At 42.4% G+C, this 46,040-nt stretch carries 57 protein-coding genes, 1 tRNA gene and 1 other RNA gene; 52 read left to right on the top strand and 7 right to left on the bottom strand.

The genetic code is table 11. The features are described 5' to 3' along the window. The coding region (pulA, locus tag D8792_RS09950) for a type I pullulanase (RefSeq protein WP_125373885.1) at positions 1 to 1,720 on the top strand (1,720 nt) is incomplete at its 5' end. Between the two features lie 133 nt (positions 1,721 to 1,853). Here pulA and D8792_RS09945 read toward each other — a convergent pair. After that, positions 1,854 to 4,055, bottom strand: a complete 2,202-nt coding sequence (locus D8792_RS09945) for an LTA synthase family protein (protein WP_125373884.1) — start codon at positions 4,053 to 4,055, stop codon at positions 1,854 to 1,856. A gap of 361 nt (positions 4,056 to 4,416) precedes the next feature. On the opposite strand from D8792_RS09945, the gene D8792_RS09940 reads away from it, so the two are divergent. The 9 genes from D8792_RS09940 (at position 4,417) to ssrA (ending at position 12,152) form a co-directional block, all read left to right on the top strand. After that, on the top strand, positions 4,417 to 5,580 hold the full coding sequence (locus tag D8792_RS09940) for a class I SAM-dependent rRNA methyltransferase (protein ID WP_125373883.1): 1,164 nt from the start codon (positions 4,417 to 4,419) through the stop codon (positions 5,578 to 5,580). Next, a complete protein-coding gene (gene aroD, locus D8792_RS09935; protein ID WP_125373882.1) occupies positions 5,577 to 6,254 on the top strand; it encodes a type I 3-dehydroquinate dehydratase in 678 nt (225 codons plus the stop codon). The genes D8792_RS09940 and aroD overlap by 4 nt, the downstream gene beginning before the upstream one ends. After that, positions 6,244 to 7,098 (top strand): shikimate dehydrogenase, encoded by an 855-nt coding sequence (locus tag D8792_RS09930; RefSeq protein ID WP_125373881.1) that lies wholly within the window; start codon positions 6,244 to 6,246, stop codon positions 7,096 to 7,098. Before aroD ends, D8792_RS09930 begins: the two co-directional genes overlap by 11 nt. Positions 7,099 to 7,150: 52 nt before the next feature. Continuing rightward, the gene (aroB, locus tag D8792_RS09925; protein ID WP_125373880.1) at positions 7,151 to 8,218 is read left to right on the top strand and encodes a 3-dehydroquinate synthase; all 1,068 of its coding nucleotides are present in this window, start codon (positions 7,151 to 7,153) and stop codon (positions 8,216 to 8,218) included. 91 nt (positions 8,219 to 8,309) lie between these two features. Then, complete coding sequence (aroC, locus tag D8792_RS09920) at positions 8,310 to 9,476, top strand: chorismate synthase (RefSeq protein WP_125373879.1); 1,167 nt, start codon at positions 8,310 to 8,312, stop codon at positions 9,474 to 9,476. A 15-nt stretch (positions 9,477 to 9,491) separates the two neighbouring features. Then, entirely contained in the window at positions 9,492 to 10,598 is a 1,107-nt protein-coding gene (locus D8792_RS09915; protein WP_125373878.1) for a prephenate dehydrogenase, read from the top strand. 18 nt (positions 10,599 to 10,616) lie between these two features. After that, positions 10,617 to 10,952 carry a YlbF/YmcA family competence regulator gene (locus D8792_RS09910; protein WP_125373877.1) on the top strand — a complete coding sequence of 112 codons (336 nt, stop codon included), beginning with the start codon at positions 10,617 to 10,619 and terminating at the stop codon, positions 10,950 to 10,952. 257 nt (positions 10,953 to 11,209) lie between these two features. Beyond that, positions 11,210 to 11,695 (top strand): thioesterase family protein, encoded by a 486-nt coding sequence (locus D8792_RS09905; RefSeq protein ID WP_125373876.1) that lies wholly within the window; start codon positions 11,210 to 11,212, stop codon positions 11,693 to 11,695. A 108-nt stretch (positions 11,696 to 11,803) separates the two neighbouring features. Then, positions 11,804 to 12,152: a transfer-messenger RNA gene (gene ssrA, locus D8792_RS09900) on the top strand. A 136-nt stretch (positions 12,153 to 12,288) separates the two neighbouring features. On the opposite strand, the gene D8792_RS09895 is transcribed toward ssrA, so the two are convergent. The 6 genes from D8792_RS09895 to D8792_RS09870 form a co-directional block, all read right to left on the bottom strand. Next, positions 12,289 to 13,371 (bottom strand): tyrosine-type recombinase/integrase, encoded by a 1,083-nt coding sequence (locus D8792_RS09895; protein ID WP_125373875.1) that lies wholly within the window; start codon positions 13,369 to 13,371, stop codon positions 12,289 to 12,291. A gap of 122 nt (positions 13,372 to 13,493) precedes the next feature. Next, positions 13,494 to 14,039, bottom strand: a complete 546-nt coding sequence (locus tag D8792_RS09890; RefSeq protein WP_125373874.1) for a hypothetical protein — start codon at positions 14,037 to 14,039, stop codon at positions 13,494 to 13,496. A 3-nt stretch (positions 14,040 to 14,042) separates the two neighbouring features. Beyond that, positions 14,043 to 14,423 carry an ImmA/IrrE family metallo-endopeptidase gene (locus D8792_RS09885; RefSeq protein ID WP_125373873.1) on the bottom strand — a complete coding sequence of 127 codons (381 nt, stop codon included), beginning with the start codon at positions 14,421 to 14,423 and terminating at the stop codon, positions 14,043 to 14,045. A gap of 20 nt (positions 14,424 to 14,443) precedes the next feature. Then, complete coding sequence (locus tag D8792_RS09880; RefSeq protein WP_260470291.1) at positions 14,444 to 14,902, bottom strand: hypothetical protein; 459 nt, start codon at positions 14,900 to 14,902, stop codon at positions 14,444 to 14,446. Positions 14,903 to 14,905: 3 nt separating this feature from the next. After that, positions 14,906 to 15,328, bottom strand: coding sequence for a hypothetical protein (locus D8792_RS09875; RefSeq protein ID WP_125373872.1), 423 nt, complete (start codon positions 15,326 to 15,328; stop codon positions 14,906 to 14,908). 1 nt (position 15,329) lies between these two features. Beyond that, the gene (locus D8792_RS09870; RefSeq protein WP_125373871.1) at positions 15,330 to 15,683 is read right to left on the bottom strand and encodes a helix-turn-helix domain-containing protein; all 354 of its coding nucleotides are present in this window, start codon (positions 15,681 to 15,683) and stop codon (positions 15,330 to 15,332) included. A gap of 303 nt (positions 15,684 to 15,986) precedes the next feature. Here D8792_RS09870 and D8792_RS09865 point away from each other — a divergent pair, with 303 nt between their 5' ends. The 42 genes from D8792_RS09865 to D8792_RS11595 all read left to right on the top strand — a co-directional run. Continuing rightward, on the top strand, positions 15,987 to 16,199 hold the full coding sequence (locus D8792_RS09865; RefSeq protein WP_125373870.1) for a helix-turn-helix domain-containing protein: 213 nt from the start codon (positions 15,987 to 15,989) through the stop codon (positions 16,197 to 16,199). Between the two features lie 8 nt (positions 16,200 to 16,207). After that, a complete protein-coding gene (locus D8792_RS09860; RefSeq protein WP_125373869.1) occupies positions 16,208 to 16,486 on the top strand; it encodes a MerR family transcriptional regulator in 279 nt (92 codons plus the stop codon). A 71-nt stretch (positions 16,487 to 16,557) separates the two neighbouring features. Then, positions 16,558 to 16,779 (top strand): hypothetical protein, encoded by a 222-nt coding sequence (locus D8792_RS09855; protein ID WP_125373868.1) that lies wholly within the window; start codon positions 16,558 to 16,560, stop codon positions 16,777 to 16,779. A gap of 5 nt (positions 16,780 to 16,784) precedes the next feature. Continuing rightward, positions 16,785 to 17,363, top strand: a complete 579-nt coding sequence (locus tag D8792_RS09850; RefSeq protein WP_125373867.1) for a polymer-forming cytoskeletal protein — start codon at positions 16,785 to 16,787, stop codon at positions 17,361 to 17,363. Beyond that, positions 17,353 to 17,616, top strand: a complete 264-nt coding sequence (locus D8792_RS09845; RefSeq protein WP_125373866.1) for a hypothetical protein — start codon at positions 17,353 to 17,355, stop codon at positions 17,614 to 17,616. Before D8792_RS09850 ends, D8792_RS09845 begins: the two co-directional genes overlap by 11 nt. A gap of 4 nt (positions 17,617 to 17,620) precedes the next feature. Then, positions 17,621 to 17,857, top strand: a complete 237-nt coding sequence (locus D8792_RS09840) for a hypothetical protein (RefSeq protein WP_125373865.1) — start codon at positions 17,621 to 17,623, stop codon at positions 17,855 to 17,857. Position 17,858: 1 nt separating this feature from the next. After that, the gene (locus tag D8792_RS09835; RefSeq protein ID WP_125373864.1) at positions 17,859 to 18,200 is read left to right on the top strand and encodes a hypothetical protein; all 342 of its coding nucleotides are present in this window, start codon (positions 17,859 to 17,861) and stop codon (positions 18,198 to 18,200) included. After that, positions 18,200 to 18,430 carry a hypothetical protein gene (locus D8792_RS09830; RefSeq protein ID WP_125373863.1) on the top strand — a complete coding sequence of 77 codons (231 nt, stop codon included), beginning with the start codon at positions 18,200 to 18,202 and terminating at the stop codon, positions 18,428 to 18,430. Before D8792_RS09835 ends, D8792_RS09830 begins: the two co-directional genes overlap by 1 nt. Before the next feature lie 13 nt (positions 18,431 to 18,443). Next, positions 18,444 to 19,166 (top strand): HNH endonuclease signature motif containing protein, encoded by a 723-nt coding sequence (locus D8792_RS09825; protein ID WP_125373862.1) that lies wholly within the window; start codon positions 18,444 to 18,446, stop codon positions 19,164 to 19,166. Continuing rightward, complete coding sequence (locus D8792_RS09820) at positions 19,159 to 19,638, top strand: siphovirus Gp157 family protein (protein WP_125373861.1); 480 nt, start codon at positions 19,159 to 19,161, stop codon at positions 19,636 to 19,638. The genes D8792_RS09825 and D8792_RS09820 overlap by 8 nt, the downstream gene beginning before the upstream one ends. After that, positions 19,638 to 19,997 carry a hypothetical protein gene (locus tag D8792_RS09815; protein WP_125373860.1) on the top strand — a complete coding sequence of 120 codons (360 nt, stop codon included), beginning with the start codon at positions 19,638 to 19,640 and terminating at the stop codon, positions 19,995 to 19,997. The genes D8792_RS09820 and D8792_RS09815 overlap by 1 nt, the downstream gene beginning before the upstream one ends. Continuing rightward, entirely contained in the window at positions 19,994 to 20,458 is a 465-nt protein-coding gene (locus D8792_RS09810) for a hypothetical protein (protein WP_125373859.1), read from the top strand. Before D8792_RS09815 ends, D8792_RS09810 begins: the two co-directional genes overlap by 4 nt. After that, positions 20,427 to 21,602 (top strand): DEAD/DEAH box helicase family protein, encoded by a 1,176-nt coding sequence (locus D8792_RS09805; protein ID WP_125373858.1) that lies wholly within the window; start codon positions 20,427 to 20,429, stop codon positions 21,600 to 21,602. The genes D8792_RS09810 and D8792_RS09805 overlap by 32 nt, the downstream gene beginning before the upstream one ends. Positions 21,603 to 21,615: 13 nt before the next feature. Further along, positions 21,616 to 21,933, top strand: a complete 318-nt coding sequence (locus tag D8792_RS09800; RefSeq protein ID WP_260470290.1) for a hypothetical protein — start codon at positions 21,616 to 21,618, stop codon at positions 21,931 to 21,933. Between the two features lie 9 nt (positions 21,934 to 21,942). Beyond that, a complete protein-coding gene (locus D8792_RS09795) occupies positions 21,943 to 22,629 on the top strand; it encodes an ERF family protein (protein WP_125373857.1) in 687 nt (228 codons plus the stop codon). Next, entirely contained in the window at positions 22,629 to 22,922 is a 294-nt protein-coding gene (locus tag D8792_RS09790; RefSeq protein ID WP_125373856.1) for a hypothetical protein, read from the top strand. Before D8792_RS09795 ends, D8792_RS09790 begins: the two co-directional genes overlap by 1 nt. Further along, on the top strand, positions 22,919 to 23,311 hold the full coding sequence (gene ssb, locus D8792_RS09785) for a single-stranded DNA-binding protein (protein ID WP_125373855.1): 393 nt from the start codon (positions 22,919 to 22,921) through the stop codon (positions 23,309 to 23,311). The genes D8792_RS09790 and ssb overlap by 4 nt, the downstream gene beginning before the upstream one ends. 12 nt (positions 23,312 to 23,323) lie before the next feature. Continuing rightward, entirely contained in the window at positions 23,324 to 24,151 is an 828-nt protein-coding gene (locus D8792_RS09780; protein WP_125373854.1) for a bifunctional DNA primase/polymerase, read from the top strand. A 4-nt stretch (positions 24,152 to 24,155) separates the two neighbouring features. Beyond that, a complete protein-coding gene (locus tag D8792_RS09775) occupies positions 24,156 to 25,535 on the top strand; it encodes a VapE domain-containing protein (RefSeq protein WP_260470289.1) in 1,380 nt (459 codons plus the stop codon). A gap of 377 nt (positions 25,536 to 25,912) precedes the next feature. Continuing rightward, on the top strand, positions 25,913 to 26,437 hold the full coding sequence (locus D8792_RS09770) for a DUF1642 domain-containing protein (protein ID WP_125373852.1): 525 nt from the start codon (positions 25,913 to 25,915) through the stop codon (positions 26,435 to 26,437). Between the two features lies 1 nt (position 26,438). Next, on the top strand, positions 26,439 to 26,825 hold the full coding sequence (locus D8792_RS09765) for a hypothetical protein (RefSeq protein ID WP_125373851.1): 387 nt from the start codon (positions 26,439 to 26,441) through the stop codon (positions 26,823 to 26,825). A gap of 496 nt (positions 26,826 to 27,321) precedes the next feature. Then, entirely contained in the window at positions 27,322 to 27,729 is a 408-nt protein-coding gene (locus D8792_RS09755; RefSeq protein WP_125373849.1) for a DUF1492 domain-containing protein, read from the top strand. A gap of 136 nt (positions 27,730 to 27,865) precedes the next feature. Further along, the gene (locus D8792_RS09750) at positions 27,866 to 28,204 is read left to right on the top strand and encodes an HNH endonuclease (protein WP_125373848.1); all 339 of its coding nucleotides are present in this window, start codon (positions 27,866 to 27,868) and stop codon (positions 28,202 to 28,204) included. Positions 28,205 to 28,402: 198 nt separating this feature from the next. After that, complete coding sequence (locus D8792_RS09745; RefSeq protein ID WP_125373847.1) at positions 28,403 to 28,870, top strand: phage terminase small subunit P27 family; 468 nt, start codon at positions 28,403 to 28,405, stop codon at positions 28,868 to 28,870. A 225-nt stretch (positions 28,871 to 29,095) separates the two neighbouring features. Beyond that, positions 29,096 to 29,166, top strand: a tRNA-Trp gene (locus D8792_RS09740). A gap of 21 nt (positions 29,167 to 29,187) precedes the next feature. After that, the gene (locus tag D8792_RS09735; protein ID WP_125373846.1) at positions 29,188 to 30,945 is read left to right on the top strand and encodes a terminase large subunit; all 1,758 of its coding nucleotides are present in this window, start codon (positions 29,188 to 29,190) and stop codon (positions 30,943 to 30,945) included. A gap of 159 nt (positions 30,946 to 31,104) precedes the next feature. Continuing rightward, positions 31,105 to 31,362 carry a hypothetical protein gene (locus D8792_RS09730; RefSeq protein WP_125373845.1) on the top strand — a complete coding sequence of 86 codons (258 nt, stop codon included), beginning with the start codon at positions 31,105 to 31,107 and terminating at the stop codon, positions 31,360 to 31,362. A 58-nt stretch (positions 31,363 to 31,420) separates the two neighbouring features. Beyond that, on the top strand, positions 31,421 to 32,029 hold the full coding sequence (locus D8792_RS09725; RefSeq protein ID WP_125373844.1) for a hypothetical protein: 609 nt from the start codon (positions 31,421 to 31,423) through the stop codon (positions 32,027 to 32,029). Between the two features lie 93 nt (positions 32,030 to 32,122). Continuing rightward, complete coding sequence (locus D8792_RS09720; protein WP_125373843.1) at positions 32,123 to 32,719, top strand: HIRAN domain-containing protein; 597 nt, start codon at positions 32,123 to 32,125, stop codon at positions 32,717 to 32,719. Between the two features lie 90 nt (positions 32,720 to 32,809). Continuing rightward, the gene (locus tag D8792_RS09715; protein ID WP_125373842.1) at positions 32,810 to 34,039 is read left to right on the top strand and encodes a phage portal protein; all 1,230 of its coding nucleotides are present in this window, start codon (positions 32,810 to 32,812) and stop codon (positions 34,037 to 34,039) included. Continuing rightward, positions 33,996 to 34,670: a head maturation protease, ClpP-related gene (locus D8792_RS09710; protein WP_125373841.1), complete on the top strand. Its 675-nt coding sequence runs from the start codon at positions 33,996 to 33,998 to the stop codon at positions 34,668 to 34,670. The genes D8792_RS09715 and D8792_RS09710 overlap by 44 nt, the downstream gene beginning before the upstream one ends. Before the next feature lie 36 nt (positions 34,671 to 34,706). Next, positions 34,707 to 35,870, top strand: coding sequence for a phage major capsid protein (locus tag D8792_RS09705; protein WP_125373840.1), 1,164 nt, complete (start codon positions 34,707 to 34,709; stop codon positions 35,868 to 35,870). A gap of 55 nt (positions 35,871 to 35,925) precedes the next feature. Then, entirely contained in the window at positions 35,926 to 36,003 is a 78-nt protein-coding gene (locus D8792_RS11840) for a hypothetical protein (protein WP_125373886.1), read from the top strand. A gap of 12 nt (positions 36,004 to 36,015) precedes the next feature. Next, positions 36,016 to 36,339 carry a head-tail connector protein gene (locus D8792_RS09695; protein ID WP_125373839.1) on the top strand — a complete coding sequence of 108 codons (324 nt, stop codon included), beginning with the start codon at positions 36,016 to 36,018 and terminating at the stop codon, positions 36,337 to 36,339. Beyond that, the gene (locus tag D8792_RS09690; protein WP_125373838.1) at positions 36,314 to 36,670 is read left to right on the top strand and encodes a phage head closure protein; all 357 of its coding nucleotides are present in this window, start codon (positions 36,314 to 36,316) and stop codon (positions 36,668 to 36,670) included. The genes D8792_RS09695 and D8792_RS09690 overlap by 26 nt, the downstream gene beginning before the upstream one ends. Beyond that, on the top strand, positions 36,667 to 37,047 hold the full coding sequence (locus tag D8792_RS09685; RefSeq protein ID WP_125373837.1) for an HK97-gp10 family putative phage morphogenesis protein: 381 nt from the start codon (positions 36,667 to 36,669) through the stop codon (positions 37,045 to 37,047). Before D8792_RS09690 ends, D8792_RS09685 begins: the two co-directional genes overlap by 4 nt. Beyond that, complete coding sequence (locus tag D8792_RS09680) at positions 37,041 to 37,475, top strand: hypothetical protein (RefSeq protein ID WP_125373836.1); 435 nt, start codon at positions 37,041 to 37,043, stop codon at positions 37,473 to 37,475. Before D8792_RS09685 ends, D8792_RS09680 begins: the two co-directional genes overlap by 7 nt. A gap of 15 nt (positions 37,476 to 37,490) precedes the next feature. Next, positions 37,491 to 38,036: a major tail protein gene (locus D8792_RS09675; protein ID WP_125373835.1), complete on the top strand. Its 546-nt coding sequence runs from the start codon at positions 37,491 to 37,493 to the stop codon at positions 38,034 to 38,036. 114 nt (positions 38,037 to 38,150) lie between these two features. Beyond that, the gene (locus D8792_RS09670) at positions 38,151 to 38,489 is read left to right on the top strand and encodes a hypothetical protein (protein ID WP_125373834.1); all 339 of its coding nucleotides are present in this window, start codon (positions 38,151 to 38,153) and stop codon (positions 38,487 to 38,489) included. Between the two features lie 203 nt (positions 38,490 to 38,692). Then, positions 38,693 to 43,117 (top strand): phage tail tape measure protein, encoded by a 4,425-nt coding sequence (locus tag D8792_RS09665; RefSeq protein ID WP_125373833.1) that lies wholly within the window; start codon positions 38,693 to 38,695, stop codon positions 43,115 to 43,117. Beyond that, positions 43,114 to 43,830, top strand: coding sequence for a distal tail protein Dit (locus D8792_RS09660; RefSeq protein ID WP_125373832.1), 717 nt, complete (start codon positions 43,114 to 43,116; stop codon positions 43,828 to 43,830). The genes D8792_RS09665 and D8792_RS09660 overlap by 4 nt, the downstream gene beginning before the upstream one ends. Beyond that, positions 43,827 to 46,040 (top strand): phage tail spike protein (locus D8792_RS11595; RefSeq protein WP_221763073.1); only part of this gene is annotated, 2,214 nt, incomplete at its 3' end. The genes D8792_RS09660 and D8792_RS11595, both read left to right, overlap by 4 nt.

Genomic DNA, 46,040 nt, shown 5'->3' with positions numbered 1-46,040 from the left:
CGGAGTTTGGTCGGTGGAAGTGCCAGAAGATTTAGCTGGCAAGGCCTACCAGTATCATGTTCATTTTGAAAACCAGCATTTTTTGACGCGCGATCCTTATACAATCGCTACCAGTCCAGATGGCAAGCGCTCAGCTATTGTTGCCGAACAGGACAAGACTGTTGCTGGTTTTAAGGTATGTCAAGGCAAGGAGGCAACCTGGCGTTTAGATAACCCAAATCAGGCTGTCATCTATGAGATGCATATCCGTGATATTAGCAAATCGCCTAGTTCCGGTGTCGCAGAACATTTGCGAGGGACTTTTTTGGGGGCATGTCAAAGCGGCACTAGAAATAGCCAGGGGGACCAGACGACTTTTGATTACATTCGCAATCTAGGTATCAATGTGGTGCAGCTCCAGCCGGTTTCTGACCGACATAAGGACTATGACCAAAATGGCCAAGTTACTTATAACTGGGGCTATGATCCACAGAACTACAATGCGCCAGAAACCAGTTTTTCTTCTAATCCAGATGATCCAGGTCAGGCTATCCGGGATTTGAAAACCATGATTCAGGCTTACCACGATGCAGGGATTTCTGTGACCTTGGATGTGGTTTATAATCATATTTATTCTACCTTCGACTCCGCCTTTCAGTCAACGGTTCCCGATTATTACTACCGAATGAATCCCAACGGTTCATTCCAGAATGGTACAGGTGTCGGCAGCGAGACGGCCAGTGAGCATGAAATGTTCCGCAAATTCATGATTGATTCACTTCGTTACTGGGTAGAAGAATTCAATGTGGATGGCTTCCGTTTTGATTTGATGGGAATCCATGATGTCACCACTATGAATATCATCCGAGAAGAAATGGATAAAATTGATCCACAGATTTTGCTTTATGGTGAAGGTTGGGATATGGGAACAGGCCTGATGCCAGAGGACAAGGCTAAGAAAGACAATGCTTATCAATTGCCGCGAATTGGCTTCTTCAATGATACCCAGCGCGATGCGATAAAGGGTGCTGAAGTCTATGGTGGGCTGAAAGCAGGTTATGTGAGCGGACAAGCGACTGAGGATATAATAGCCAAGGCTATTCTGGGCAGCAGTGAGTTAGGCTCCTATTTGACACCAAGCCAAGTTCTTAATTATGTGGAGGCGCATGATAATTTCAATCTGCATGACTTGCTGGTTGACTTGCACCCAGATGATGATGAGCTCACTCGGACCAAAAGAATTGAGCTGGCAACAGCTATGAACTTGCTCATGCAGGGAATGGCATTTATGGAATTGGGCCAAGAATTTTCCCGCACAAAACTAGTCGGAACAGGCGAAGAGGGCCAAGTCCTGCCTAGCGACCGTGACAGAGCAATGAATAGCTACAATGCTCCCGATGCTGTCAACCAAGTGAATTGGGAATTGATTAGCCAACATCAGGAGAGTATTGACTATATCAAGCAGATTATTCACTTAAAGACAAGTCAGAAGGAATTTTCTTATCAAACCTATGAAGAGATTTACAAACATGTCTTTGTAAGAGAAGCCTTTGCTGGTAGTGGTATCGTCATTTTTGAGATTAAAGACGAAAAACATTATGAAATCATTTTTAATGCGAGTGGCCTGCCCTATTACCTTGAGAATGCGGATCACCTGCGTTTATTGGTCGGAAATAGTCGTCATAAGAGACCCTTCTATGTGGAGAATCTGACAGCTTCCGTTTTTGAAGTGATTAAATAAGATTGAATAAAAAATAATAAAAGATTGAAGACAAGCTTGTGGCTCAGTTTTCAATCTTTTTTTGTGCTCCAAAAATAAAAACTCTTCCCAAAACATTTTCAATGCTTTAGGAAGAGTTGAGTAGTCTCATAGATTAGGGACTGGCACTTGAACTGGAGGAGCTAGAAGAGCTAGAGGACTCTCCACTAGTTTCTTCTTCGCTGCTAGTGCTAGAGTGAAATTGTTCGGGGTGAAGTGCTCGATAACTTGGTGAATTAAAGAGATCCACAGAAGACACACCGCCACGTTTTGAATAAAGGCTAGTCGATTGGTCACCTTTTTCTTTCTCAATGGCCTTGAGGGCTTTCAAAGAGTTGATGTAGTTGTAATCATCAGGATTGACTTTTCCTAGGTCATTGCCTCTGTAAAAGCGGAATAAGTCTCCTGTCTGAATAGCATCGCTCATCTTCAGCTGTGTATTTGCGGCTGTTCGGATAGCTTCTAGTTCAGCTGTTGTTGACTCGTCTGGCAGAGTGATCTCCTCACCAGTTTGTGTGTTGTAAATGCGGCCGCTATAACTTGTGTATTTTGGTGTTACAAAGTTATTGGTTGAGCGGAAGGCCACGATTTGCTGGTGCTGAGGTGAGAGGAGGTCTTGCCCGACTTGGAGGTAATTTTTGGAGTCAATTCCCAATAAATGCTCCAAAGTTGGCAGCATATCGATTTGTCCGCCAAAGGTATTGATAATTTTTCCTTTTTCCATTCCAGGTATCACGACCATGTATGGCACTCTCTGCAACATGGCATTGTCATAACTAGACCAAGTCTCAGAATTTTTATTGATCAAAGGTGCCAGAGCTGGATTACGGGAATTGGAAATTCCATAGTGGTCGCCGTAAAGGACGATGATTGAATTTTCATACAGACCAGCTTCTTTCAGGTAGTCAAAGAAGGCTTTGACAGCTGAGTCGAGGTAGTTTGCTGTTGCAAAGTAGCCATTGATGGTTTCGTCTTTGGTATCTGCCAGTGGGAAACCAATCTCATCGCCAATCAGACTGGTCGTATAAGGATAATGATTGGAAACGGTAATGTATTTGGCATAGAAAGGCTGCTGCAAATGTTCCAGATATTTGATGGAATCTTTGAACATAATCTTATCGTTCAAGCCATACTGGAAGGAGTTGGTCTCATCTTGCTTGGTAAAGTAAGACGCATCGAAGAAATAATTATAGCCCCATTGCTTGTAGGCTGTGTTGCGATTCCAGAAGCTACCTGTATTTCCATGGAAAACGGCAGATGTGTAATCTCCATTTTTTGACAGGATAAAAGGTGCTGCCTGCTGGGTATTGGTACCGCCGTAGTTTACCATGAAGGAGCCTTGGTTGAGACCAAAGAGACCTGTTTCAATCATGGTTTCTGCATCGGAAGTCTTTCCAGCCTTGACCTGGTTAAAGATGTTTGAAAAGGCTAAAGTAGAGTTAGAGTGGTAAAGGGAGTTAAGGAAAGGCGTAACTTCATATTCCTTGCCCTCCATCTGCAGTTTATAATCAATCAGAAACTGCTGGAAGCTCTCTAGATGGACATAGATAACATTGCGACCTTTGGCAATGCCGTAGTATTCAGAGTTTGGCTCAGCATAGTGGGATTGGATATATTGTTCAACGGGTTCTAGATCCTTGGCAGAGGCTTTGGAACGCTCTTTATTAGCAGCATAGGTTTGATTAGCACTGTAGCCGAGAAAGGCGGGAAGACCAAGGGCGCGAACGACATAGTAATTTGAAAATCCGCGTGTAAGGAGCTCAGGACGATCAATTTCTGCCAAGAAAAGATTGGCTGAAAAGAGCATCGCTGATAGGGATGTCACGGCAAAACTGGCGCGGAAATTAAACCTACGATAATCCAAGCGGATATACTTTTTATAAAAAAGCCAGCCCAGAATTGGAAAATCAATGATATAGATAGCATCCCAAGGGCGGAAGAGCTCCATGGCTGCTGCTCCGAGGCCTGCAGACACCTTGCTGGAAGCCAACATGGTATTGACTGTCACAAAGTCGGTAAACTCACGGTAGTAGATGGAGTTTGAGACTAACCAGACAAAGAGCATGATGTAGATAGCCGTGCTGACACAATAAAAAAGCTTAGTCGGTTTGATATAAAGAGCGAGCCCAATCAGTAAAAGTCCAATTGGGAAAGGGTTAATCAGAGCCAGAAAAATCTGATAGGCTCCTTGAATATCTAAATTAAAATCAACAGTATAAGCCCACATGGTTTTTAACCAATAAATCGTGAGCAAGCTCAAGACGAAACCGAGCCTTGTACTCATAAAATTGAGTAAATTCTTGGTTATTTTTTTCACAGAAAGATACTTCCTTGTCTTATTTCCTAAAAATTCTCTTCTTCTAAGTATATCACAATTTTTCAAGTTGAGGAAAAATTGAGGTGATTTAGTGTTTAGTTTATTTTATTTGTAAAGTAATTTAATAAGGGCAATTATTTCCCAGCTTCAGGATTGTTCGCAAGAATATCTAAAATTAAACAGGCTTTGCTTCATGATAGATAGTGGAAAGTAGGAGTAGGGAAGCTTGCTTGAAAGTCCGCCCGATAAAATAAATATTTAATATATAAAATGTTGAAAATTTCTTATACTAAAACAAGTATTATTTGAAAATAATAAATATGCTTTGAGAATTTTCACAATATTTGGTATAATAATGCTTATGAAGAAACTTACTGTTAATAAGCAGACAGAGGAAAAGTTGAGAAAAGGAATTTTAGTTCTAGATAAGAATGATTTTCCAACTCTTTCATTCACCGATCAATGTGTGGAATTGCATAGTCAGCAGGAGAAGTTCTTGGGAACAGCTTATCTCTCCTTGCAAAATAAGGGACTGGGCTGGCTGATTTCCTATGCTAAGGTAGAGCTGAACTCAGCTTTCTTTCAGCACTTGTTTGAAAAAGCTAAAGACAAGCGTTTCTATTACTGTCATGCGGAGGATACGACAGCCTATCGCCTGTTTAACCAAGAAGGTGATGGTTTTGGCGGTTTTACGGTTGATATCTACGAGAAATATGCCGTTTTCTCTTGGTATAATTCCTTTGTTTTTTCAATCAAGGACCAGATAGTGGCTGCTTTCCAGCAGGTCTTTCCTGAGGTAGCTGGAGCATACGAGAAGATTCGCTTCAAGGGCTTGGACTATGAGTCTGCCCATCTCTACGGAGCAGAAGCGCCAGCCTATTTTACGGTTTTGGAGAATGGCGTGCGCTATCAAGTCTTCATGAATGATGGCCTGATGACTGGGATTTTTCTGGACCAGCATGAGGTGCGGGGAAGTCTGGTTGACGGCTTAGCTAGCGGAAAAAGTCTGCTCAATATGTTTTCTTATACAGCAGCTTTCTCGGTGGCAGCTGCCATGGGCGGTGCCAGTCAAACAACTTCGGTGGATTTGGCCAAACGTAGCCGCGAGCTTTCCCAAGCGCACTTTGAAGCCAATAGTTTGGATTTAGAGCCGCATCGTTTCGTGGTCATGGATGTCTTTGATTATTTCAAATACGCCAAGCGTCACGAGTTGAAGTATGATGTGATTGTCCTAGATCCGCCGAGCTTTGCTCGCAATAAGAAACAGACTTTCTCTGTTGCGAAAGATTACCATCGTTTGGTGGCTCAGGCTCTGGAAATTTTGAGTCCAAAAGGAACATTGATTCTCTCGACCAATGCAGCCAATGTCTCTAAAAGTAAGTTTAAAAAAGAAATTGAAAAAGGATTTGCAGGAGTCCCTCACCGCTATCTGGCGGAATATGGCCTACCAGCAGACTTTGTATACAATAAGAAAGATGAGAATAGTAATTACCTCAAGGTCTTTACTATTAAGGTGGACAAATGAAATTAGTCGTTTCAATCATGCCCAGAAGTTTAGAAGAGGCTAAGGCAATTGATGTGAGTCGTTATGATGATGCTGACATTATAGAATGGCGCGCGGACTTTTTGCCTAAAGAGAGCATTCTGAATGTTGCTCCTGCTATTTTCGAGAAATTTGCTGGACGTGAATTGCTCTTCACGCTGCGAAGTCGCGTAGAAGGTGGCGAAATTGATCTGTCAGATGATGAATATGTTGCTCTTATCAAAGAAGTAGCCAATTTTTATTCGCCAGACTATGTTGATTTTGAATACTATTCGCATAAAGATAAATTTGAAGAAATGCTCGAGTTTCCAAATTTAGTTCTCAGCTATCATAATTTTGAGGAAACGCCTGAAAATATGATGGAAATTTTGTCAGAATTGACAAGTTTGGCACCGAAAGTGGTCAAAGTTTCTGTCATGGCTCACAATGAGCAGGATGTCTTGGACCTGATGAACTATACTCGCGGATTTAAGATTTTGAACCCTGAACAAGAATATGTGACGATTTCTATGGGAAAAGTCGGAAAGATTTCTCGCTTAGCTGCGGATTTGACAGGTTCGAGCTGGTCTTTTGCCAGTGTTGAGCAGCCGAGTGCACCAGGTCAGGTTTCCTTAGCAAACATGAAGGTTGTGCGGGAGATTTTAAATGAAAATTGATGGCCATACTCGTCTAGCAGCAGTGGTTGCTAAGCCGATTAAGCATAGCATTTCACCATTTATTCATAATACTGCCTTTGAGAAAACTGCTGTCAATGGTGTCTACCTTGCTTGGGAAATTGAAGCAGAGGATTTAGAAGCGACCGTTGCTAATATCCGAAGGTATGATATGTTTGGGATAAATTTGTCAATGCCCTACAAGCAGGAGGTCATCCAATATCTTGATGAATTGGATCCCAGCGCCCGTCTTATCGGAGCTGTGAATACCGTGGTGAATGAAAATGGTACATTGATAGGATACAATACAGATGGCAAGGGATTTTTTAAGAGCTTGCCGTCTTTTGCTATTCAGGGCAAAAAAATGACCATTTTAGGTGCCGGCGGAGCGGCGACAGCTATTATCGCCCAAGCAGCTTTGGATCAGGCAGAAGAAATCTTTGTCTTTACTCGGCAGTCTTCCTATGATAAGACTGTCAGCAAGATGGCAGTTATCGGCTGCCAGACTAAGAGTAGGATTCAGGTGTTGAACTTAGAAGACTCGGCTACTTTGCAGGAGAAAATCAACCAGTCAGATCTTCTGGTCAATGGAACAAGTGTGGGTATGGATGGCAAAACTTTGCCATTAGCTGAAAGTATTCAGCTACCTAGCCAGATTTTAGTCGCGGATGTGATTTATAAACCTTTTGAAACACCTTTTTTAAAGTGGGCTCGAAGTCAGAAGGTAGAGGCAGTGAATGGCCTAGGTATGTTGCTTTATCAGGCAGCAGAAGCTTTCGAGCTTTGGACAGGACAACCCATGCCTTGTCAGGAAATTTGGCAGCAGTTAGAAAAGCTGTATAAATAGTCACTCTTACTCAGCTTCTCTATGGTGGAGCAGGAAAAACAAGGAGGCGCTTATGAAATTGAATGTAAATCTCCCTCATCATCCCTATGATATTACCATCGAAAAAGGGCCTTTATCTCAGGCTGGAAGTTGGCTGAGTCAGCTTTGGCAGCCTCAGAAGGTGGTTATCGTCACGGACAATCGAGTGGCTCGACTCTATGCGGAAAAGGTCAAGCTGAGCTTGGAAGCGGCTGGGTTTGAGGCCTTTGTCTTTGACTTTTTGGAGGGTGAAGCCAGCAAGAACTTAAAGACTGTCAACAAAGTCTATGAGTTTTTGGTCAAGGTTGGCCTGACCCGCAGTGATGGCATTGTAGCCTTAGGTGGTGGCGTTGTCGGTGATTTGGCAGGCTTTGTTGCTTCTACCTATATGCGAGGCATTCATTTCGTGCAGATTCCGACCAGTCTGACAGCTCAAGTGGACTCTTCTATCGGTGGCAAGACAGGTGTCAATACGCCTTGGGCCAAGAATATGGTTGGCACTTTTACCCAGCCTGACGGAGTTCTGATTGACCCAGAAGTCTTGCAGACTTTAGGGCAGCGGGAACTGATCGAAGGTATGGGCGAGGTCGTCAAGTACGGCTTGATTGAGGATAAGGAACTCTGGGATGAGCTGTCAGAAATGGATGGCAGTCCAGAGTCGATTTTGGAGCATGCGGAGAGCATCATCTACCATTCCTGCGATGTCAAGCGTAAGATTGTGGTTGAGGACGAGCTGGATAATGGCGTTCGTCTCTATCTGAACTTCGGCCATACTATTGGGCACGCTATTGAAGCGACAGCAGGTTATGGCAAGGTTATGCACGGTGAAGCTGTGGCGATTGGCATGGTACAGGTTTCTCGTGTCGCTGAAAAGAAAGGCCTCATGCCAGCCGGAATTACAGAAGACATCATCCGTATGTGTCAGAAGTTTGGCTTGCCAGTGGATTACCAGCCATGGAATGAGAATGCTCTCTATCAGGCCCTGACCCATGATAAGAAGGCTAGAGGCAACTCTATCAAGCTAGTACTGGTGCCTGAGCTGGGTTCGGCTAGCATTCACCAGATTCCGCTGGAAGAGATGAAAGAATTTCTGAAGAAATAAGTGCTAGATAGAGTTTAAGACGACTGGACATTTTAGATAAAAAATAGACAGAATGTCCAGTTCTTTCCATCCCAGAAATAGGAGAAAATATATGAGATACTTAACAGCAGGAGAATCGCACGGACCACGTCTGACAGCTATTATTGAGGGAGTGCCGGCTGGTCTCCCTTTGACCGCTGATTATATTAATGCTGAGCTCAAGCGCCGTCAGGGTGGGTACGGTCGTGGCGCCCGCATGAAGATCGAGAGCGACCAAGTCGAGATTACATCTGGGGTTCGTCATGGCTTGACCATGGGCGGTCCGATTACCCTCAATGTCACAAATCTGGATCACCAGAAGTGGCTGGAGATTATGAGTGTGGTAGATGTGGATGAAAAGAAAAAAGGGCTGCGCAAGATTACTAAACCACGCCCTGGCCATGCGGACTTGGTTGGTGGTATGAAATACCGCTTTGACGATTTGCGAAATTCCCTTGAGCGCTCTTCTGCGCGTGAAACGACCATGCGTGCAGCAGTCGGCGCAGTAGCCAAGCGCTTGCTTGAAGAAATTGGTGTGGAGGTAGCCAGCCATATCGTAACCTTTGGCGGCATTGATATTGATGTTCCGGCCGATCTAACTGTAGCAGAAATCAAGGAAAGAGCTGCCCAGTCAGAGGTTTCCATTGTCAATCCCGAGCGCGAAGAAGAGATCAAGGCTTACATTGATCAGATTAAGAAAGACGGGGATACCATCGGTGGTGTCATTGAGACTGTCGTTGGTGGTGTGCCGGTCGGTCTGGGCTCCTATGTCCAATGGGACAAGAAGCTGGACGCCAAGATTGCTCAAGGAGTCGTTTCCATCAATGCTTTCAAGGGAGTCGAGTTTGGCGTGGGCTTTGAAGCCGGCCGTCTCAAGGGTAGTCAAGTCATGGATGAAATCCTTTGGACTGAGGAAGATGGCTTCACTCGCAGAACTAATAATCTAGGCGGCTTTGAGGGCGGTATGACCAATGGTCAGCCAATCGTGGTGCGAGGTGTCATGAAGCCTATTCCAACTCTTTACAAGCCATTGATGAGCGTGGATATTGAGACCCACGAGCCTTATAAGGCGACAGTGGAGCGGAGCGATCCTACGGCTCTGCCAGCAGCGGGTGTTGTCATGGAAAGCGTGGTGGCAACAGTTTTAGCCACCGAAGTTCTGGAGAAATTCTCTTCGGACAATCTGGAAGAACTGAAGGATGCGGTAGCCCGCCATCGAGAATTTATCAAGAACTTTTAGAAGAGAGGAGTTGGCATGGAGAGAAAAACGGTCTATATCGCAGGTCTGGGACTGATTGGAGCTTCCTTGGCTCTGGGCATCAGGCGAGCTCATTCTGAGATAGAGATTCTTGGCTATAATCGAAGTGAAGAATCAAGACGGATTGTCTTAGAGCGGGGAATGGTCGACCGGGTAACGGATGATTTTGCCGCCCTTGCTCCATTGGCTGATGTGATTATTCTGGCTGTGCCTATCAAGCAAACCATAGCATTTATCAAGGATCTAGCGGAGCTGGACCTGAAGGAAAATGCCATCATCTCAGATGCTGGATCAACCAAGGCTAAGATTGTGGCTGCAGCAGAAAAGTATCTGCAGAATAAGCCCATCCGCTTTGTCGGTGCTCATCCTATGGCTGGAAGTCACAAGGCCGGAGCCAAGGCTGCCCATGTCAACCTCTTTGAAAATGCCTATTATATCTTCACCCCTTCTAGTCTGACCAAGCCTGGTACGCTTGAGGAAATGAAAGACTTGCTGAGTGGTCTTCATGCCCGCTTTATCCAAGTGGACGCAGCCGAGCATGATCGAGTGACCAGTCAAATCAGTCATTTTCCGCATATCCTAGCCTCCAGCCTGATGGGGCAAGCGGCAGCTTATAGCCAAGAGCATGAGCTGACCCAGTCTTTTGCAGCTGGTGGTTTTCGCGATATGACACGGATTGCGGAGAGTGAGCCGGGGATGTGGACATCGATCCTCTTGACCAATCCTGAAGCCATTTTGGAGCGGCTGGAAGATTTTAAAGACCAGTTAGACAAGGTTGCCGCAGCGATTGAGGCCAAGGACGAGACAGCTATCTGGGAATTTTTCGACCGAGGACGACAAAGCCGCAAGCAGATGGAAATTCATAAACGAGCTGGTGTGGATAGCTTTTGCGACCTCTTTATTGAGGTGCCCGACGAAGAAGATGCGATTTTGGGTATTTTGGAGCTCCTGCGCGGAATTTCAGTCGTCAACATTCGTATCAACGAGGAAAACCGAGAAGATACCCACGGTATTTTGCAAATCACCTTTAAAAATCGCCAAGATTTGGAAAAATCTGCTACAATAGTAAGAGAAAATACGGATTACCTAGTGTCCGAAGACTAATATAGAATGGAGAACTCTATGTCAAATATTTATGATTTAGCCAATGAACTCAGTCGAGGACTTCGTGAAATGCCAGAGTACAAAGCTGTGGTAGAAAGCAAGCAGGCTATCAATGCGGATAGTGAAGCCAAGGCTATTTTTGATGACTACCTAGCTTTCCAGAAAGAGCTGCAGCAACTGGCTCAAACAGGTCAAATGCCGACTCCAGACATTCAGGAAAAAATGCAGAGTTTTGGAGATAAAATTCAAGGAAATAATCTTTTGTCAGCTTTCTTTAACAAGCAGCAACAACTCTCTGTCTACTTGTCTGATATTGAACGGATTATTTTTGAACCAATTCAGGAACTATTCTAATAGAAGAAGTTATAAAAATAGATGAAACCAAGAAGTCAGATCCCGCTTTCTTGGTTTTTCTATGCTTTAGAAAGGCTATTAAAGCTGGGAATGAACATTCTTAGTGTAACATTCAGAGTCTGCATTTTTACCTCTCTATAAAATCAGATTATAGCAACAATTAAAATATATTGGCTCGGCTTTCTATTTACTATTGGCCCAAAGGCTGATATACTAATCAAAAAAGCGCTTACAAATTATTTTTGAAAGGAATTGGTATGACTTTAGAAACAAGAAAGATTGCGATTCAAGATACATATGGCGACCGCTTTCAACATTGCTGGGGCTGCGGCCCTAAGAATGATCTAGGCCTACATTTAAAGACTTATCCTAGCTTAGATGGGAAGGAATGTATCACTAGAATACGACCAGAATCTCACTATACTGGTGGTGTGCCGGCCAATCTCTTTGGTGGCATGATTGCTATGATTTTTGATTGCCATGGAACGGCTTCAGCAGCTTGGTTTGCCCATCAAGAAAAAGGCTTGGACTTGACTCAAGATACAGTCATTGGACGCTTTATCACAGCCCGTTTAGAAGTTGATTACCAAAGCCCGACGCCTATTGATCAGGAAATCATCGTCACTTCGCGGCTTGAGGAATTGGGAGCAAGGAAGGCTATAATAGTGATGGAGATGTCAGTAGCAGGACAGCCAAGAGCCAAGGCTAGAATGGTGGCAGTTGCAGTAAAAGATCATATGTAGTCAAATTCCCTTGGTGCCTTATATCAAGGGAATTTTAGCATCTTTGGAGTAATTTTATCTTGATTTTTGCAATTAGGACATTATTTTGGTATAATAGTTACTTGTCTTGGGGTCGTTACGGATTCGACAGGCATTATGCGGCACATTTTGCGACTCATCTAGCGGATGTAAAACGCCAGTTAAATATAACTGCAAAAAATAACAATTCTTACGCTTTAGCTGCCTAAAAACCAGCCAGCGTGACCTGATTCGGATTGCTTGTGTCTGATGACCGGTCTTATTATGAGCAAGCTACGGTAAAATCAAGTCTAGGGATTTTACAAGAGATTGATAGACTCGCTTAGCTTGGGCTTGAGCCATGTGTCAAAGCTGAGTTAAATGAAGACATGGCCTATGGTCGTAGACAAATGTGTTGGCAGGTGTTTGGACGTGGGTTCGACTCCCACCGGCTCCATTTTTGGTTTCTAAACCTTTCTAAAACTTCTTAAAGCGTTGATTTATCAGTGTTTTTTTATTTTATATTTTCTAAACCTTCCTAAACCTTTTTGAAAAAAGGAGTTATAAAAGGAGTTACAAAAAGGAGGTTGTCCCTCCTAAAAATCAATATAATTTGCGAAGCGTTCCCCAATATCATCCTTGGCCTGTTTGGTGATATGAGTATAGATATTCATAGTCGTTTTCAGGTCAGAGTGCCCAAGTCTGTGCTGGACTTGCTTCAAAGTCATTCCTGCCTCAAAACATAAGCTGGCGTGTGTATGCCGAAAGCCATGGATGCGGATTGGACGAAGCTTATGGCCTTTTAAGACCTGCAGTAACCACTTTCGAGGAAGTGAACCGGGCATTGGTTTTTCTTCTTCACCTTGAAAAATGTACTTGTTATCTGGATTTTCCGCTTGCCATTTTTTCAGCAATTCGATTGTCTTTGGATCTAAACTAATCAATCGCTTACTGCTAGCGTTCTTGGTAGGACCTATTTCTTCCCCTCCAAAACCGCGTGTAACGGCCTTGTTGATGGCCAGAGTGCTATCTGTCCAGTCTGCCCATTCAAGGGCTAGAACCTCTCCTTTTCGAGCTCCTGTGAAGGCTAAAAGACGAAAAAGGGTAATCTTCTCAAGGTCTTTGGTCTGGTCAACCAGATCGAGAAAGGTTTTCAGCTCGTCCTTATCGTAAAAGTCGCTAGATTTGTCTGCTTGTTTCCTGCCAGTCGTGACCACGCTGACCATAGGGTTAGTATCCGTATAGCCATGACGAATAGCATACTTAAAGATATTATTCATTAGCCCTTTCAATTTTCGGCCATATACCAGTTTCTTTGACCAAGCATTGACTTGCTCTTGCATTTGAAGAGGAGTGAGAGAAGCTATCTTCTGGTCGCCCAAGGCTGGGTAGATATGGTTCTCAATATTTCTCGAAGTCTTGATGTAGGTGCTTTCCTGCACGGTATCGTAGTATTCTTTCAGCCAAAGTTTGGCTACTTCCTTGACTGTCTTTTCGGCTCTGGAAGCCTCAGCATTTTCGAGTTCTTCCTGTAGATTGAGGATTGCTGCGCGTGCTTTGGCTTTTGTCGGAAAGCCTCGGCGAGTGACATAACGACTGGTGCCGTTAACCTTACCCATATAGACGCGGATCATGTAGGCTGTGTCACCGTTTTTCTTTTTGTAAGATTTAATTTCCATTGATTTTTACCTCATTTCTTGGTAAAATGGGTATAAGAAAACGACCTTTTGAATGGTTGTTTCTTATACTAGACTTCCCTACGCTCTCCTCGACCAAAATTTGAGCGTGGGGATTTTTTGTTTTATTCGAAAAATCTTTCAACGTTATTTGCTTGCGCTTGAGTTAACTTTGTTGAAATTGTTTTTATCTCGCTAGTAGTAATGTTTTTAAGAGAGACAGAAGCTGCACCCGGTTTTTCTTCTTGGGTAGTAACCGAGGTGGAATTGATAGTACCTTTTTTCTTACCAGAAGCCCCAACCATTCCGCCAACGATCGTTCCAATCCCTGGCGCTAAAGCAGTACCTAAAGCAGCGCCAGCAAGTGTGCTAGTTTTCTTGCCTTTTTGCTTGGTTTTTCCTGTAGTCGTTGTGCGCTCGATAATTGTAGAGCCAGAAAAACTAAAATTTTCAAATTCGTAAAGCACAGGTTCTTCTGAATACATACCAATGTAGTATCGGCCATCAACTGTTTTTCGAACAGTAGTAGGACTAGAAAATTGATTACTTGCCGGTAAAGTTATTTTTGTTTCTAATGCTGCCTTTTTCCTCATATCGTTAGCTTTACTTATACTTTCTGCGGTCTTATCGACTGCAGTTTTTGCTATATCTTTTAATTTTTTAAAGTCCATATTTCATCCTATCAATTCATAATATTCGTCGATGACCATCAACTCGTCTGTCACCGTCTTTAATTTGTGCTTTTGCATAAAATGTAAGTAATTAAAAGATTTGTGATCATCCGATGCCGCAAGCTCTTCTTCAAGCAGTTTGTGGATCATGTGCCTGTTTGCTTCGTTTTCACATCTAGTATGATTGTTTTGGTAAAGTTCGGCAGAATGATCCAGATGGCCTAATTCGTGGTAAATAACCCGTTTTTTGGCGTTCTCAGACAACTCACGATTTATAAAGATAATATTGATGTCTTTGATATAGATACCTGGTCTATGCCATAGCTCATTATCAAAGTAAGCGAGAGTAACGCCGTGCGAATCAACTAATTCTTCAATAGTCATAGACTATCATCCTTTTTGTATTATTTTGTTGTTAAAATCGTAACGATGATTGCTAGTATGCCAAGCAATGTGCTAACCAATAATCCGATAAACCAATACATAAACTCTTTTCTGTTTCTAGCTTGATCTTCCAACCTTTTATTTTCTTGTGTTAGTAACATGGTTTCTACACGTTTTTCAAAATTGTCAAACTTTAAGTCAATTTTTTCAAAACCGCTCCGCATTTCTTGTTTCAACTGGTCGAATTTTAAATCAATTTTCTCGAAGCCGTGTCGAGTATCAGAATTGATTTTATCAAGCTTTAAGTCAATTTCAGATTTACTATAAGTATCTTGTGGCATAATATTTTCCTCCGATGATATTCCTGATTCTATTATACCATTATCCTGTCTGGGTACAGTTGGTAAAAAAGCTGTTTTGCCCTTAAGCGGAGTAATGTTGGATTGGGAGGCTTTGAAATTATCTTGTGCGTCTGACATTGTTTACCCCCACTTTCCAAAATAATGATAACTATAAGCCGTATCAACTTCCTCCCCATTCTCATCCATCAAAACAAAGAAAAAGTAAAAATCACTCGGTTTCTGTATCGTAAAATTAAAATTGAAATTTCCGGTAGCTTTACCATAGCCATCTTTTATCAACACAAAATCTAGTGCCGCAATATTTATTCTAGTGGCATGTACAGGATAAGATGTACCATCGGGAAAGTGGGCAGTTAGAGATAAGATATAGTCTGTTTCAGGTCTTATATTAAAGAAATCTAAATATGCAACTAAAGATGCTGAGCCAGGGAACATATCGAAGTTCGTGATAGTTCCAAGGAATTGAGCAGTTTCAGGATTGACGATCCTGATTGCCGTCATTTTTTCTTTAAACGGGTTCTTTTTCATAGGAATGCTTGTCATACTATCTACCTCTCAAGTAAATTTCAATGATATTTTGGATGGCGTCTATATCCTCTTCTGTGAGTGGCTTACCATCGAATGTCTTGGCATTCTCTGCCATCTTTCGCAAGTCGTCAGATGTGTAGCCCGCGATGGTGTCGTCATTTGCTATCGCTGGGTTGTCTGTCCGACCGAGCAAGTAATCGGTTGAAACATGAAAGTAGTCAGCGATTTCAGAAATACGCTCAGCATTTGGTTTTTTTGTCTTCATGCTATAGATTGTATTTCTGCTATATCCGAGAGCTTCCTCCAACTTACTCAGTGAAATACCGCGTTTTTGGCAAAGTTCTTTAATTCTGTCGAATGTCGGAAACATTGATTTTTCAACCTTTCTGGGAACACGACAAAAAATATTTAAACTTTTGTGTGTAAAGTTGTTGACAAAACACAATCAATAGTTTACAATAGTTTTTGTAAGTTAATAAGTTAGTAAAAAACAAAGTTAAAACTTATCTAAAAATAAATAGCTTTGGCGAGCAAGAAAATTGATAGATATAATGTTTTATCAAGGTTTTTAATTATGCTTATATTTTAAACAATAGATTGTAAAATGTCAAGCGTTTTTATAAAATGTTTTACTAACTTTTTAACTTGATATTAGTTAGAAAGGAGAAGGAGCATGAGTCAACAGCACCAAAAATGGCTTGAACTGGTTCAGAAGCGACTAGATGAAAAAGGTTGGTCACGCAGTGATTTGGCTACTGTTGTCGGTGTCAGCCCAGCGATGATTACACAGCTTTTCAAAACTGGCCACGGTAGCGATCAGTTAAAGCTTGAAATCAAGAAGAAGTTGAATATCAGCGAGAGCTGGGTCAAATTTGAGGAAAGGTAGGATAAGTCATGGCTCTTGAATTATTCGGAGACAGTTTCAAGGCCGAGCTCTTTGAGGAACTGGTCGAGCTAAACAAGCAAGCTCTAGCAGAAGCGAAAAGACAGGTATCTCAAAAGACTACTTGGGTTACCATTACTGAGCTGAAAGCCAAAACCGGCTGGGGCCGCTCGACTCTTGAAGCGTGGCGAGACCAAGGAAAGTTCCGTAGCATGCAAAAGGCGAAAGGTGGAAAGTACCTCTACGACCTCGAAGATGCCCTGCGATTTTGCCGGTCGCTTGCAAAATAAAAAAAGCTACCGACAAAAAAGTCGGCAGCAAACCAAAATATTTACTTAATTATAACAGAGGGAGTGATTAGATGCAAAATATTGAACAAAGACGCCTAATTTTAGATTGGGAACGCGACAATTGGCGGCTAGGAAACGTCTACAAGAACAATCTAGCCAAAAAGCCCGTAGAAGTCGTCAGAAACGAGTTGGAGAACCTTAGAAAGTCAACAGAAGGCGTGTCTTTCGAGGTTGTGCCAAAAGGCGGCAAGCTGATTGGCGGAGATAAGATTGTGACGTTTAAGAAAGGGTGAAAAAAATGAGTAAAAAGTATGAATTAGTAGTCGATGATACCATCACATTCTGGGGCTGGAAGCTATTTAGAATTAGAGCCTTAATTAGCTTCGGAAGTGTGGAAGCAGGAGAGCTAGGCGGGTATATCAGCAAAGAAGATAATTTGAGTCACTCTGGTGACGCTTGGGTCTCTGGTAACGCTTGGGTCTCTGGTAACGCTCGGGTCTCTGGTGACGCTTGGGTCTCTGGTAACGCTCGGGTCTCTGGTGACGCTTGGGTCTCTGGTGACGCTCGGGTCTCTGGTAACGCTTGGGTCTCTGGTGACGCTCGGGTCTCTGGTGACGCTTGGGTCTCTGGTGACGCTTGGGTCTCTGGTGACGCTGAGATAAAAAATATAAAAGATTACATTGTATTTAAAAATCATTGGTCAAGTGGTCGCTATTTTACTTATACGAAATCTAATAAAATGTGGAAAGTAGGCTGTTTTTATGGGACGGGTCAGGAGCTGATTGACAAAGCTTACCAAGATAGTGACAAATCGGGCGATTTTTACAAAGCATATGTCGAATTTGTAGAAAAATTGGAGGCGTTAGATGAGTCTTAAAGATCTTAAAAGATTAGTTTTGTTGCAAGTAGTCGCAATCGTACTACTGGTCATCGCTGGCGTGCAGACTATCGATAAGCAAAATCAGCAAATCCGTGAGCTGCAGGAGCAGATCAAGGACAATCGCGACAGTATTCGCGTACAGTCTGATACTAACAAGCGGCAGGACGTGATGATCAATAAATTTAATAATATGTACTACGAGTTCCAACATTGGAAAGCGACAGGAGAAGCAGATTTTCCGGGAGGATGAGAAAATGAATGAGGTTTTAGGAGCGGTTTGCTTTGTTTCCAGCTTGCTGCTGGGAGCTTTATGGACAAGTCACGTTGACTTGAAAAAAAGACGGCTAGAAGCTGAAAAACAAGCAGAGATAGACTTGTATGCAAGGTACGTTATCTGGGCGCAAAATGAATATATGATCGAGCAAAATCAGAGAATGGCCGAAGTACGCAAGCATGATACTCAGTCTTTCACAGTGAAGGGGGTGGGATGATATGACACAGGCGGAACGCATCAGGGAATATTATAAAGAGTATCCCGCTGCCAGCTATGATGAAGTGGCAGAAGCTGTCAAAACAACAAATGTAAATGTCAGGGCGACTGTATCCAAAGATGTCAAAGCAGGCAGATGTGTCCGTCTGGAAGACAAAACGTTGGACTATTCGACTTATTTTGGAGCATCAGAGGCACTTGCTGATTTGGTGGATTGGAAGAACGATACCAGACGAGAGTGGGTAGAGATGCTGACAAGAGCAGCTGAAAAGGAAACAGACAGCAACACAATGAGGTTGCTGATTAAAGAAGCTAATAAACTGATGAAAGAGGTAACGAAGTAGTGGTTAGAAATAAATTATCAGATTTAACCAACACGCTCTTTGCTCAACTGGAGACTCTGGATGACAGAGATCTCACTACAGAAGAGCTAAAAGTAGAGCTCCAGCGTTCAAAGCAGATGGTTGCAATTTCTGGCCAAATCTTGCAGGCTGGGCAACTGGCCTTGGACGCTGAGAGATTTAAAGATAAGGTAGGTGATGTCAATGCCCCGATCGCTTTGCTGGAAGAATGAATACACTGATTATATGCAGGAAATTTGTCCAGGACGGCTGACTCCAGAAGTAACAAAACTGCTAAATGAAAAATTTGGCACCAACTACACAGCTTCGCAAATTGGCGGAGTGCGTAAACGCCTCGGTCTGCTGGTAGGGAAAGTATTCAAAAAAAGGATCCTGACAAGCGAACAGCATGACTATTTTTTAAAAAACTACGTCGGAAAAACTTCTCAAACGTTCGCAACCGAAATGAATGAAAAATTCGGTTTGTCATTAACCGCTCAGCAAGTCAAGAATTATCGAAGAAACAATCGTTTAAATAGTGGCTTATCTGGTCAGTTTGAAAAAGGACATACGCCAACGAATAAAGGGAAGAAACTTCCAAATATGCCAAAAAATAGCGGCCAGTTTAAGAAAGGGAATAAACCCCCAAACTATGTTCCGGTGGGGACCATTGCTCAAACAACAGATGGCTATCCGAAAATCAAAGTAGCTGATCCAAATGTTTGGGAACTGCTCCACAGAAAGACCTGGATTGAACATAATGGGCCAATTCCCAAGGGACATTCGATCATATTCTTAGATGGAGATCGGTCAAACTATGATATTGCAAATCTAGCTTGTCTATCAAGAAACGAAATAGCTAGAATGAATCAAAATCATCTATTTACGTCCGACGCTGATTTGACTAAATCTGGTATCGGACTTACAAAACTTACAAACAAAATCAGAGAGGTAGAAAAGAATGGCTAGTTTATATGAGCTGACAGGAATTTTCAAACAGATCGACGAAATGGAAGGCTTGGATGAAGAAACCAAGCTGGACACCCTGGATTCCATTGATTGGACAGATCAGTTTGAAGAGAAAGTCGAAAATACAGTCAAAGTTATCAAAAATAAAGAAGCGGATGTGGACCAACTCAAAGAAGAAATTGACCGCTTAACTAAACGGAAAAAATCTATTGAGAATGACATCACACGGCTTAAAACAGGCTTACAGGAAGCCTTTGAAACCACTGGGCATGAAAAGGTCAAGGGTTTGCTCTTTACGGTCACCTTAGCTAAAAATCAACCATCCGTGGTTGTTGATGAAAATCTACTGCCTAAGAAATATTTTGTAATTACAAAAAAACCTGACAAAAATGCTATCAAGGAATTGCTGAATGCAGGTAAGAAAGTCAAGGGTGCTACCTTGCAAGAAAGTAGAAGTTTGAGGATTCGCTGATGGGATTGATTAACAAAACTAAAATTACAGAAAATATTTCTGTCGTGATTGGTCATCGGGAAATCATTGTTAATGTGACCGAAAATTTCCCATTTGATATCAAGATTGGATTTCAGGAAGTGGATGAGGTTCAGTTAGATATGGGACTTGGAAAAAAGGTGTTTAAGCCAGAGTACAAGATGATCATTCAAGTGGTCGATTGTGAGAAACCTGAATTTACGAATGAGGAAGAATTGAAGGAAAAGGACAGGCAGCATAAAGAATTGAAAACACTGTTTGCTTTTGCGAAAGCCAATAAGCAGAATTGGTTTGAGACGGCTCTGTTTGATGGTGTACTTTCTGAAAAGGTGAAGGTATGAGAATTTTAGCAATTGATCCGTCAAGCAATCGAATTGAAACTAGCACAACAGGAATTGTCCTGCTAGACAATGCTAGTTTGGTCGATAGCTGGGTACTTCCGTTTGGCGATCAAAACTTCAAAAACTGGTTCAAGTCGACTGGTCGGAGTCTTGAATTTGACATAGTGGTCGTTGAAAAATTTGAGGTTAGGGACAATGATTATTCCAGGGACAACTCGGTTGTAGAAACTATTGCAGCCATTGAACTATGCTATCCGGACTTGGTCCTGCAGCGTAATGCAGGTTATCAGACAGATATACCTAACGACTTACTAAAAGCCTTAGGGCTGTGGACCTTTGACAAGAGCCATCACAACGATGTGAGGGCAGCTGCAAGGCTTGGGCTATTTTATGCCCAACGGAATGACATCGAGGAGGTGATTGTGGACATTGGCAATCGAATTACGCAAATGGCAAGCTGAAGCGGTCAAACGTAGCGACCGTGACTGCCCTGGTATTTTCCTTGAGGCATACGGCGGCCGTGGTAAAACTATCTGCGCTTTTGAAATCGCAAAGCACAAGGGAGCCAAAAAAGTCCTAGTTATCAATAATCGACTAGCTATCCTGAACGGATGGAACAGCACTTATCAAAAATTAGGCTACAACACTGATTTTGAATTAGAGACTATGACAGACCGCAGATTGCAGAACAAACTTGCAAGCGGAGAGTCTATTGAGTGCGATGTGTTCATTATTGACGAGTGGCAGAATATGTCTAGTGATGCCAATGTGAAAGCTTATCGCAAGGTCAAACGCAGCTATACTGTAGGCCTGTCAGCAACGCCCATCAGGAAGAAGGGGCAAAACTTCTATCCGCTTGAAAAGACATTTTTTGGAACGGCCGAACCAAACCAAAAGGAAAACTGGCAACTAGCCCATGGGAAGATGAAATATTCCAAATTTAGCTATTCTAAGCAAGAATGGGATGACTTCCGAGACTATGAAAGCTACGTGGCCAATCTGCCAAACTTTTTCCGCTGGGAAGAAGTTGAAGCTATTGAAGAGGCTGAGGAAAACAACGGATTTGAGGTTATCTTTGAGCCAGTCTGGTGCCTAATTGCTAATCCGAAAGAATTGGAACAATTTAGGAAGTTGAATATTGTTGGGAAAGATGGCAAGTACGCCATGGCCAAACAGACATTTGGCCGAAAGACTTTTGAACGGTATTTGATCCAGACAGGCTTTGAAATTGACTTCCCGAAACTCAAGGCTGTCAACGCAGACACTCCTATGCTGCTCACGTTGGATCTTATGCTGGCAAGTAAGACAGAAATGTTGATAGTTAGCAAATCCAAGCAGATTGTCGAGGTTATATATGAGCGACATCCTGAAATCGGTATCTGGACGGGTGACAAGAAAGAAGGACATGATAAGACCAATATGGTCGCTACTAGCCAGGTATTAGGTGTTGGAGTTGATGGCCTTCAACACAAATTTAAAACTATTGTGGTTCTGGATCCTGTCAGTCCGTCTGATGGAGATTATGATGACTACCGGCAATTGCTTTGGCGAATCACTGGTAGCCGTCAACAACACGATGTTAGAGTCGTAGAATTTTATTTTTAAGGAGAAACAAAAAATGAACAAAAAAACTGAAATGATTGTATTCCGCAGCCGTGTAAAAGATGCCTATCTTAAGTCATATAAGGGCAGAGGTACTTTGGCATTTGAAGCTGACTATTGCTGCCTGGAACATTGTTTAAAGGTCCCTCGTAAGAAATACGAAGAAAACAAAAAGACTTACAAGGCCCTTGCTGCAGCTTTTGACTGTGAAATTGTCGCGGTTGAAGCAGAATATAAATTGACCTATCCAAATGGCAGCGATATCCGGGAGATAAAAACCGAGGAACAACCTGGATTAGCTCTTAAAAAGTTATTGGATTTTTTAGTTGATTAAGGAGTCGCAATGGGAAAAATATTTGGAGTATTGCAAGCGATTCAAAGTGAATTGGTTGCTCCAAAGGGACAGTATAACTCCTTTGGAAAATATAATTACCGGAGCGCAGAGGACATTCTAGAGGCTCTAAAGCCGATTTTAAAAAAGCATAATGCAGCAATTACCTTGAGCGACGAGATTGTTTACATCAAGGGGCGGCATTATGTTGAGGCATCTGTTACACTTTTTGCTGAAGGTGAGGCTATTGGAGCCAAAGCATCAGCGCGTGAAGAGGAAACCAAAAAAGGGATGGACGGCAGTCAGATCACAGGGACAGCTTCGAGTTATGCTAGAAAATATGCTTTGAACGGACTATTTGCTATCGATGACAACAAGGATCCTGATACTGATGAATATGCAAGCCAAACTGGAAAGCAAGCACCAGCTCAAAAACCAGCTCAAAGCAAACCTGCATCAAATCAGAAACAGAATCAGAGAGCATCTGGTAATGTTAAGTACATCACAGGAGCCCAGGCAAAGAAGCTGCGTGAAGACATCAAAAACATTGCGGAGGCTTCAGGCGGTCCAGTTAATACGGTTGGAGTATGGTTCATCGACCAGCTTGGCGTAGAAAAAATTGAGCTTATACCAGCTGACAGATTGGAAGAAGCTCAAGAGCTAATCGAAAAAACAAAAAAAGCGAAAGGAATTGAATAATGGGATATACGGAACTGGGGCGCAAACGCCCGATAGAAATACAGAGCGTTTATTATGATAAGATCCTGGTTTATCAGCATCAAGGTGAGATTTGGGGTGTATGTTATAAGCACGGAGAAATTGATTGTGTTTACAACTACACTAAGAACGATTTCTTTTGTCTTGAAATTTCAGATATGTCCTTAAAAGAAATTGTTACTAAAATTATCCAGCCATTGAAAAGAAGCTACCCAGGAGCATACAGTATTGATGAGGAGACGTTCGGTAGAATTTTGGGGGAAATAAAAAAATGATCAATAATGTTGTACTTGTCGGGCGTATGACCCGTGATGCTGAACTTCGCTATACACCGCAAAACCAAGCGGTCGCAACCTTTACTCTGGCTGTGAATCGCAACTTTAAAAATCAAAAAGGTGAGCGTGAAGCGGACTTTATTAATGTTGTTATCTGGAACCAACAGGCTGAAAATCTTGCTAATTGGGCTAAAAAAGGCGTTCTAATCGGAATTACTGGTCGCATTCAGACTCGTAATTACGACAATCAGCAAGGCCAGCGAGTCTATGTCACAGAAGTTGTTGCAGACAACTTCCAGCTTCTGGAAAGTCGTACCCAACAAAACTCAGGGCAACCATTTGGGAATAGCAAACCAATGGATATCCAAGACGATGATTTGCCATTCTAGGGAGGTACTGAAATGGGAATGAAAGAATATGCTCTCAAATATCAAAAAGCTGGCTTTTCCGTAATTCCCATCGTGCCTAACGGAAAGCAACCAGCAATTAAATTTGCAGATACCCCGCCGATGACTGCTCAGGAAATTGAAAAATATTGGACTCAACACCCTGAAAGCAACATTGCTGTTCGGACTGATAAATTTTTCGTTATCGATGTGGACTTACATGGTAAAGCTAATGGCTATGAGAGCCTGGCAAATTGGGATCATCTCAACTTGATAACTCCAACACTACAGGCCCGAACTGCTAGCGGCGGAAAACATATTTTTTATTTCAAACATCCTGATGTGTCCATGACTCAGATGATTGGGTTTCTGCCAGGTGTGGATGTCAAAGCTCATCCGAATAACTATGTATTAGTGGCTCCGTCTAAAACCCCAAAAGGTGTCTATACTTGGGATGAAGAAAAATCTAAGGAAGGTGGCACCATAGTTACAGCCAGTCGAAAGCTGGTTCTGGCCATAAAAAAGGAATACAACAAAAAGAACCCAGGTAGCGACCTGGATAATATCTACTATCAAATGAGCAAAGGAGCTGGAAAACGTAATCGAACCACAGAACTCTTTGAAATGATTGCCCTTGGATTTGGGGATGAAGGCAGTAGAAATGATACGCTTGCGAAGTTTGTCGGTGGGCTCTTGAGCCGGTCGGTAGAGTCAAGCTGCATCTTAACACTTGCAGAAACGGCTAACAACAATTCAATGGAGTCTCTTGGTCAAAAGGAACTGAGGCGAACTGTTGAATCTATGATCAGGAAACACATGAGGGGGGGTGACCATAATAGGTGATGTCGTGAATATTTCAATCAAGCAGTTTTCACGTCGAAAAAAGAAAATTTTGAATGACGAAGGTGAACAGATTGAAATCGAATCTATTGTGGCAGACAGCCCCAGAAATGTACTACTTGCTATGAAAAGCGACAGTAAGCTCAATGATTTTCTTCGACACAACGAGTTTACTGGAGAGCACGAAATTGTAGAGGATGTAAAACTGGATGCTATCCAGTTGAGAAAGGGGCAGCTACCGTCTTCCTTCGAATCCTATTTGAGTGTTTACTTGGAAAATCACTTCAAAACAGTCTTTAAAGCCGGAGCATTAAGAGATGGCATTGAAGCATTTTTTGCAGAAAAAACCTACAATCCGGTTAAGGAATATATGGAAAATGCATATGAGTCATGGGATCATAAAGAGCGACTTGCCCAGGTATTTCAAACTTGGTTGGGTGCAGAGGATAGCATCTTCGTCCAGAAAATAGCTGTTATGTTCTTTGTTGGTGCGGTTTCTAAGGTTTTTAATCCCTGGGTCAAATTTGACTACACGCTCGACTTGGTCGGTGGCCAAGGGGCGGGGAAGACCACTTTCTTGCAAAAGATAGCTGTTGACTGGTACACGGATTCGGCTAAAGATTTTATGGATAAAGATAACTATGAAATTATGCTGAAATCGTTAATTGTTAATGATGACGAGATGGTCGCTTCCAGAAAAACTACTTTTGATGAGCTAAAAGCCTTCGTGACCAAGACCGAATTGTCCTTCCGCCGTTCCTACGGTCGTAGGGCCGAGAAATTCCCTAAGAACTTTGTGATCGCAAGAACCAGTAATAAAATTGAGTATCTGGGCGATAAGACTGGCGAGCGGCGCTTTCTGCCTGTGCTGGTGGATGCAGGCCAGCAATTTGTCAAACCTTTTGATATGACTGATCATGACGTGCTTCAACTTTGGGGCGAAGCAGTGGCTATTTACAAAAAAGGATTTACGCTTACCTTTAATGATGATTTCGAGGCTGAGCTTGCAGTCTACAAGGAACGTTTCACTTATAAAGATGAAGCCGAATCGCAAGTATACGACTATCTTGAAATGCTGGTTCCAGAAGAATGGGAAGATTTCTCAGTCACTCAGCAGCATCAATATACCTGGTCTTACTTCAATGATGGTAGCTATCGCAATGAGGCTGGTTTGCTTTATGAAGGTGTAAAACTTCAATCGAGCGTATCTGCTAAACAGATTTTAAAGAATGTTTTTGACATCGATAGTGCTAGAGGCGAAAAGATTGCTAGGAAAATCAAGTTGATTATGGATAATAATCAGGACTGGGAATATAAGGTTAAAAAGGTTAGAGGCAAAACGATGCGTGCATATTTTAGAAAAAATATACAAACGGAAGTGATGTAACCTCAGTGAAAATGATGTAACCTTTTAGGCCAAAAATGGTCAAAAATCACGTTTCGGTTACATCAGGTTACATCAATGATGTAACCGCAAGAAAAACCAGTTATATCAACGGTTTGAGCGCTATTTTTGATAAAATTTTTAAAAAAGTGATGTAACCGACCTAAAGCCTTGATACTATTGAGTTTTTGAGGTGTCTATTAGTATGGTTACATCATTTATATAAAATATTTAATAAGTAAAAATAGCAAGTGCTATAAACGTTGATATAACAGCATTCTTGTTTTTTATAAAATATGTTTTTCGGAAAGTGATGTAACCTTGTAACCTTGTTTAAAATATACATAAAAATGAATTAATATACAAAAAGGGATAGGAAGATGAAAGTACAGCGATTGATTGAGAAGTATAAAAAACTTGAGGGTGTATGGGATGCTGAAGGAGCAGAGCTAGCGCGCCAAATCTTTTTACAAGATTTAGAACAACTAGACGAACCAGAAAAAGTCGTAGTACCGCAGCTTGTGGCGGATTGGTATGAAGAGAATAAGGATGATTTTGAAGGGAATTTGTTTCGATATGCTCATAATATTCCATCGATTTTTGACGGTGCTAAACTTAATGAGTTTGAAAAGTGGTTTCTAAATGCTAGCACAAAACCATTTCAAATCCTCGTCAATATGCATCAATTTGGCTACGAGGTCGATAAAGAGAAGCGGTATCGAATTTCCATGCCCAAAGCGAGAAATTACAAAAACCACGCTCAATTATTGTGCGCAAAAGATGGCAAAATGTTTTGGTGTGCAGAGTGGCACCGATTCAGAACCAAATTCACCCGAAAAGAACTAGAAGAGGCAGGTTTTGGCTGGGTTTTCTCTTGCGAGGGTGTGGAAGTTGAGGAGGTGTAAAATGACAAATCTTTGGGAGGAAACCTTAGAGGTTTTAAGAGACCATGGCAAAACGTTTGAGGACGTCAGATATATTCAAGGCTCAGACTTTAAAATCACTAAAGAAAATTTTGAGAGACTTGCCAAGCAAGCTAATTATCATAGCGGATACGGTGCCGCTCACGTTCCTACTGACTTAGTCATTGTTGGCAAAGGTTGGTGGTTGGAGCGAGGAGAATATGATGGTTCAGAGTGGTGGGATTTTAAAGAAATACCTAAGCAAATCAATGAAACCAGAAGCATTTCTTGTCTTGTAGGCGGAATGTGGCCAAGGCTTAAAGAATTGAATACCATCGATCCGATGCAAGAAAGGCTTGAAGAAATGAGAAAGGAGCATACAATTGAATAAACGTCAACGCAAAAAGAAAATTTTGAACGGTCTGAGCAAAGAAAAAAGATATCGCAGGACGCATTGTCCTATATGCGATAGCAAGATTGGTCTATTTGATGAATATTTTAATCGTTACGGATTTTGCTGTGTAGCATGCGGCTATGAGTACTATGGGATTGAGAGGTGACCAACATGAAACCTAGAAGACACCCTTACTCAGGAAGACCTAAGCTGATTAGACAGGCGTTGCCAAGGTTCGTTCTGTTAGGCAATATCGCATTCAATAGCGATTTGGTGAAATACATTGAAACAATGAGGCAAGAGGCACCAAATCAAACAATCATTTATTTTAAGATCCCTAAATTCCTTTCGCATGAGGAGAAGCATGTGCGGGTGCCTTTAGAAATCTCTGAGGTGGTCAAGATTTTAAACCGATGAAAAGCAAAAAAGCCAAGGCGCTCTCTGCCTCAGCTAAATTTCCAATAAGATTATTATATCATAAAGGAGACAGAGAGTGAGCAAGGCAAAAGCTATTTTAAAGGATTTGAGAAACCTTGACCTGTATATTGCAAGTTTGATTAGACGAAGAGACAAGGTCGAAGCCTCGCTCTTATCTAGCCAGAAATTTTCTCCGGACAAAGTTTCAGGGGGCGTTAAACGTAAGCAAGATGATATCTATGTTGAGCTACTAACGGCCAAGGAAGAAATAGAGCAGAAGACCGCTGAGGCTATTAGAAAACAGAGGGAACTGCAGGGGCTAATTGACTCTCTGGATAACACGGATAGTCAGGCTATTCTGAGCTTGGTTTACATCGATAAGATGACGAGATGGCAAGTGATGGATGAATTGAATTGCAGTGATAGGACCTACTATCGTTTGCTTAGACAGGCTAAACGCGATTTAGACCGCTCCTGTCAGTAAATGGCAGTCTTTGGCAGTTTTTGGCAGTGATTGTCAGTGCGTGGCAGTTTCAACGTGCTATTATAGTAGTATCAAAAAAGGGCAGAAAATTACTGCTCTTTTTATTTATTGGTCTAAAAAAGATTGGTGAGAAGGTATGCGACCGCAAAAGCTAACAATACAAAACGGAAGAAGAGCATTAAGCGATTATGGTTCTCGTTCGGATGAATACAGAGAATACAATCGTTTGAGATGGAAGTATGATCGAGAAGTCAAAGCGTTTTACAATTCGAAAGTTTGGAAAGAGACTAGTCGAATTGTTCTGCTTGAGAATGATTATATCTGTGAGTACTGTGGAGCAGAAGCGACGATGACAGATCATGTGATTCCGATAAAGAAAGATTGGAACAGAAGGTTAGACAGAAGTAACTTGAAAGCAAGTTGCAAGAGATGCAACGATGCAAGAGCGATTAGAGACCGAAAGGGTCTGCTCTGACCTGTCAATCAGTTGTCAAGCCTCAAAAACGATGGACGAACAAACATAATCATTAAACCTTTAATGTTCGGAAATTACCCCCTATTTTTTTGAACGGGGCTATATTGTTTCGGTTTTAAAGGACGCGGCCTTTTCTGAACGAAAAATTCCCTTTTTGAAACTTAAAAAATAGCCATTTTAGTAAAGGAGGTGTCAATTTTGGGAAGAAAAATGAAGATTGTTGAAAACAATAAGAAACATTTAACTAAAGAAGAAAAAATAGCTCGTAAAAGCATACAGGACAAGGCTTCTGATGGCTTGGACACACTGCAAATTACACCGCCAAAACATTTTGATCCTATCGCAAAAGCGGAATATAAACGAGTGATCAATGATTTGCGAAAGCTACCCCTAAGAAATCTGGATCGAGCTGTTTTAGAAACATATTGCACCTGGTATGCGGTTTATAAAGAATTGTCCCGTGGCTTGCAACAAAAAGGCTATGTTTATGTAAATGAAAAAGGGACGGTTCTGCCAAATAAAATGCTTTATAGCTTAGAACGTGCGACCACCAACTTAACACGCGCAGCGGCCCAGCTTGGTCTGACGGTAGACAGTCGGATGAAATTGTATGTGCCACAAGTTGAAGAAAAGAAAACAAGTATTTTTGATAAGTTTGGAGGTTAGACGATGAGGTATAGACCACACTATTTGAAGAAGAGGAAAAAACATCGTGAGTTAAATGAATTTTCAACCGAGGGTGGACGAATTGCATTGAACGGAAAGTTATTAGACGGAGTAACGAGTTACAGTATTGTTTGGATTTCTGGAGAACTTACTGAATTGACAATAAAAATGGTTGGTAAAATGAAATGATTTTTATATTAGAGGGAAATTCCCTCTTTTTATTTTAGGCCGTTGGTGTAGAGGAAACATAACAAGCTCCAACCTTGTAGTCGTGGGTTCGATTCCTACACGGTCTGTGTTTTTGTCAGAAAGGAGGGATTGTAATAAAATATGACTATAAGCCGATTGCAAGTAAATATCGTGATGTAGCTTTTGATTATGCAAAAAGCGTGGTTGATGGCAAACGGATTGTTAGTCAGAAAGTTTTTAAAGCATGTTTACGTCACTTAAATGACTTGAAAAAGATTTCTCGAAAATCTTTCTCTTATGACTATATTCCAAAAAAGGCTCAGGATCCAATTGATTTTATCGAAATCCTCCCAGATGTCAAAACTGGCAAACCTTATCCGTTAGCTGAATTTCAAAAATTCATTCTGGCTAGTTTGTATGGCTGGCGCAGGAAGTCGGACGATTCTATCAGGCGCTTCAGGAAAGCGATGATTTCTCTGGCCCGTAAGAATGGTAAGACGATTCTTGTGGCTGGTATCTTACTTTATGAGTTTTTATTTGGTCGCAATCCAGCGATGTCTAGGCAGCTTTTTTGTACTGCAAATGATAAAACTCAGGCTAAAATCGCTTTTGAGATGGCTCGGAAGCAACTGGACGCATTAAGGGCTCAAGATGAGGATGTCAGAAAGGCTACAAAGCGGGTCAGAGAAGAGTTGAGGAACTTGGTGGACGAATCCTATATCCGTCCGTTAAGTCGCGATACAGGGGCTGTGGATGGTTTTGAACCATATGTTGGTGTACTGGACGAGTTCGCAGCATCTAAAACGAATGAAATGATTGAACTTTTGGAATCCGGTCAAGGTCAGTTGGACAATCCACTAATTCTGATTATTTCCACGGCAGGGCTTGATCTTAATGTTCCGATGCACACGATTGAATATCCATATATCGAGAAAATCTTGAATGAGGAGGTAGAAGATGATGGATACTTTGCTTTTATCGCAGAACAAGATAGCGAGGAGGAGATTGTAGATGAAGCTAACTGGATAAAATCAAATCCGATTCTTGAGGTGCCTGCACTCTATGATAAAATCATGGATTATCTTCGGAAGCGCAGGAAGGTATCTCTTGAGACGGGGACAGTTAACGAGGTCTTGGTCAAAAACTTTAACATGTGGCGGCAATCATCAGAAACATCCTACATGGACAAGCAGAGTTGGGCACAGGCCAAACTTGACGAAAAACCAGATACTAGAAAACGCAGAGTCTGGATTGGTGTTGATGTCGGGAAAGTCAGTGACTTGTTTGCCATCTCACCCATGGTCCAGATGGACGATTACTGGTATGTAGATAGTTTCTCTTTTATTGCCACAAAATACGGTCTTGTGGCCAAGGAGAAGCGCGACGGTGTGAGCTATACAAATCTGGAGCGCATGGGTGAATGCGAAATTACCACTCTTGAATCTGGCGTTATCGATGATGAACGTGTGCTCGAGAAAATCGAGGAGATGGTCTATCTGAACGAATGGGAGCTGCAGGCTATCTGTTTTGACCCTTATCAGTTTAGCTCGTTGATTGCCATGATTGAAAAGCGACATCCTGAATGGCCATTGATCGAGGTGAGGCAAAATACAATGGTCTTGAATATGCCGACCAGGCAGTTTAGGGACGATGTGTTGAAAGGTCTTATCAAGCATTCGGGGAATCAATTGCTTACAATGGCCGTTAACAATGCTCGCGTGAAAGTCGATAATAACGGTATGCGGATTGACAAGGATAAACAGAGCAATAAAATTGATCCACTAGATGCTCTTTTAGATGCTTTTGCGGTCTGTTATCTGGAACCATTCGATGGCTCAGGGTATTGGACGAATGAAAAAATTATGGAGGCAGGTTCGCTATTTTGAGATTACTAAGTCAAATACATACAATCCTATTGCTAGCTGGCTTAGGATTTTTAATTTACGGTCTTTTTTTGATTGGGCAGATTGTTGGCTATATTGCTACCGGAATTATTTTATGCCTCTTAGGGGTATATATTGATAAAACAAAATAAGGAGAATCGAATGAACAAACGAATTAAAAAGAAAAAAAGCTTGGTGCGGGAAGTGCAACAGCTGCGATCAGATATGCTTGCGCTGAGCCGTGAAAATCTCGACCTTTATGCAAAATTGACTACGTTTAATAGTGAGTTGAGTGTGCTACGTCAATCACAGGAACGCCATGAGACCATATGTGAAAAAAATGTGGAAGCTACAAATGCGAAATTTGAAAAAATCAAAGATGATTTGAAGCAATTGAAAAAACCGTTTTGGAAGCGATGATATTGTAAACCCTCTTAAAATTTGATAAAATTAAGTAATTTTAGGAGGTTATAAATATATGTCAAAAGAAAAGATTTCTCCGGTGTACATTGATGAAGATAAGAATGTGTACGAATTGAAGAAGCCTGTATACAAGAAGCCGTTATTTTGGTCAACTATCTTTCTTTCTGTACTTTCTGTTTTCTTGGTATCTATTATTTATTTAGCTGGTATTTATGCAAACGGGATAGAAGAAGCCCTTAAAAGTAATAATGTTTATTACGATCAGAGAGATAAGCAAATTCATCGTTTGGACACCGATGAAGATTCGCCGACTCCAGGAAACAATATCATTGAAACTAAAACTTTTGGCGAGAAAGTAATATTTGATGAAGGAACCATTCAAGTTAAGGGAATGGAACTTTCTGAAGGGAAAGTAACGGTGGCTGTTGTTTTGGAAAACAATACTGATAGAACCTCTTCTTTTAATCCGAAAGATTTTATTGCAAAAGCCGGAAATGAAAGACTGAAATATTCTAGCTTAACCGAAATCATAGGTCTAGACAGTGAGGAAGAGAACAAAAAGGTTTCTCCCAACTCCAATGCGATATTCTTTTTAAATTATGATACCCCAAAAAACAATTCTACTGATTATTCTATGCAAATAGGACAGTATCTTTGGAAATAACCTAGTCAAGCATCCAAGCGGTGCTTTTTTTAGTTTTATATTGATGTAGCAAAGCAAATGAGGTATAATACCCTTGAAAGCGGAGGGAGATTTATGCCAAAGTCCTATAAAAATCAGCTATTGGAAAAAATAGCTGATTATAGAGATCAAATAAAGAAAATTGATATAGAAATTAGTTCTCTCAAAAATACAAAAAAGAGTGGTTTCTTTAATAATATTTTTGGAAAACAAGAAGACCATAGCTTCGAAATACAAGTGTTATTAAATAAAAAATCTGAGATACAACAGTGGTTGGGTAAACTTGAAGAGGAATTAGAAAAAGACTATGTTTACGGGCGTCGCATTTTTGTAAAAGGAACCAAATACCAAGAAGAAGGAGAAATTCCATTTCGAAAACTAGCTGGTGTTGAAGATGAGGATGATTATTTTTGGTATGAAATCGTCAAAACAAAAAAATTTGAACTTATCCCAGAACCAACTAATCAAGTTGATCCTAATGCAATAAAAGTGATGGTTGAAGGGTATTTTGTCGGTTATATTGACAGACGATATAACAGGGGGCTGAAAAAATATATCAACAACAGTGACTATATTATCACTGGAGAGGTGGTAGGAACTGGAGGGAGTTTTGATGGCAGAACGACGCACCCGATCAGCTACGATATTGAGATAAGAATAAAGAAAAAATAGCATTCGAGAAATTTATTGCTATTCATTTAGCAAAAAGCACCATTAGGTGCTTTTTTTATGCTCAAAAATAGAAAGGAGGTGAGAAAAGAAATGAGTTTCTTTCAACCATTAGGATCTTCTAAGGTGTCTTACGATGACTATATCACTTCGGTGATAGGTGGGAATTACTCCCCTGAATATGTTGGGGTTTCAGCCTTGAAAAACAGCGACATTTTAACAGCTGTATCTATTATTGCTGGAGATGTGGCCCGCTTTCCTTTGCTGAAAAAAGACACCACGGGCAATATTGAGCAGGATGAAGAAATCAATTATCTTCTGAATGTGAAATCAACAGGAAACACATCTGCTCGGACTTGGAAATTTGCTATGACAGTTAATGCGATTTTAACTGGCAATTCGTTCTCCCGAATCTTGAGAGATCCTAAGACTGGAAAAGCGCTTCAGTTTCAGTTCTACAGGCCGTCAGAAACGACCGTAGAGGAGACAAACGACCACAGGTTGATTTATACCTTTACCGACCGTTTAACGGGCGCTACGGTCAAATGCGAGGCTCCTGACGTCATCCACTGGAAGTTCTTTAGTCACGATACGATTTTGGGAAGATCACCACTGCTATCTCTGGGAGATGAAATCTCTCTGCAAGATGGCGGTCTGAATACCTTGATTAAATTTTTCCGTGATGGTTTTTCCAGCGGAATTATCAAACTAAAAGGTGCGCAGTTGAACGGTGAAGCTCGCAAGAAAGCCCGGATGGACTTTGAGAAGATGCGGGAGGGTTCGACAGGCGGTAGTCCGTTAGTCTTTGACGATACTCAGGAGTACACGCCACTCGAAATTGATACGAATGTGCTGCAGTTGATTACTTCCAACAACTTTTCGACAGCTCAGATTGCCAAAGCCTTGCGCGTGCCTAGTTATAAACTGGGTGTGAATAGCCCTAATCAGTCCGTAGCGCAGTTGATGGAGGATTATGTCACAAATGACCTGCCTTTTTATTTTGACGCGATTACAAGCGAGCTAGGACTAAAGGTACTGGACAATGATGAGCGGCGAAAGTATCGAATAGAATTTGATACTCGCAGTGTCACTGGACGAAATGTAGATGAGATTGTCAAGCTGGTAAATAACCAGATTTTGACTCCTAACCAAGCCTTAATCGAGCTTGGCAAGGAACGCTCTAGCGACCCGAATATGGATCGTTATCAGTCCAGCCTAAACTATGTCTTTCTGGATAAGAAAGAGGAATACCAGGCAATGAAAGGAGGTGAGACAAGAAATGCCGAAACGAATCAAGATGAAGGGACCTCTGATTCCGAATAATAGCCAAGAAGCCTATGACTACTTTGGCTTAGAAGCGGTCAGTGCCAAGTCGATCACAGATGCCTTTCCGGAAGACAGCGGTGACATTGTGCTGGAAGTCAATTCCAATGGTGGTCTGGTGACTGTCGGAAGTGAAATCTACACAGCTTTGAAAAGTTATCCAGGGCACATCACAGTCGAAGTGACGGGTATGGCGGCCAGTGCTGCTAGTGTAGCCATCATGGGTGCTGATAAAGTTCTTATCAGTCCAACGGCGCAGATTATGATTCACAAAGCGCTATTTAATTGGGTATCTGGTAATAGCGATGATTTGGACAAGGCTTCTAATGCTTTAAAAGCTAGCGACCAGGCGATCGTAAATGCCTACGTCGCTAAAACTGGTTTGAGTGAAGAAGAAATTCTGGACATGATGAAGAATGAGACCTTCATGTCAGCTAGCACTGCAGTAGAAAAAGGCTTTGCAGATGAAGTGATGACCTTTGATGATGTCGGAGCGGTAGCGAGTCTAGAAAATGGCTTGTTACCACAAGCAGTTATTGATGACTTTTACGCTAACCGTAGCAAGCGGAAGTCTGAAATTCAAAACATGCTACGAGAAATCGAAAAAGAAGAAATTCTAGAGGGACTATAGGTCCTATTTTTTATACTCAAAAAAGGAGAAAAATCTATGTTTGATGAAAAAATCAAAGAATTGGAAGCAGGAATTGCTCAAGCCAAGGCTGAAATTTCTGCTCAGACGGTTAAATTAAAAGAAATTTTGGCACAAGGAGATCTTGAAAAAGGGCGCCAAATTCGTGCAGGCATTGATGCTAAGAAAGAATCTTTAGCGGCACTGGAAGGCGATTTGAAGCTTTTTAAAGATATCAAGGGTGAACCGACTGCAGCGGCTGCAACACACGTTGTCGAATCAGAAGAAAAGTCAATTCGCGACGCAGTAAATGACTGGTTGCATTCTAAGGGAGCGACAGCTTCATCTGAATTGAATTTTGAAGGAAATGACCTTTTCATCCCGCTAAATGCAATTGACCCTAAAACGGATGGGCTGAAAAAGGACGGCACCAAACCTGTGACAAGTGAAGAACTTGTGACAACTCCGGTCCGTGAAGTGAAGACAGTCGTAGACTTAAAACAATTCACTTCGATTCACAGCGCGACAAAAGCAAGCGGTAAATATCCAATTTTAAAACAGGCTACCTCTAAAATGGCCAGTGTGGCAGAATTGGAAAAGAATCCAGCGCTTGCTAAGCCAGAATTTGAAAATGTGCCCTGGGAAGTGCAGACTTACCGTGGAGCAATTCCAGTGTCTCAAGAATCAATCGATGATGCAGATGTTGATTTGCTAGCAATTGTGGCAGAGGCAGCGTCTCAAATCAAAGTCAATACAACAAATGATGCTATCGCAGCAGTATTGAAAACGTTTGAAGCGAAGACAGCTAATGGACTAGACGCAATCAAGGAAATCTTGAACGTGAATCTTGACCCGGCTTATAATGTATCTTTTGTGGTTTCTCAAAGTTTCTATCAAGCTCTGGACACTCTCAAAGACAAGAATGGCCGCTATCTGCTGCAAGACTCCATTGTGTCAGCTTCTGGCAAAGTCTTCCTAGGCCATCCAGTGTTTGTCGTCGCTGATGAAGTTCTGGGCAACGCTGGTGAAGCTCATGCTTTTATTGGGGATATCAATCGCGCTGTTTTGTTTGTGGATCGCAAGGAACTTGGTCTGCGCTGGGCAGATAGCGAAATTTACGGCCAATATCTTCAGGCGGTAGTTCGTTTTGACGTGAAGAAAGCCGATAAAAAAGCTGGTTACTTTGTAACTTATACGCCCTAATAACGCCGCTGTTTCTGCGGCGAAACCAACAAATGCTAACACTAAACAAGAAATTATGGATTATCTAGATAGCAAGAATATCAGCTATAATCCATCAGCGACTAAAACGGAGCTTTTGGCTCTGATTGTTTGATAGGAGGTGCTCATGCCTATTGAACAAGAATTGTTAGATAGCGTGAAGCTTTATTGCAAAATTGATTATGATTTTGAGGATGAAATCATTAAAGAAATGATTGAGTCTGCTCAGGATCAAATTTGTTTTGCGATAGACAGTAACGCTACACCAGAAGATTTTGCGAAATATGCAAAATTTCAGCTTGCTGTTAAAAAGCAAGTTAAAGAAGAATATGAACACCGTGGATTGTCAGCGGATAGTGAACGCTATCCCTTGGCGAACGGTGTTTTAAATATCATCCATCAATTGCGCACAAGGAGAGAGCTAGATGAGAACTCGAAAGATGAACACTAGAATCACCTTCTTTTCGGAGCAGGGAGGACAAAATGAAGACGGAGAAGTTATTTCTCCAGTTCGTAAGGACCTCTACACTTGCTGGGCAGAGGTTGTCAGAACCTCTCTAAAAGACTTTCAGGAAGGAGCTAAACAGTCCGCTAATAAGCGAGCTAAAGGGGTGATTGAAGCAGAAGAAACCAAAACTTTCTACATTCGCCATCATAAAAAAGCTCCTTTTGATAGCTCTTCTCACGTTGAATACAACGGAAATGAATACGATATCATCGCAATCGATGTAGATGAAAATAGCTTTGATTGCGACAAAATTATCGTGAAGAGGCGGATATGACGAAAGGCCTTGATGAAATCTTAGCCAACTTGACAAAGTTGCAAGTAAAAGCTCCAAGAGCAGCAAAAGCAGCTGTTACTGAAGTGGCGGATGAGTTTGAAAAGCAATTGAAAGTCAACACACCAGAATATTTTATCGTGGATGATGTCCATGCGAGAGATGACACGGTGGTTACTGGTTTCAAGGGCGCAAATGAGGGTCTTGTCTCTAAGGATATCGGTTATGGCAAAACAACTGGATGGCGGATCCACTTTCCGGACACAGGAACTAGCCGTCAAAAAGCCCAGAATTTTAAAGAAAAAACCATTACTGAAATGACTCCGAGAGCAAAAGAGATTTACGCTCAGAAAGTAAAGGAAGGTTTGGGACTATGGTAGCTGAGACTAAAGCATACAGGCTATTAAGTCAAAATAAAGATTTTAATCAGCTTTTGGATAATATGCGAGGTAAAGAGTACGGTCTTGGTTTTAAACAAGGGATCTTTACTTACGATATCCCAGAGAAGCCTACGAATCTTTTGCGTAAGGCACTTGCGCCTTTTATGCGCATCTATCCAACTTATCAAGGACCTTTCGAGCATTCGGACGATAAGGTCTTAGCTATGGAGACCAGAATCACTATAAATTTTTGGTGTGAAACAGCAAGTCAATCAGAAAAGATTGCGAAAATGATGGATGAAATTTTAGAAACAGGCGGTTTTGAAAGATATACCGCTAGCGAACTCCCGAGATATAAAGATAGCGATATTGACTTACTAATCAACGTAAGAAAATATCGTTTTTTTGATTGGGAAAACAACCAATAAGAAAAGAGGATACAAATGAAAGTAAAATTTGGATTGCGAGACTTTGAGCTCGGAGAAGTCACAGCAGAAAACAAAGTCCCTACCACAATCAAGCTACCTGGTATGAAGTCGGCAAAGATTGATATCACGAATGAATTGATCACCATTGCAGCGGATGATGGCCCATATGTGGTTCTGTCATCTGGTATCACCGGCACACAATTGGAAATTTCCGTTTTGGATTTGGCCACAGAAGTCCGTAAGGTGATGTACGGAATCACAGTGAAAGATGGTATTGAGGTCTACAATAAAAACCTCACTCCAAAAGATGTGGCTTGTATGTTCCGGACCTCTACTGAAGATGGTAAAGCTATCTGGATCGGCTTGCTTAAAGGGAAATTCTCACTCCCTGGAGTGGAAGCAGAAACTAAAGACGGCTCTCCTGATCCAAAAGCAGATACTGTCACAGGAAACTTCGTAGCCCGCGGCGATAGCGAGGACGGAAATGTCCTTGTGATTGGTCGTGAAGGCAACGCTGGGTTCCAACTTGAAAAATTCCGGGAGATGGTATTCCCAAAGTAGTAAGCGGCGGTTCTCCGGCTTCCCCTCCTAGAAGTCTAGGGGCTGCCGTTGTCTCATAATAAGGCTTGGATTTAAAATCCAAGCTTTTCGTTTTTATAAAAAAAGGAGATGGAAATGTTTAAAATCACACTAAAGCAAGGTGGGGTGGATAAGGAATTCACCAAAGACTATATCAATGTAGAAGACAATCTGCTAGCGGTTGAACACCAGGTACGCCAAACAGCATTGGTCCAAGATGTGAAAAAAGCACAAGACCCGAAAGAACATCGCAAGTTGAACGAAAGCTACTTGAAGATGTTTGTTTCGATGTTTGGCGAGCAATTCACCGTGACAGACTTGAAACAGGCGGATATGAGCATTTTAGAGACGTTGAACTCTCTCTATTTAGCTGCCCTTGGTGTCAAGGAAGATTCCGAAGAAACTGAGGAAGATTCCGAAAAAAAGGAACAATAAGCCCAGAAGAAGCCCGAGATAATTTACTGATATGGTTTCAGCAATTGATATCTGACGGATATTCGATCTTGGATATCAAAAGAATGAAGATGTCTGATTTTGAACTCATGGTGAAAGCCATGGAAGTGAGGAAAGAAGAAATTGAAAAAGAAACTACTTTAGATAAAGCATTTCCATTCCTATTTGGCTAGAAAGGAGGATGAATGTCTAGTAATTTAGGTAATCTAGTAGCGACGGCTACTCTCGATATTGCTCCTTTTATGGCAAATACCAGGACTATAAATATGGCCTTGCGAGGCCTAGATAAGTCCTTGAATGCGATGGAAAAAAGCTTCAAAAATGCTGGAAAAGGATCGCAAGGATTGAGCGGGATGAAAGCTATATTATCCGAGACCGGCAAAAGCTTAGAAGCTTATCGGCTTAATTTGGCAAAACAAACTGAGCATTACAACAATCTAAAAAGAGAAATTGGTGATGTTTCTACTGCGACAGCTGCCCAAAAGACCGCCCTTTTAGGCGCGAAATCAGCCATGAGCGATACGATCGCAAAAGTAGCAGAACTGCAGGCGAAATACGTCACCCTAGCAAGAGAAATCAATATCCAGTCTAGTGCCTGGACAAAAGCCGGGACAGCCCTGTACGATATGGGATCTAAATTTCAATCAGCAGGCCAGAAGCTTAGTGGTGTAGGCTCTGCCTTGACCAAAGGTGTTACAGCTCCTCTTGTGGCTGGTGCAGGTATTGCAATTAAGGCTGCTATTGATTATGAATCTGCTTTTGCTGGGGTTAAAAAGACTGTAGATGAAACTGCGACAGTATCTTATGCGAAGCTATCTAATGGTATTCGCCAAATGGCAAAAGAACTACCAGCAAGCGCGGTAGAGATTGCCAATGTAGCAGAAGTAGCTGGTCAGCTGGGGATCAAGACAGAAGACATCCTGAAATTTTCTCGTACCATGATTGACATGGGCGAGTCAACCAACTTGAGCGCTGAGGAAGCGGCGACGGCTATTGCTAAGGTCGCCAACATCATGGGCTTGAGCTCGGATGATTACTCACGTTTTGGCGCCTCCGTGGTCGATCTCGGGAATAACTTCGCAACGACTGAAAAAGATATCGTAGAGATGACCAATCGTTTAGCGGCTGGTGGTCGTTTGGCTGGTCTGACAGCTCCAGATATTCTTGGTCTTGCTACGGCTATGAGCTCGGTCGGTATCGAAGCCGAGGCAGGCGGTACTGCCATGACGCAAACGCTGACGGCTATTGGGAATGCTGTATCACTGACAGGAAAAGGGGCAGCAGAGAAGCTCGAGTTGATTGCGAGTACGGCCGGCATGACTGCCGAGCAATTCCAACAAGCTTGGAAGGACAAACCCGTCCAAGCACTGCAAGCCTTTATCAAAGGTTTGGAAAATGCTCATAAGTCCGGAGAGAATGTCAATGGGATCCTCGATGATCTGGATATGAAGGGCATTAGACAAAGCAACATGCTAAAATCTTTGGCCTTGGCCTCAGACAAGATGTCATCAGCGGTTGATCGCTCTAATCGAGCTTGGAAAGAAAATACAGCTCTGACGAACGAGGCTAACAAACGGTATGCAACTACGGAATCTCAGCTGAAGATGTTTAAGAATCAGCTGACAGATATTGCTATTGAGTTCGGCGGACCTCTTTTGCAAGCTTTGAGAAACGGCCTTGATGCAGCTAAACCATGGATCACAAATCTAGCTGACATGGCTAAAGCTTTTAATAATATGAGCACCGAGCAACAACAGAGCATTATTAAGTGGGGGCTGTTGGCAGCGGCAATCGGACCAACGCTGAAGCTCCTTGGAGGTGGTTTGTCAATCTTAGGCGGCTTTATGAAAGGTATCGGCGGCGCTTCGAAAGCTATAGGTCAGCTTGTCGGTACTTTGAAAACCATCAGAGAAGTCGGTAGTATAGCTGGCGGTTTAAAAGCTGTGACAGCTGGAATAACCGAAACAGGCGCAGCTACTACAGCACTAGGAACTGCCACAGCGACAGCATCTGGTTCTACCACTCTACTAGGCCAAGCTATAGCAGCTCTGGGAGGCCCGATAGGCCTTATGATTGGAGGCATCGGATTAGTTACAGCTGGCTTGGTCTACCTTGGAAACGAGAAAGATAAGGCTCGCATCAAAGCAGAAGAATTTGGTACTCAACTGAGCGACACAGCTCGTAGTGAGCTGCGCAGCTTCCAAAAAGTGGTTGATGAGACTAGCAATGCTGTTGCTAACTTCGGAACTCACGCGGGGGACGCTGACAAGGTTGCCGGATCCTTTAAAAAGCTGTACGAAGAAGTGGTTAACTCTGCTGACAAAGCAAACAAACGTCTTCAAGAGCTAGCTGACAAGTGGGGCTTAAGCTCTGAACAAGTGGCAAAAGCTCAGGAATACAACAACCAAATGGTGACTAACACTGAGGCGATGATGAATCAAATCAATGATATCTATCAACGCCACAATGGTGATGCTAGTAAGTTTTCGAAGGAAGAGAAAGAAATCATCCTCAACAATCAGAAAGAGATGATTTCCGCGAAGCTAGAACTCATGAACCTGTCAGCCAAAGAGCAGAAAGCAGTATTGCAAGCTCTAAATGGGGACATCATCACTCTAAATGAGACTCAACTCAAGCACTCGAGGGAGAGCTTGGAGAAGGCTATGAAGGAAGAAAATAGCCTCTACAAAGAGTCTAAAGCAGAGTTGAAAGAGATGCTCAGCTCTAAACTGCTCACAAGGCAAGAATACAATGCGAAAATGAAGCAGCTGGAGAGCGAGCATAATCAAACTATGGAGGCTTTGGGGACTAAATATCTGGAAGTCATGAAGACTTTGGATGATAAGGTCAAGCTCCGAACAGGACAAAGCTGGAACTATTGGGAAGAAGCGAAAAAGCTCCTCGAAGATTACGGCTTGTCCTATGAAGAAATCGGAGAGAAAGCCTCTAAAGCTGCTAGAGAAGCAGGTAACTCACACAGTATCCTTGCTAAATATAGCAGCGAAATGTCTGCTACGACCAAGGAAGCTAATGATGCCTGGTCTCTTTTGGTCGGAAATATCAACAAAAACAACCAATTTGAGGTCAAGTCTAACGTTAAAGAGGTGATCGGTGAAGCAGTCAAATCCGCTGAGGGCTGGGAGCAATTGAAGTTTATTGCTAAAGAGGCAGAGCTAAACACCAACGCTCGTGCGACGATCGCTGAAGCTCTGGTTGAGTCTGGCAAGTGGGCAGGGATGTCTTTGGAAGAGAAGAAGCTTATCGTCCAAAATCAGGCTGGTTTGCAGGCCATCTTTGATAGCCAGCAACACCTAGCCATCTGGAATAGTCTTCCTGCCGAAACCAAGCAACTCTTGATGAATAATCAGGATGTGATGAATAAGGCAGATGTGGCTAAGCAGGCTTTGGAAAACTACAATAAACTGACTCCGCAGCAGAAAGAACTGCTGGCCAGAGATGAGGAATTTCAAAAGGCGGTTTCTCGCTCTACAGAGACCTTGAAAAACTGGGATATGGCCAATCCATTCCCTAAAGACCTTTTGGTGAATGGCGACAATGCCCTTTTAAATACTGGGCTAAGTATTGCTAAGCTTGATATGTGGAATCAGGCTGCCACTCAGACAAAGGAGCTGAAAGGTGATTCGACCTCTGTCGTGGCAGAAATCGGTAAGGCAATTGGGGCGGCTTGGAATTTTAACAACTTGACCGTGCCTACGAAAAATTTGAACGGCGACTCTACTTCGGCAGTAGTAGAGGTCGGGAAAGCTATCGGTGCAGTTAATAACTTTAATGGTACGGCAGCCCCAACTAAACCACTGCCATCTGATGCTACCCCGACTCAGAATGCATCGAATCAAGCTATTGGAGCAGTCAATAGCTTTAACAATACCTTGGCTCCGACGAAGATGCTTACAGGAGACCCTAGCTCCGTCCTTGGCGCTTCTAACCAAGGTATCGGAGGCTTAAATAGCTTCAACGGCACTCCTACGCCAACCAAGCACCTTACGGCTGTTGACAATGCGTCTGGGGTTGCTTGGGGGGTTATTGGCACCCTAAACAGCATTCCGCGGACGATTACAACGGTCATTCAGACTGTGCGAAGCTGGATCGGGCATGAAAAGGGAACTAATTTCCACGAGGGCGGCCCCGCTATGGTCAACGACCAGAGAGGTACGCTCTATAAAGAAATGGTTACTTTGCCTGACGGTACTTCCTTTATCCCAGAAGGCCGGAATGTAATTTTGCCACTTCCTCGTGGCTCAAAAGTCTTAAAAGCCGGCCTTACGCGTAACTTGATGAACTCCTTGGGAATGCCACTCTATGCTGATGGGATAGGCTGGGAAAATACCAAGGTAGCTAAAATCACTCAGAGAATCAAAAATATCAACGAGTGGAAGCGAGAAAACGAGGAGCATGATTTGGCTTCGCTCATGGAAGAACTGCTAAAAGAGACGAGACTTGGAAATCGAAAGACCACTCGTCCAAACCAAAACTATACCCTAAATGTGAGCGGCCAAGCAGGGACTCGCGAATTAACGCCGGAATTTATGCAGCGGTTGATCAGAGAATTAGCTTACTACACCAGACAGGAAGGAGGTAGAATGACTTGACCCATTTTGTATTTAACGGAAAATCGAATAAGGAATTTGGTTTAGGAATCGCTGTAGGAAAAGTACATTCTGCAGCTTCCCCTGAAGTAGAAAGAATTGCTGTACCAGGGCGAGACGGTGATTTGCTGGTAAGCAAGAATAGACTGAATGCTGTAGAGAAAAGCTTTCCAGTCAATCTTGTCAACGAAGCTGGTCTTATCGCAACCAATATCTCAGCTATCAGCGAATGGCTAGGGGTTTTAGGTTACCGCGACTTGACCATTTCTTATGATCCGGAATTCGTTTATCGAGCATCTTACCTTGAAACTTTTAGTGTTGAGGAGACGCTTCGGCAATTCGGAAAAACAAATATTACCTTCCTTTGTCACCCCATCAAATACTATAAAGATGGGCTAGCAAAGGTGAATCTGACTAATGGACAGACGTTGAGAGGGAAAGGCAATGTCTCTGCAAAGCCCATCATTGAAATTCGCGGGAACGGCACAATGACATTGACCATCAATGGCCGCAAGACGAAGCTTAAGGACATCCAAGGCACAATCACAGTAGATATGGCTGCAAATCAGGTCTATTCTGGTAACTTGCCGGCTTGGGATAAGATGGTGCGTGCACCGGAATACCAGAAGCCTTTTCTTGACGCGGGTCCGAATAAAATTTCTTGGGATGGGAATTTCCAAGTCTCAATTATCCCTAATTGGGGGGTGAAGATTTGAGACCTATTTTATACAACAAAAATGAAACCAGGTTTGATACCTATGGTCTTGGAGAAATCGACGCTCTAAAAGGAAATGCTACCAGAGAACGTAACGGGAATTACTCTGCTTATCTGGAATATCCAGCTAGTGGTCCGCTGGCATCTGTATTTGAAAAAGAAATGAAATTTAAGGCAGATGCAGGTACGCGAACTAAGAACCAGACTTTTGAAATCGTACGCGTCGTCAAAGACAGCTCTAGTACGATCAAGATTTATGCGCAGCATATATCTCACAAACTAGAGTATATGAGTGTAAGACACGGAATCAAGGTGTCTGGAACAGCTGATTTAGCCTTGAAAACGTGGGCAAAGAACTTGATTGGAGACTATCGTTTTGATACATGGTCAGATATTGATACAGTACTTCCCATCACTTTTCTAGTCGATAAGATGGAGAACGCCCGACTTGCTTTAGGTGGAGTAGAAGGCTCTATTTTGGACATCTGGGGTGGGGAGTATGAGTTTGATAACCAAACGGTCCGTTTGCATAAGCGGCTTGGTCGTAGAGCTCCTACCGTCCTGGAATATGGTCGAAACATCCTATCTGCCGAATCAGACGAAAGCATCGAGTCAGCTTATACCTCTGTCGTGCCTTTTGCTACTTACACGCCAGAGAGTCAGGAAGGCGAATCGAGACAACAAGATCCCGTTCTGGTGACTATTCCTGAAAGCTATGTGGACAGCAAGTATGTATCAATGTATGCTAATCGCCGGATTAAGGTCGTTGATTTTTCCGGCGAATTTAAAGACGAAGGCACGGGAGAAAGCAAGAAGAAGGATATCCCGACTCCTGAGAAGCTAAAAGCATTAGCAGTAAAGTACATGGATAGCAATCGCATTGGCGCGCCTAAAATAAACACAAAGATTGAGTATGTGGATTTGGCGCAGACGCTTGATTATGCTGAGCGCGGGTGGATTGAGGAGCTTGAGCTCTGCGATATCGTACCTGTTTACTATCCAGAAATCGGAATTACTGAAGATGATGCGAAAGTGACTAAAGTTGTTTACGACTTTTTAAACGACCGCAACGAATCAGTGGAATTTGGCATGGTTGGGGAATCTATCCGGTCAGTCATGACAGGAGGCTTGGCAGGCCGTTTGGACGATTTGGAAAAGAACCAGCAATCTCTCGAGAATCGTCAATCAGAAATGGCTTTCGAACTGCCAAAATACATACTTGATGCGAAAGGGAACCGTGTCTGGAATGAAACGCCAGACGAAAACATTGAGCATAAAGTCGGTGATATTTGGTTTGAGAAGAACGGCCTCTATCAGCGACTCTACATCTGGAACGGTGAAATGTGGGAAAAGCGCATCGATACTGAAGATGTTTCTAAAGTGGTTGAGAAATTTGACGCTGAAGTCAAAAAAATCAACCAATCCATGGCCACCCAGACCCAGCAAACCACCCAAGCCCTTCGCACAGCTGGCGCTAACGCCTCAGCTATCGAGGCGGCCAAGGGCGCTATCACCAAACTCAATCAGGACTTGACGGGTGCTAAGCAGACCAATCAAGCTGCAATTGACCGCTTGAAATCTGACTTTGCTAATGCGCAGAAGACAGCGAGCGACCAAACAGCGCTCCTGAAAAGCGACTTAGCCAATATCCGCACTAAGCAAGGTCAAGCTGAGTCTGAGATAGCTAAGCAAGTCGCAGCGCTCAATGCGACCAAAACCGAGCTAGCAGGCGTGAAATCCGCTCAGGCTACGTTTGAGCAGACAACTACTCGCAGGCTGGCAGAGCTAACGAATCTGGCTGATGGCAAAGCGAATAAGTCTGAGCTCGTGCAGACAGCGGTGGAGTTGAGTAGTAAGATTGCGAGTGTGCAAGCCTCTGGCCGAAATCTCTTTTTAAACTCGCTTTTTAAGCAAGATATCAGGAAAACTGGCATTTGGACTACGAGCACCTACACAGCTGCTATCGATAGCGAAAACAAGTATCTTGGGCACAACGCCTTGAAAATCGTTGGGCAAGACCCAGCTGGCAAGGACGGCGGAAACCCTAAAATCACTTATCCAGCTACTGGGCAATATGGCAAAGTAGCGCCGGGAAGCATGACCAATCAGAATGTGACCATCAGCTTTTATGCCAAAGCAGAAAATGCTGGAACGATTTTACGGTCAAGACTTGGAAATATTGGTTATAAAGACGGGAATGTGACCTTGACC

This window comes from Streptococcus cristatus (genome assembly GCF_003943505.1).
Lineage (GTDB): Bacteria > Bacillota > Bacilli > Lactobacillales > Streptococcaceae > Streptococcus > Streptococcus cristatus_E.
Note: the sequence above shows the minus strand (reverse complement) of the source record. Positions and strands in the feature narration are given on the sequence as shown.

Excerpts from the sequence above, each read along its gene's own strand:
- D8792_RS09795 (WP_125373857.1), top strand. The coding sequence starts at position 21,943 with ATGGGAAAAATATTTGGAGTATTGCAAGCGATTCAAAGTGAATTGGTT.
- D8792_RS09835 (WP_125373864.1), top strand. The coding sequence starts at position 17,859 with ATGACACAGGCGGAACGCATCAGGGAATATTATAAAGAGTATCCCGCT.
- aroD (WP_125373882.1), top strand. The coding sequence starts at position 5,577 with ATGAAATTAGTCGTTTCAATCATGCCCAGAAGTTTAGAAGAGGCTAAG.
- D8792_RS09815 (WP_125373860.1), top strand. The coding sequence starts at position 19,638 with ATGGGATTGATTAACAAAACTAAAATTACAGAAAATATTTCTGTCGTG.
- D8792_RS09870 (WP_125373871.1), bottom strand. The coding sequence starts at position 15,683 with ATGTTTCCGACATTCGACAGAATTAAAGAACTTTGCCAAAAACGCGGT.
- D8792_RS09860 (WP_125373869.1), top strand. The coding sequence starts at position 16,208 with ATGGCTCTTGAATTATTCGGAGACAGTTTCAAGGCCGAGCTCTTTGAG.
- D8792_RS09770 (WP_125373852.1), top strand. The coding sequence starts at position 25,913 with ATGAAAGTACAGCGATTGATTGAGAAGTATAAAAAACTTGAGGGTGTA.
- D8792_RS09685 (WP_125373837.1), top strand. The coding sequence starts at position 36,667 with ATGACGAAAGGCCTTGATGAAATCTTAGCCAACTTGACAAAGTTGCAA.
- aroC (WP_125373879.1), top strand. The coding sequence starts at position 8,310 with ATGAGATACTTAACAGCAGGAGAATCGCACGGACCACGTCTGACAGCT.
- D8792_RS09750 (WP_125373848.1), top strand. The coding sequence starts at position 27,866 with ATGCGACCGCAAAAGCTAACAATACAAAACGGAAGAAGAGCATTAAGC.
- D8792_RS09780 (WP_125373854.1), top strand. The coding sequence starts at position 23,324 with ATGGGAATGAAAGAATATGCTCTCAAATATCAAAAAGCTGGCTTTTCC.
- D8792_RS09930 (WP_125373881.1), top strand. The coding sequence starts at position 6,244 with ATGAAAATTGATGGCCATACTCGTCTAGCAGCAGTGGTTGCTAAGCCG.
- D8792_RS09845 (WP_125373866.1), top strand. The coding sequence starts at position 17,353 with ATGAGTCTTAAAGATCTTAAAAGATTAGTTTTGTTGCAAGTAGTCGCA.
- D8792_RS09715 (WP_125373842.1), top strand. The coding sequence starts at position 32,810 with ATGAGTTTCTTTCAACCATTAGGATCTTCTAAGGTGTCTTACGATGAC.
- D8792_RS09725 (WP_125373844.1), top strand. The coding sequence starts at position 31,421 with ATGTCAAAAGAAAAGATTTCTCCGGTGTACATTGATGAAGATAAGAAT.
- D8792_RS09840 (WP_125373865.1), top strand. The coding sequence starts at position 17,621 with ATGAATGAGGTTTTAGGAGCGGTTTGCTTTGTTTCCAGCTTGCTGCTG.
- D8792_RS09885 (WP_125373873.1), bottom strand. The coding sequence starts at position 14,423 with ATGACTATTGAAGAATTAGTTGATTCGCACGGCGTTACTCTCGCTTAC.
- D8792_RS09710 (WP_125373841.1), top strand. The coding sequence starts at position 33,996 with ATGCCGAAACGAATCAAGATGAAGGGACCTCTGATTCCGAATAATAGC.
- D8792_RS09800 (WP_260470290.1), top strand. The coding sequence starts at position 21,616 with ATGAACAAAAAAACTGAAATGATTGTATTCCGCAGCCGTGTAAAAGAT.
- D8792_RS09855 (WP_125373868.1), top strand. The coding sequence starts at position 16,558 with ATGCAAAATATTGAACAAAGACGCCTAATTTTAGATTGGGAACGCGAC.
- D8792_RS09790 (WP_125373856.1), top strand. The coding sequence starts at position 22,629 with ATGGGATATACGGAACTGGGGCGCAAACGCCCGATAGAAATACAGAGC.
- D8792_RS09825 (WP_125373862.1), top strand. The coding sequence starts at position 18,444 with ATGCAGGAAATTTGTCCAGGACGGCTGACTCCAGAAGTAACAAAACTG.
- D8792_RS09905 (WP_125373876.1), top strand. The coding sequence starts at position 11,210 with ATGACTTTAGAAACAAGAAAGATTGCGATTCAAGATACATATGGCGAC.
- D8792_RS09810 (WP_125373859.1), top strand. The coding sequence starts at position 19,994 with ATGAGAATTTTAGCAATTGATCCGTCAAGCAATCGAATTGAAACTAGC.
- D8792_RS09910 (WP_125373877.1), top strand. The coding sequence starts at position 10,617 with ATGTCAAATATTTATGATTTAGCCAATGAACTCAGTCGAGGACTTCGT.
- D8792_RS09670 (WP_125373834.1), top strand. The coding sequence starts at position 38,151 with ATGTTTAAAATCACACTAAAGCAAGGTGGGGTGGATAAGGAATTCACC.
- D8792_RS09705 (WP_125373840.1), top strand. The coding sequence starts at position 34,707 with ATGTTTGATGAAAAAATCAAAGAATTGGAAGCAGGAATTGCTCAAGCC.
- D8792_RS09665 (WP_125373833.1), top strand. The coding sequence starts at position 38,693 with ATGTCTAGTAATTTAGGTAATCTAGTAGCGACGGCTACTCTCGATATT.
- D8792_RS09895 (WP_125373875.1), bottom strand. The coding sequence starts at position 13,371 with ATGGAAATTAAATCTTACAAAAAGAAAAACGGTGACACAGCCTACATG.
- D8792_RS09690 (WP_125373838.1), top strand. The coding sequence starts at position 36,314 with ATGAGAACTCGAAAGATGAACACTAGAATCACCTTCTTTTCGGAGCAG.
- D8792_RS09880 (WP_260470291.1), bottom strand. The coding sequence starts at position 14,902 with ATGTCAGACGCACAAGATAATTTCAAAGCCTCCCAATCCAACATTACT.
- D8792_RS09720 (WP_125373843.1), top strand. The coding sequence starts at position 32,123 with ATGCCAAAGTCCTATAAAAATCAGCTATTGGAAAAAATAGCTGATTAT.
- D8792_RS09730 (WP_125373845.1), top strand. The coding sequence starts at position 31,105 with ATGAACAAACGAATTAAAAAGAAAAAAAGCTTGGTGCGGGAAGTGCAA.
- D8792_RS09675 (WP_125373835.1), top strand. The coding sequence starts at position 37,491 with ATGAAAGTAAAATTTGGATTGCGAGACTTTGAGCTCGGAGAAGTCACA.
- D8792_RS09940 (WP_125373883.1), top strand. The coding sequence starts at position 4,417 with ATGAAGAAACTTACTGTTAATAAGCAGACAGAGGAAAAGTTGAGAAAA.
- D8792_RS09680 (WP_125373836.1), top strand. The coding sequence starts at position 37,041 with ATGGTAGCTGAGACTAAAGCATACAGGCTATTAAGTCAAAATAAAGAT.
- D8792_RS09765 (WP_125373851.1), top strand. The coding sequence starts at position 26,439 with ATGACAAATCTTTGGGAGGAAACCTTAGAGGTTTTAAGAGACCATGGC.
- D8792_RS09915 (WP_125373878.1), top strand. The coding sequence starts at position 9,492 with ATGGAGAGAAAAACGGTCTATATCGCAGGTCTGGGACTGATTGGAGCT.
- D8792_RS09890 (WP_125373874.1), bottom strand. The coding sequence starts at position 14,039 with ATGGACTTTAAAAAATTAAAAGATATAGCAAAAACTGCAGTCGATAAG.
- D8792_RS09865 (WP_125373870.1), top strand. The coding sequence starts at position 15,987 with ATGAGTCAACAGCACCAAAAATGGCTTGAACTGGTTCAGAAGCGACTA.
- D8792_RS11840 (WP_125373886.1), top strand. The coding sequence starts at position 35,926 with ATGGATTATCTAGATAGCAAGAATATCAGCTATAATCCATCAGCGACT.
- D8792_RS09820 (WP_125373861.1), top strand. The coding sequence starts at position 19,159 with ATGGCTAGTTTATATGAGCTGACAGGAATTTTCAAACAGATCGACGAA.
- ssb (WP_125373855.1), top strand. The coding sequence starts at position 22,919 with ATGATCAATAATGTTGTACTTGTCGGGCGTATGACCCGTGATGCTGAA.
- D8792_RS09875 (WP_125373872.1), bottom strand. The coding sequence starts at position 15,328 with ATGACAAGCATTCCTATGAAAAAGAACCCGTTTAAAGAAAAAATGACG.
- D8792_RS09695 (WP_125373839.1), top strand. The coding sequence starts at position 36,016 with ATGCCTATTGAACAAGAATTGTTAGATAGCGTGAAGCTTTATTGCAAA.
- D8792_RS09850 (WP_125373867.1), top strand. The coding sequence starts at position 16,785 with ATGAGTAAAAAGTATGAATTAGTAGTCGATGATACCATCACATTCTGG.
- aroB (WP_125373880.1), top strand. The coding sequence starts at position 7,151 with ATGAAATTGAATGTAAATCTCCCTCATCATCCCTATGATATTACCATC.